54 protein-coding genes and 2 pseudogenes (2 of these 56 cut by a window edge) are annotated in these 57,671 nt (G+C 42.9%); 30 read left to right on the top strand and 26 right to left on the bottom strand.

Going from position 1 to position 57,671, the window contains the following annotated elements; translation table 11 throughout:
* Positions 1-311 (top strand): annotated as a pseudogene (locus V7K40_RS26030) (protein kinase) (its annotated part extends 148 nt beyond the left edge of the window); the annotation flags it as partial.
* Between the two features lie 325 nt (positions 312-636).
* On the opposite strand, the gene V7K40_RS26025 reads toward V7K40_RS26030, so the two are convergent.
* Entirely contained in the window at positions 637-1,059 is a 423-nt protein-coding gene (locus tag V7K40_RS26025; protein WP_334964862.1) for a hypothetical protein, read from the bottom strand.
* 240 nt (positions 1,060-1,299) lie between these two features.
* Between V7K40_RS26025 and V7K40_RS26020 the strand changes: the two genes are divergently transcribed.
* Together V7K40_RS26020 and V7K40_RS26015 are read left to right on the top strand one after the other, a co-directional pair.
* Positions 1,300-1,719 carry a nuclear transport factor 2 family protein gene (locus V7K40_RS26020; protein WP_334964860.1) on the top strand — a complete coding sequence of 140 codons (420 nt, stop codon included), beginning with the start codon at positions 1,300-1,302 and terminating at the stop codon, positions 1,717-1,719.
* A complete protein-coding gene (locus V7K40_RS26015) occupies positions 1,712-3,133 on the top strand; it encodes an amidase family protein (protein WP_334964858.1) in 1,422 nt (473 codons plus the stop codon). The genes V7K40_RS26020 and V7K40_RS26015 overlap by 8 nt, the downstream gene beginning before the upstream one ends.
* A gap of 16 nt (positions 3,134-3,149) precedes the next feature.
* Here V7K40_RS26015 and V7K40_RS26010 read toward each other — a convergent pair whose 3' ends face one another.
* From V7K40_RS26010 to V7K40_RS26000, 3 genes and pseudogenes are all read right to left on the bottom strand, one after another.
* On the bottom strand, positions 3,150-3,368 hold the full coding sequence (locus V7K40_RS26010; protein WP_334964857.1) for a hypothetical protein: 219 nt from the start codon (positions 3,366-3,368) through the stop codon (positions 3,150-3,152).
* Positions 3,368-3,637: a hypothetical protein gene (locus V7K40_RS26005; protein ID WP_334964855.1), complete on the bottom strand. Its 270-nt coding sequence runs from the start codon at positions 3,635-3,637 to the stop codon at positions 3,368-3,370. The genes V7K40_RS26010 and V7K40_RS26005 overlap by 1 nt, the downstream gene beginning before the upstream one ends.
* 105 nt (positions 3,638-3,742) lie before the next feature.
* Positions 3,743-5,139 (bottom strand): annotated as a pseudogene (locus tag V7K40_RS26000) (amidohydrolase).
* An 81-nt stretch (positions 5,140-5,220) separates the two neighbouring features.
* Between V7K40_RS26000 and V7K40_RS25995 the strand changes: the two are divergent.
* Together V7K40_RS25995 and V7K40_RS25990 are read left to right on the top strand one after the other, a co-directional pair.
* A complete protein-coding gene (locus V7K40_RS25995) occupies positions 5,221-6,000 on the top strand; it encodes an isochorismatase family cysteine hydrolase (protein WP_334964852.1) in 780 nt (259 codons plus the stop codon).
* 344 nt (positions 6,001-6,344) lie between these two features.
* On the top strand, positions 6,345-6,800 hold the full coding sequence (locus V7K40_RS25990; RefSeq protein ID WP_334964850.1) for a cupin domain-containing protein: 456 nt from the start codon (positions 6,345-6,347) through the stop codon (positions 6,798-6,800).
* A 246-nt stretch (positions 6,801-7,046) separates the two neighbouring features.
* Here the strand turns inward: V7K40_RS25990 and V7K40_RS25985 are convergent, their stop codons facing one another.
* From V7K40_RS25985 to V7K40_RS25960, 6 genes are all read right to left on the bottom strand, one after another.
* A complete protein-coding gene (locus V7K40_RS25985) occupies positions 7,047-8,126 on the bottom strand; it encodes a 2-aminoethylphosphonate aminotransferase (protein WP_334964848.1) in 1,080 nt (359 codons plus the stop codon).
* 108 nt (positions 8,127-8,234) lie between these two features.
* Positions 8,235-9,401 (bottom strand): phosphonopyruvate decarboxylase, encoded by a 1,167-nt coding sequence (gene aepY, locus V7K40_RS25980; protein ID WP_334964846.1) that lies wholly within the window; start codon positions 9,399-9,401, stop codon positions 8,235-8,237.
* A gap of 251 nt (positions 9,402-9,652) precedes the next feature.
* Positions 9,653-9,892 (bottom strand): hypothetical protein, encoded by a 240-nt coding sequence (locus tag V7K40_RS25975; protein ID WP_334964844.1) that lies wholly within the window; start codon positions 9,890-9,892, stop codon positions 9,653-9,655.
* 93 nt (positions 9,893-9,985) lie between these two features.
* A complete protein-coding gene (locus V7K40_RS25970) occupies positions 9,986-10,660 on the bottom strand; it encodes an FCD domain-containing protein (RefSeq protein WP_334964842.1) in 675 nt (224 codons plus the stop codon).
* Between the two features lie 217 nt (positions 10,661-10,877).
* The gene (gene aepX, locus V7K40_RS25965) at positions 10,878-12,533 is read right to left on the bottom strand and encodes a phosphoenolpyruvate mutase (RefSeq protein WP_334964840.1); all 1,656 of its coding nucleotides are present in this window, start codon (positions 12,531-12,533) and stop codon (positions 10,878-10,880) included.
* Positions 12,534-12,711: 178 nt separating this feature from the next.
* Positions 12,712-13,467, bottom strand: coding sequence for a phosphocholine cytidylyltransferase family protein (locus V7K40_RS25960; RefSeq protein ID WP_334964838.1), 756 nt, complete (start codon positions 13,465-13,467; stop codon positions 12,712-12,714).
* 106 nt (positions 13,468-13,573) lie between these two features.
* Between V7K40_RS25960 and V7K40_RS25955 the strand changes: the two genes are divergently transcribed.
* A complete protein-coding gene (locus tag V7K40_RS25955) occupies positions 13,574-13,918 on the top strand; it encodes a hypothetical protein (protein ID WP_334964836.1) in 345 nt (114 codons plus the stop codon).
* A gap of 27 nt (positions 13,919-13,945) precedes the next feature.
* On the opposite strand, the gene V7K40_RS25950 is transcribed toward V7K40_RS25955, so the two are convergent.
* From V7K40_RS25950 to V7K40_RS25930, 5 genes are all read right to left on the bottom strand, one after another.
* Complete coding sequence (locus V7K40_RS25950; protein ID WP_334964834.1) at positions 13,946-14,659, bottom strand: 2OG-Fe(II) oxygenase; 714 nt, start codon at positions 14,657-14,659, stop codon at positions 13,946-13,948.
* A gap of 349 nt (positions 14,660-15,008) precedes the next feature.
* Positions 15,009-15,638 (bottom strand): hypothetical protein, encoded by a 630-nt coding sequence (locus tag V7K40_RS25945; RefSeq protein WP_334964832.1) that lies wholly within the window; start codon positions 15,636-15,638, stop codon positions 15,009-15,011.
* A 286-nt stretch (positions 15,639-15,924) separates the two neighbouring features.
* Positions 15,925-16,530 carry a CDP-alcohol phosphatidyltransferase family protein gene (locus V7K40_RS25940; RefSeq protein ID WP_334964830.1) on the bottom strand — a complete coding sequence of 202 codons (606 nt, stop codon included), beginning with the start codon at positions 16,528-16,530 and terminating at the stop codon, positions 15,925-15,927.
* 128 nt (positions 16,531-16,658) lie between these two features.
* Positions 16,659-17,345: a glutathione S-transferase gene (locus V7K40_RS25935; protein ID WP_334964828.1), complete on the bottom strand. Its 687-nt coding sequence runs from the start codon at positions 17,343-17,345 to the stop codon at positions 16,659-16,661.
* A 102-nt stretch (positions 17,346-17,447) separates the two neighbouring features.
* On the bottom strand, positions 17,448-18,143 hold the full coding sequence (locus V7K40_RS25930) for a haloacid dehalogenase type II (RefSeq protein WP_334964826.1): 696 nt from the start codon (positions 18,141-18,143) through the stop codon (positions 17,448-17,450).
* A gap of 377 nt (positions 18,144-18,520) precedes the next feature.
* Between V7K40_RS25930 and V7K40_RS25925 the strand changes: the two genes are divergently transcribed.
* The 3 genes from V7K40_RS25925 (at position 18,521) to V7K40_RS25915 (ending at position 22,600) form a co-directional block, all read left to right on the top strand.
* Positions 18,521-20,275 (top strand): ScyA-related TPP-binding enzyme, encoded by a 1,755-nt coding sequence (locus tag V7K40_RS25925; protein WP_334964824.1) that lies wholly within the window; start codon positions 18,521-18,523, stop codon positions 20,273-20,275.
* Between the two features lie 18 nt (positions 20,276-20,293).
* On the top strand, positions 20,294-21,433 hold the full coding sequence (locus V7K40_RS25920; RefSeq protein WP_334964822.1) for a 3-oxoacyl-[acyl-carrier-protein] synthase III C-terminal domain-containing protein: 1,140 nt from the start codon (positions 20,294-20,296) through the stop codon (positions 21,431-21,433).
* Positions 21,434-21,625: 192 nt separating this feature from the next.
* Positions 21,626-22,600, top strand: a complete 975-nt coding sequence (locus V7K40_RS25915; protein ID WP_334964820.1) for an SGNH/GDSL hydrolase family protein — start codon at positions 21,626-21,628, stop codon at positions 22,598-22,600.
* A gap of 9 nt (positions 22,601-22,609) precedes the next feature.
* Here V7K40_RS25915 and V7K40_RS25910 read toward each other — a convergent pair whose 3' ends face one another.
* A complete protein-coding gene (locus V7K40_RS25910; protein WP_334964818.1) occupies positions 22,610-26,158 on the bottom strand; it encodes an NB-ARC domain-containing protein in 3,549 nt (1,182 codons plus the stop codon).
* 441 nt (positions 26,159-26,599) lie between these two features.
* Here V7K40_RS25910 and V7K40_RS25905 point away from each other — a divergent pair, with 441 nt between their 5' ends.
* Positions 26,600-26,779 (top strand): CopG family transcriptional regulator, encoded by a 180-nt coding sequence (locus tag V7K40_RS25905; RefSeq protein WP_334964816.1) that lies wholly within the window; start codon positions 26,600-26,602, stop codon positions 26,777-26,779.
* A gap of 486 nt (positions 26,780-27,265) precedes the next feature.
* Here the strand turns inward: V7K40_RS25905 and V7K40_RS25900 are convergent, their stop codons facing one another.
* Positions 27,266-27,412, bottom strand: a complete 147-nt coding sequence (locus V7K40_RS25900; protein WP_322695793.1) for a CopG family transcriptional regulator — start codon at positions 27,410-27,412, stop codon at positions 27,266-27,268.
* Positions 27,413-28,439: 1,027 nt separating this feature from the next.
* Between V7K40_RS25900 and V7K40_RS25895 the strand changes: the two genes are divergently transcribed.
* The 8 genes from V7K40_RS25895 (at position 28,440) to V7K40_RS25860 (ending at position 37,206) form a co-directional block, all read left to right on the top strand.
* Positions 28,440-28,940 carry a fatty acid hydroxylase gene (locus tag V7K40_RS25895; protein ID WP_273767957.1) on the top strand — a complete coding sequence of 167 codons (501 nt, stop codon included), beginning with the start codon at positions 28,440-28,442 and terminating at the stop codon, positions 28,938-28,940.
* 425 nt (positions 28,941-29,365) lie between these two features.
* The gene (locus tag V7K40_RS25890; protein WP_334964814.1) at positions 29,366-29,791 is read left to right on the top strand and encodes a hypothetical protein; all 426 of its coding nucleotides are present in this window, start codon (positions 29,366-29,368) and stop codon (positions 29,789-29,791) included.
* Positions 29,778-31,736, top strand: coding sequence for an ATP-binding protein (locus tag V7K40_RS25885; protein WP_334964812.1), 1,959 nt, complete (start codon positions 29,778-29,780; stop codon positions 31,734-31,736). The genes V7K40_RS25890 and V7K40_RS25885 overlap by 14 nt, the downstream gene beginning before the upstream one ends.
* Before the next feature lie 13 nt (positions 31,737-31,749).
* Complete coding sequence (locus tag V7K40_RS25880; protein ID WP_334964810.1) at positions 31,750-35,121, top strand: PAS domain S-box protein; 3,372 nt, start codon at positions 31,750-31,752, stop codon at positions 35,119-35,121.
* A gap of 182 nt (positions 35,122-35,303) precedes the next feature.
* Positions 35,304-35,681, top strand: a complete 378-nt coding sequence (locus tag V7K40_RS25875; protein WP_190894307.1) for a response regulator — start codon at positions 35,304-35,306, stop codon at positions 35,679-35,681.
* Between the two features lie 8 nt (positions 35,682-35,689).
* Positions 35,690-35,845, top strand: coding sequence for a hypothetical protein (locus V7K40_RS25870; protein ID WP_334964808.1), 156 nt, complete (start codon positions 35,690-35,692; stop codon positions 35,843-35,845).
* A gap of 195 nt (positions 35,846-36,040) precedes the next feature.
* Positions 36,041-36,829 (top strand): SDR family oxidoreductase, encoded by a 789-nt coding sequence (locus V7K40_RS25865; protein WP_334964806.1) that lies wholly within the window; start codon positions 36,041-36,043, stop codon positions 36,827-36,829.
* A gap of 179 nt (positions 36,830-37,008) precedes the next feature.
* Positions 37,009-37,206 carry a hypothetical protein gene (locus V7K40_RS25860; RefSeq protein WP_334964804.1) on the top strand — a complete coding sequence of 66 codons (198 nt, stop codon included), beginning with the start codon at positions 37,009-37,011 and terminating at the stop codon, positions 37,204-37,206.
* A gap of 200 nt (positions 37,207-37,406) precedes the next feature.
* On the opposite strand, the gene V7K40_RS25855 is transcribed toward V7K40_RS25860, so the two are convergent.
* Positions 37,407-37,871 (bottom strand): hypothetical protein, encoded by a 465-nt coding sequence (locus V7K40_RS25855; protein WP_334964802.1) that lies wholly within the window; start codon positions 37,869-37,871, stop codon positions 37,407-37,409.
* A 673-nt stretch (positions 37,872-38,544) separates the two neighbouring features.
* On the opposite strand from V7K40_RS25855, the gene V7K40_RS25850 reads away from it, so the two are divergent.
* Positions 38,545-39,639 (top strand): phosphotransacetylase family protein, encoded by a 1,095-nt coding sequence (locus V7K40_RS25850; protein WP_334964800.1) that lies wholly within the window; start codon positions 38,545-38,547, stop codon positions 39,637-39,639.
* 41 nt (positions 39,640-39,680) lie between these two features.
* On the opposite strand, the gene V7K40_RS25845 is transcribed toward V7K40_RS25850, so the two are convergent.
* A complete protein-coding gene (locus V7K40_RS25845; RefSeq protein ID WP_334964798.1) occupies positions 39,681-40,199 on the bottom strand; it encodes a DUF4188 domain-containing protein in 519 nt (172 codons plus the stop codon).
* 100 nt (positions 40,200-40,299) lie between these two features.
* On the opposite strand from V7K40_RS25845, the gene V7K40_RS25840 reads away from it, so the two are divergent.
* The 4 genes from V7K40_RS25840 to V7K40_RS25825 all read left to right on the top strand — a co-directional run bounded on the left by V7K40_RS25840 (position 40,300) and on the right by V7K40_RS25825 (position 42,654).
* Complete coding sequence (locus V7K40_RS25840; RefSeq protein WP_334964796.1) at positions 40,300-40,836, top strand: PadR family transcriptional regulator; 537 nt, start codon at positions 40,300-40,302, stop codon at positions 40,834-40,836.
* 81 nt (positions 40,837-40,917) lie between these two features.
* Positions 40,918-41,421 (top strand): DNA recombination-mediator protein A, encoded by a 504-nt coding sequence (locus V7K40_RS25835; protein WP_298919191.1) that lies wholly within the window; start codon positions 40,918-40,920, stop codon positions 41,419-41,421.
* A gap of 211 nt (positions 41,422-41,632) precedes the next feature.
* Positions 41,633-42,031: an MAPEG family protein gene (locus V7K40_RS25830; RefSeq protein WP_334964794.1), complete on the top strand. Its 399-nt coding sequence runs from the start codon at positions 41,633-41,635 to the stop codon at positions 42,029-42,031.
* A gap of 131 nt (positions 42,032-42,162) precedes the next feature.
* Complete coding sequence (locus V7K40_RS25825) at positions 42,163-42,654, top strand: YajQ family cyclic di-GMP-binding protein (RefSeq protein WP_334964791.1); 492 nt, start codon at positions 42,163-42,165, stop codon at positions 42,652-42,654.
* 114 nt (positions 42,655-42,768) lie between these two features.
* On the opposite strand, the gene V7K40_RS25820 is transcribed toward V7K40_RS25825, so the two are convergent.
* Positions 42,769-43,233 (bottom strand): hypothetical protein, encoded by a 465-nt coding sequence (locus tag V7K40_RS25820; protein ID WP_334964789.1) that lies wholly within the window; start codon positions 43,231-43,233, stop codon positions 42,769-42,771.
* A 499-nt stretch (positions 43,234-43,732) separates the two neighbouring features.
* Between V7K40_RS25820 and V7K40_RS25815 the strand changes: the two genes are divergently transcribed.
* On the top strand, positions 43,733-44,452 hold the full coding sequence (locus V7K40_RS25815) for a tetratricopeptide repeat protein (RefSeq protein WP_334964788.1): 720 nt from the start codon (positions 43,733-43,735) through the stop codon (positions 44,450-44,452).
* Between the two features lie 248 nt (positions 44,453-44,700).
* On the opposite strand, the gene V7K40_RS25810 is transcribed toward V7K40_RS25815, so the two are convergent.
* Together V7K40_RS25810 and psaM are read right to left on the bottom strand one after the other, a co-directional pair.
* Positions 44,701-45,111: a hypothetical protein gene (locus V7K40_RS25810; RefSeq protein ID WP_334964787.1), complete on the bottom strand. Its 411-nt coding sequence runs from the start codon at positions 45,109-45,111 to the stop codon at positions 44,701-44,703.
* A 253-nt stretch (positions 45,112-45,364) separates the two neighbouring features.
* On the bottom strand, positions 45,365-45,496 hold the full coding sequence (gene psaM / locus V7K40_RS25805) for a photosystem I reaction center subunit XII (RefSeq protein WP_190912801.1): 132 nt from the start codon (positions 45,494-45,496) through the stop codon (positions 45,365-45,367).
* A 157-nt stretch (positions 45,497-45,653) separates the two neighbouring features.
* On the opposite strand from psaM, the gene V7K40_RS25800 reads away from it, so the two are divergent.
* Positions 45,654-46,910, top strand: a complete 1,257-nt coding sequence (locus V7K40_RS25800; RefSeq protein ID WP_334964786.1) for an FGGY-family carbohydrate kinase — start codon at positions 45,654-45,656, stop codon at positions 46,908-46,910.
* A gap of 260 nt (positions 46,911-47,170) precedes the next feature.
* Here the strand turns inward: V7K40_RS25800 and V7K40_RS25795 are convergent, their stop codons facing one another.
* Complete coding sequence (locus tag V7K40_RS25795; RefSeq protein ID WP_334964785.1) at positions 47,171-47,491, bottom strand: transposase; 321 nt, start codon at positions 47,489-47,491, stop codon at positions 47,171-47,173.
* Positions 47,492-48,640: 1,149 nt separating this feature from the next.
* Here V7K40_RS25795 and V7K40_RS25790 point away from each other — a divergent pair.
* Positions 48,641-49,381 (top strand): dienelactone hydrolase family protein, encoded by a 741-nt coding sequence (locus V7K40_RS25790; protein ID WP_334964784.1) that lies wholly within the window; start codon positions 48,641-48,643, stop codon positions 49,379-49,381.
* Positions 49,382-49,424: 43 nt separating this feature from the next.
* Here the strand turns inward: V7K40_RS25790 and V7K40_RS25785 are convergent, their stop codons facing one another.
* Genes V7K40_RS25785 through V7K40_RS25775 form a run of 3 tightly spaced genes read right to left on the bottom strand, consistent with a single transcriptional unit; the run spans position 49,425 to position 52,134 of the window.
* Entirely contained in the window at positions 49,425-50,384 is a 960-nt protein-coding gene (locus V7K40_RS25785) for a BadF/BadG/BcrA/BcrD ATPase family protein (protein ID WP_334964783.1), read from the bottom strand.
* Positions 50,385-50,398: 14 nt separating this feature from the next.
* A complete protein-coding gene (locus tag V7K40_RS25780; protein WP_334964781.1) occupies positions 50,399-51,664 on the bottom strand; it encodes an MFS transporter in 1,266 nt (421 codons plus the stop codon).
* A 47-nt stretch (positions 51,665-51,711) separates the two neighbouring features.
* Positions 51,712-52,134, bottom strand: a complete 423-nt coding sequence (locus tag V7K40_RS25775; protein ID WP_334964779.1) for a GxxExxY protein — start codon at positions 52,132-52,134, stop codon at positions 51,712-51,714.
* 63 nt (positions 52,135-52,197) lie between these two features.
* On the opposite strand from V7K40_RS25775, the gene V7K40_RS25770 reads away from it, so the two are divergent.
* The 4 genes from V7K40_RS25770 to V7K40_RS25755 form a co-directional block, all read left to right on the top strand.
* The gene (locus V7K40_RS25770; RefSeq protein ID WP_334964777.1) at positions 52,198-55,179 is read left to right on the top strand and encodes a valine--tRNA ligase; all 2,982 of its coding nucleotides are present in this window, start codon (positions 52,198-52,200) and stop codon (positions 55,177-55,179) included.
* Between the two features lie 294 nt (positions 55,180-55,473).
* Positions 55,474-55,908 carry a hypothetical protein gene (locus V7K40_RS25765; protein WP_334964775.1) on the top strand — a complete coding sequence of 145 codons (435 nt, stop codon included), beginning with the start codon at positions 55,474-55,476 and terminating at the stop codon, positions 55,906-55,908.
* 586 nt (positions 55,909-56,494) lie between these two features.
* Complete coding sequence (locus tag V7K40_RS25760) at positions 56,495-57,424, top strand: alpha/beta hydrolase (protein ID WP_334964773.1); 930 nt, start codon at positions 56,495-56,497, stop codon at positions 57,422-57,424.
* Positions 57,425-57,614: 190 nt separating this feature from the next.
* Positions 57,615-57,671: the start of a hypothetical protein gene (locus tag V7K40_RS25755; protein ID WP_334964772.1), read on the top strand. The gene runs 138 nt beyond the window's last position; 57 of the gene's 195 nt are visible here — the first part of the coding sequence; it begins with the start codon at positions 57,615-57,617; its stop codon lies beyond the right edge, outside the window.

Here is a 57,671-nt window from a genome sequence, read left to right as displayed (position 1 = left end):
ACTATCAAAACAGCTATGCCTTAGTCATGGAAGATTTGGGCGGCATTTCTCTCCAAGAAGATATGGGGAAATGGGACAAAGAGATGGGAGAAAATGCTGATGGGTTGCAAGCATTTTTTCACATTGCTTTGCAAATTGTCTCCATTCTTGATGGACTGTATCACAACCGAGTGATTCACAAAGACATCAAACCTGCCAACATTTTGATTAACCCCACTACAAAAGACATAAGACTGATCGATTTTAGTATCGCCTCCTTACTTTCTAGAGAAAGGCAAACTCTGACTAATCCAAATATCCTAGAAGGAACGTAGTCATAATTTCATGGGCTTATTCACTGGACTTTAGACTAAGAAGCACAAAATGACTCAGGGAAGCTGAGTTGAGAAAAACCAAAACCAAAAAATTAAAAAATCAGAGTTCAAGCTGTTTTCTGTACTGCTTTACGTGAATTAATAGTACACTTTTTAACTACTGGATAGCGAATTCTACGGTGCCGGGGCTGTCCGGTCTCCCAACCAGGAGATTTACCTCTCTAACGAGACGCTACGCGAACGTGGTTTTGGAGGAATGGATGGAGTAGAAACTCTGACCAAAATTCCAGGCATGGCTTGTGCAACCCGTCCAGGGGTGAATTTACTTATCTGCTTCTGCCACGGAAGCGGAAAGGCAATTGACAATATCACGAGCCAGCCATAGCTCCCAAGTTATGAGTGGCATTAAGTCACTCCATCGGTCGCATCGTTGGGGAGTAGAGAGCTTTGGTAGCGTCCAATGTAATCTTTGTTTTAGGAAGCGATACCAGTGATCAACAGCGAAGCGTCGTAAGTACAGTTTCCACAGTTCAGATAAAGGTGGCATTTCTTCACCCACAAAAGCCAACCACATTGGTTTTAAAACTCGTGGTGAGCCGTCCTCAAGCAACCTCTCGACCAATAGGATTGCCAAACTGTATGCATTGCGTGTCAAAAATATTGCATCCATTAGTTCAAATGTTGCATCTTTAGCCCGACATAAACATTTGTATGCTGCTTGACGGAATTCCCAAAGTTTGAGCAAAAACATCCATAGCGTAGATGAAAATTGGTTGTGCTTTTTTTATCTTTTATTACTGAGGTACTTGTTTTTACAGCCATCCCTTTATTTTTTGCACAGCGACTACAAACGCGATCGCTCTTCTTTAGTCTAAAGTCCAGTGAACTAGACTTGAGACATCTAAAAACTACCTTGGGAATGGATGTTTTAATAGAACAACATGCTATGCTTTGCAAGCGGAAGGGATCGAGCTAGGAGCGATCAATGGGATCAACGAATAGAGAGATTGTCGCAGGAGCCTTTGCGGACTGGGCTGCTGGAGGGAAGGACTTCTTTCAGCTTCTCGACGAGAAGGCGGTTTGGAAAACTCAGGGCTCAGGGCTGTCGGGCATCACCACTCATAGCAGGCAGGAGTACATCGAGCGAATGGTGAAACCGATGGCGGCGCGATTCTCATCGCCGCTACAACCCTCAGTCCACGGCATCTGGGCTCAAGGCGATATGGTCATCGTTCGTTGGGACGGCGATGCAGTGGCCAACGATGGCCAGCCGTACCACAACGAGTACGCCTGGTTCTTCCGCATGCAGGATGGGAAAGCCATTGAAGTAATGGCGTTCTTCGACCTTCCTAAATATGACGAGGTAATAATGCGCGTGCCTCCTAGTGAAGAACACAATGGGTGATTCAACAGCATTCGACATGACCCTGTACGAACTGTCTGCGGCTGAAAGTGCCCTTGCAATCCGCAACGGCGACATGACTGCGGAACACTATGTGTCCCGGTTGTTTGAACAGGCGGTGAGTGCAGGCGAACTTAATATCTTTATATCCGTAGACCAAACCTCACTTCTGGAGGCCGCCCGCGCACTGGATCGGAGGCGCCTTGCTGGTCAGACGCTCGGTCTGCTGGCCGGTATTCCGCTTCTCATTAAAGACAACATAGAGACTGCTGGGTTCCCAGCCTCTGCGGGCACTTCAGGGCTGCGCTCGAACAGGCCATCAGACAATGCGCCTGCCCTTGCGCTGCTGCTCCAGGAAGATGCACTCGTGTTCGGAAAGACGAACATGCATGAATTGGCGATGGGTGCTACTTCAGACAACCGCGAGTTTGGAGCCGTTCGGAATCCTTACGACCTCACGCGTATCCCGGGTGGCAGTAGTGGAGGAACGGCTGCGGGTATCGCGGCCAGGGTAGCGCCAGTCGGCTTGGGAACAGACACAGTAGGATCAGCTCGAATTCCTGCTTCACTCTGCGGGATTGTAGGTTTTCGGCCGACTGCTGGAAGGTACGCGCAAAAAGGCATAGTCCCAATAAGCCACACTCGCGACACAGTGGCACCGCTGGCTCGAACGGTTACAGATATCCAGATTCTTGACGGTTTGATGTCTGGTGATACGGTCTCGGTGCTTGGGTCTGGTCCGCTGAAGTTCGGTCTTCCTAAGAAACATTTCTGGGAGAATCTCGAAGAGCCAGTCCGCACTGCCGCAGAGTCCGCACTGGCTCTACTTCGGGATGCGGGTCATGTCTTTATCGACGTGGAACTGACTGGTCTAGAAGATTTAATGACGCAGATCGAGCCGATCATGATGTTTGAGGCTGTGCAGGATCTTCGTTCCTACCTTTCCCACCTGCAGCCAAGCGTCAGCTTTGAGGATGTGATTGACGGTATTCGGAGCAAGGATGTTGCGACTTTTTATCAGATGTTTCAGACTCATCCGCCGACTAAGGAACAGTATCAACAGGCTCTCACGATTCATAGGCCTGCATTGCAGGGGCTGTTCTCCAGCATATTCGAGTTTAGTGGTGTGGATGCACTGTTCTATCCGGCGTGTCCTATCACTGCGCCGACAATTGGGGCGGAATCCGTCGATCTAAATGGAACTTCGATAGAGGTAATCAAAGCGCTCGCTCGCAACGAGGACCCCGCAGCTGGCGCGGGTATGCCTGCCCTAGTGCTATCAGCGGGAATCGGCTGCAGCGGGCTGCCAGTAGGCTTGGAGCTTTTAGGACCTCGTGGCAGCGACAGGCATTTGTTGCGTGTGGGGCGGGTTGTCGAACAGGTTTTGCCGAAAGCACCGCGTCCACTTTTCGCCTAAGCGTGATGCTAAGAATTTATGGTAAGTTAACTACAACATTAGAATTATCAGCAAGATTTGCGTCGATTCGGGCAATATAGGGCAACCCAAGTTGATTAGTCACGGCAGAGGGTAAGGTCAATAAACCTTCAAAGCCTGTATCAATAACACACTTAATTTCTATGTTTGAAAGTTCTGAGAGACAAAGAATTACACCCATGTGAGCTTGAAGCCCAACTACAGTTCCGTGAATCACTATACCGTCCTGATCAATGTACCACCAACGGCATAGACTGCATTAAATTCGATTCGTTCTGCCCAAATTGCTGCATCAGCCTGTTTAGCTTGTAATCGGTGACTAGTTACTACTAAATCATCACCGATTTCATATTCACCCGTCTCAACATTAATTGAGATAATTTTGCCAATATTCTCTGCCGTCTCCACTTGAGGACGGATACTCTTCTCATAGAGTTCTTTGCCACGTCGGGTAATTTCTTCGCCATTGAGTTTGGGGTGAGGCATACAGGCAATTTTCTTTCTTCAAGTTAGTATACTCCTATCATCATTGTAAACCGAAACTACAGCCGAGAAGTCTTTATAGTAGCTTAAACCGTATTTATTCGTGTTTCACAACCCCATGACTGTGCGATAATGTGCTTCAATTTGTGCCACAGTTTGAGACTTGCGCTTTGTCTCCCATTGACTGCGGTTAAATAATTCTTGCCGCAATTCATCAACGTTAATTGTTGTCACTTTACCATCAGTAATAATTTACTTGCCATTCACCCAAGCACTATCAACAACATTACTAGGACGCCCTAAAACTAACAAACCAATGGGATCTGTACGCGGAAGTAATGATAAATTGGTGAGGTCATAAAGTACTAAATATGCTTGTTTTCCCACAGTGAGAGAACCGAGATTATCTGCAAGATTCAATCCTTTTGCGCCTCCTAAAGATGCCATTTCTACAGCTTGTCTGGGCGTAATCCAATGCTGATAATCTGAGTCTGTGACATTATGTAAGATAGAACCAATTTTGATAGCTTCTAGCAAATCTTGGGAGTCATTACTCGAAGCACCATCGCAACCAAAAGTTACATTTACCCCAGCTTGGCGGTATTTTAAAATTGGGGCGATGCCACTGCCTAAACGCAGATTACTTAAGGGATTATGAACAACTGTAGATTCAGTTTCAACCAAAATAGCGATATCAGCATTATTTAACCAGACGCAATGGGCTAGAGTTGTCCGATCGCTCAAATATCCGATTCTTTTCAAATGTTCCACAGCAGTACAACCGTACTTTTGTTGAGCGATTTTTTCCTGTGCCCTGGTTTCCAGTAAATGGGAGTGACGACAAAGATTATAGCGATCGCTTAACTCGATACATCCCGCAAATAAAGCATCAGTACACAATTGTATCCCTGTTAGTGCAACTAAAATACTCACACCCTCATCTGGGCGATGAAACTGTCTCACCGCCTCTTCAATAATTTCCAATGTTGCAGTAGTTGAGCGAAAATAAGGTTCATGAGTTTTTGCTGATTCCCCGGTATACCTGCGCTGAGGGATTCATCGTGAATTAAGGGGGCGATAAAAGCACGAATTCCAACTTCTCTATAAGTGCGAGTTGCAATGGCGATCGTTTCTAACTCAAGTCCGGGAATTAACACCAGATGATCTACCACACTCGTCTCGCTGGAAAGTAAGGTTTCCACGGCAGTACCCAAGGCGTTCAGATAAACCTGTTCGGGATCGAGGGGCGTAAAATCATACAGTTCTGCTAACCATAATTCTAAAGGCAAAACTGACATGATTCCTCATTGCCATATCTCTGATGAGTGGGTGTGGGCGTTGAAGAAGCCAGGAAGCAGCAGCTTATTTTTGCCATCTATGGCAGTGCCGATTACTTGTAGATTGGGGGCAATGGCAGCGATTTTATCATCTACAACCTGTACATCTACCGTTGCATAATCATCACTGACGGCAATCAAAACATTATGGATGGTGAAATTTACCATATTTAACCTTAATTAAGTAATTGTATTTTCAACTGAATTTCAAGCTACAAAATAGAAAATGGTGTTGTCTATTGCAATCTTATGAATTTGCCTTTTCGGACATTGGGAGTTCCACCAAATGCGTGGACAGTAAATGATGCGATCGCAGATATCACTCGTCTTCAAAAGACCCCACAACCCGTTATTTTATCTACAGATACTAAAACCCTGCACTTAGACTTGGCAAAAGCTGCTATACTCATCATTGATATGCAAAACGACTTCTGTCACCCTGATGGCTGGTTAGCACATATTGGTGTGGATGTAACTCCAGCGCGTCAGCCTATTGAACCTTTAAACAACTTACTTCCAGAACTCCGTGAGGCTGGTGTTCCAGTCATTTGGGTAAATTGGGGGAATCGTCCCGACTTGCTCAATATTAGTGCTGGTTTGCGTCACGTCTATAATCCCACAGGGGGAGGTGTGGGATTGGGCGATCCATTGCCAAGCAATGGTGCTAGAGTACTCATGGCAGGTAGTTGGGCAGCGGCAATTGTAGACGAACTAGAACAGATTCCGGAAGATATTCGTGTGGATAAATACCGCATGAGTGGTTTTTGGGATACGCCGTTAGATAGTATCTTGCGGAATCTGGGAAGGACAACACTATTTTTAGCTGGTGTTAATGCTGATCAATGTGTGCTAGTGACCTTATGTGATGCCAACTTCTTAGGATATGACTGTGTGTTAGTTAAAGACTGTACCGCTACTACTTCTCCTGAATATTGTTGGCTGGCGACATTGTACAATGTCAAACAATGCTTCGGTTTTGTCACTGACTCGCAAGCAATTTTAACAGCGCTCAAAAAGAGTGAGGAGTAATTCGATTTGAGATTTTAGATTTGAGATTGATTCCATGCATGAATGCTCTTTATTTGCTCAATAATTTGAGATATTAGATTTGTTCTTGCGTTTAAATTCACTTGATCTCAAACTTTTTTAAATTTTGGACTTTCCTGCGGAACGCTACGCGTAGCTTGCTTCCACGAAGTGGTACGGCGTGAGCGCTTAGTCGAACGCTTTTGAATTATTTGATCCCAAAATCCAAAATTTGAAATCTAAAATCTAAAATTGGGTGATTTAGACATACAACTAACAACTCAATATTCAGGACTTGGATTTTAGGAATTTTCATACCCAACAATCACTTCCGAGGGGATAAATAAATGAATGCTACTCGTTGTGTAATTCCGGTTATCAAATCTACCAAAGATTACCAAGTATATCGTATTAGTCCCAACGACTCTAATCGATTAGCAATTATCTTCGATTCGACAAATGCTAATACTTCCTTGACTTGCTGCATTGAAATTTTTGATGTTGGTGGACAAACACCACCAAATCGCCATCAGTGGGCGGTAGAAATGTTTTTCGTTATCAAAGGGGAAGCGATCGCCATATGTGATGGTAAGAGTACCACGATCAAAACTGGAGATAGTTTATTGGTGCCTCCCACTGGGACTCATTTGATTAAAAATACTGGTTCTACTCGCTTGTACACGTTGACTGTTATGGTTCCCAATGAAAACTTTTCGGAATTGATTCGCAGTGGTATTCCGACGGAGTTAGATGCAGAAGATATGGCAGTACTGGGGAGATTAGATGCTTTGATGCCCTGTTAAAATAATTCGGATTTCATAAATCATTACACCCTACCCCCAATACTGCTTGATTAAGAAATTTATCTGTCCAGGCAAGCAGTTCTTAAGCAGGGGAAAAAAAACGCTTATTCCTCCTATTCTTCATTATTCCTCGTTCCCATGTGGAACATGGGAATACATCGTATTTTGGCTGCTGACTCCATGTCTAATTGGAGGCAGCAGCCTCTAATCAGCCATTCCCATGCAGAGCATGGGAACGAGAGGATATTATGAATTATTAATAATTTGTTTAACAACAATAACAAAGCGTTCCATGTCAGCGGAGGTAATAGCTCCCATTGTCGAGACTCGGAAAATAGATTGAGCTAAATTTCCCTGTCCAGAATAAATTATATAGTCTTCTGCTTTCAGTTTGTCGTGAAATTCCTCATAGCTGAAACCATCTGGCAAGTAGTAGGCATTCAAGACAACGGATGAACTGCCAACAGGAAGTAGGGGTTTAATTCCGATTGAGGCTAACCCGTTTCTAACTAAGCTAGCAAGTTGGTTGTAATGGCTGTGTCTGGCACTCCAACCCCCTGCTTCTGCCATTTCTTGCAAAGCTTCTGTTAAGGCATAAAATGTCTGTACTGATTGCGTAAAAGGTGTGCCGCCTCGATCCTGCTGCTGGCAATAGGTTCCTAAATCTAAATATAAGGTGCGGGGAATTGTGGCTACTGACGGCAGTGCATCCCGTCGCAGGATAACAAAGGAGGTTCCGGGGACGCCATGCAGACATTTATTGGCTGTTGCAGCGCAAGCGGTGATTCCCCAATCTGCAAAATTCAGTTCCTCGGCACCAAAACTGCTGACTCCATCGACTAGTAATTGAATACGGCGTTCTTGACAAATTAGCGCAAGTTCCACCAAATTATTTAGGCGACCGGTAGTAGTTTCGTGATGGACGACAGCAAGATGGGTGATATCGGCGTTTTCATCTAAAAGTTTGACTAAACCGTTGATATCTATTTCGGCATCCCAAGGATGGGAAAGTGTTATGTAATTAATGCTGTGGATTTTGGCGATTTTGGATAGTCGTTCGCCATACACACCGTTTTCAATCACCAGCAATTTCCCGTCTTTGGGGACTAGACTGCTGATCATCGCTTCCATCGCTGCGGTACCAGAACCTGTGAGGAGAACTGCTGCCCAGCGATCGCTTTCAAGACCATAAACTTGAAGTAATTGTTCGCGGATTCTACTTTGAAGTTGGGAAAATTCCACTTCACGATGACACAAATCGGGACGCAACAGGGCATTTCTGACGCGATCGCTCAAATTGACGGGGCCGGGATTTAATAAAATCATTACAAAGATACGCGATTAATCGCGTCTGTACAGGAGTTAGCAGTAGAGACGCGATTAATCGCGTCTGTTAGGAGAGACGCAATTAATCGCGTCTGTACAGTTAGAATTTTATTGCCAGTCGGAACCAATATGTTTCATAAAGCGTTGCAAAACTGCTTCCGGGGTGAGGTTGGGTCGGGGTAGCTTTTCTAAAGTTCCTGGACGGATTTTCAGATGCGCGAATTTCGGTCTAGTGTTGGCATTTGCGGTAAATAAGGCATCTAAAAGCGCGGGGTCGTCTCCAGCTAATGTAACGCCGTAACCGCACCCTTCGGCAATCTTGGCAAAGGAGATACCCGCAGAGACGGTAGCTTGTGCGCCTGTGGAATCATGGACTTCATTATCTAAGAGAATATGGATTAAGTTAGCACCGCCATAAGTGCCAATAGTCGCAAAATTTCCCATTCGCATCAGTGCTGCTCCATCGCCATCAATCACTACTACCTTCAGGTCTGGACGTGCTAAGGATAGTCCCAATCCCATTGAGGAAGCACAGCCCATCGACCCGACCATATAAAGATGATTGGCGCTGTCTTTACTGGCGAAGAGTTCCCGTCCCGTGTATCCGGTGGTGGCAATTACTACAGTGTTTTTTGCGTCAATGAGTTCCACAATCCGAGCCAATGCTTCGCTGCGAGAAACGCGTTGTTCTTTGTGATCCCGAAAAAAGCTTTGCTGAATATGAACGCTACTACTATTTTTTCGTTCGGGGATAGAAGAACGGGTGAGTGCATGGGGGGCGATTGCTCCTTTACGCATAATTAAAGCATAAGGACAGCGTTCTTGTTGCATATAGGCTGTGGCTCTTTGCAGAACGGGTTCTATTTCTGCTGCGTTTGTGGGAAAAAATTCCCAAGGTATAGTCATTGTTTGCAGCAATTTATCTGTGATTTGCCCCATTAATTGATGTTGTGGTTCATCTTGCAACAGGCGATCGCCTCGCAAGGTACAAATCAGCAGCAGTGGAATCCGAAAGATATAAGTGAGGGAGGTTAGCGGGTTAACAGCATTTCCCAAACCAGAGTTTTGCATCATTACTACGGCTGGTTTTCCAGCAATTGCTGCTCCAGCTGCGATCGCTACAGCATCTCCCTCATTGGCTGCGGAGATATATCTAAGTTGAACGTCATTGATGACGTAGTTAATAAAAGGCGTGAGAAAAGAACACGGTACACCACTGTACCACCCAAAGCCAAGATTACGCGCAGCTTCTACAAATTCCTCTGCCTGAATCATAATTAAAAATTTACAACAATTTTCAGCTATTTAGACGATTTAGATGGGATGAAAGATATTACTTCGGCTTCAGAACTCAAAACCTCAACCTCAAAGCTTCGTCGATGAACCTCAGGATAATCATAGGTTCGGTTGAGGAACGAAACCCAACCTACGCAGTTTAAGGTTTTTGGCTCTAACTGAACCGTATTGCATTATAGCCTTGAGTTCAGTTAGCACGGCAAAAACAAGTTTTTTTGGGGATTTCCGGGTCAATGAGCAATTTTATTTTTGTAACCCTTCGTACCAAGAGTCTCAAACGTTGCATGGTGGCTGGTGAGAGGCTTGCTACTTTTGGGACTATTTTCATTAGAATCCTGATTGGCATGAATTCGCATCTGCAATAAGTTGTTTCCTGTTGCACTTAAATAAAAAATAATTTGTAGAAATATTAAAAACTTTTGAATTTTATTATTCCACTGTTCCGATAGTTTTTGAGTTTGATTATTCATGATAACTCCGACTGAATTCATCTTTTTACGATAATAAACAACTTAAGTTTAAAAAATTTAAGATGAGAATTAAATCTACTCAAAGCTAATAAATTACTCTTTTTTAAGTAATTTTATAATTTGCTCAACATCATTAAGAGAATAGCTTAAGTGTGAATCAATAGCATTACTTAATTTTTCTTGGTTTAACTCAAGTATGGCTTGAAAAATTTCCACGTGGATCGCGTTTTGTCCAATTGTCATATTAAATTTTAGTTGGGGAATCCAAATTTTAAAAAAATCCATATAATCTTGTCTATATCGTTCTACCAACCTTCTTGCATATTCTTCAGGATGAGCATTCATAATACGGGTGTGAAGATACTCATCTAAAACAATCATTAATTGATTATCTTTATCATTAGATGCTAGTTTATATAACAAATAAACCTCTTGAAGGCTAATTAAATCTTTTGCTTTTAAAGGTTTTAAAAAGTATTCTATAGCTTCCTTTTCATACTTAAATCTTACTTTTAATCGCTGACAAAATTGTCCAATAGAATACTGTGGAAAGTGTTCAAGGAGAGGATTAGATAAAGTTTTGGCAAATATCTCTCGAAGAGCTTGATTAGGAGGAGTTTCTCCCGTTTCAATTGCTACTATAGTCCTTCGACAGGTATAACACTCTTGAGCTAACCTATCTTGTGACCAAATTATATTTTTTCGTGAGTTTTTCAATATGCGCCCATAGGCTAGCTTTGTTAGCTTATCTTGTATTAAACCATCCATAATTATTCTGGTTTGGTTAGAAGCTTAATTATTTTTTAGTCTATCAAAATCAAATAGTAAACTTCCTGAACGCGCATGTTTTATGCTCACTGATGGACGAGCATTGGGCATGGGAATTAGAGAGGAAAGATTATTATTTGAGCTTTAAAACTCAAAACTTGAGCTTCATAACTCGAAACTTCAACCTCACAATTCCCCATGCCCCATGCCCCACTCCCTATTGCTTTAATTGAAAAGCAAGGTCAAGATCATCTAAAGAATTAACATCTAACCAGTTACCACGAATATAAAGCACCTTAATCGGTTTGCCTTGCTCGATTAAATAATTGCATAATTCTGGCAAACCCAAAGTGTTGAATTCCGGTCGTTTCTGCAACTCATTGAGTGCTTCACTCACCCACTCTCTACCTTGACTCCGCAAGCGCAGCATCCCAATCCAGCGGCCACTATATTTTCCTAGTTGCGTTTGTGTTGTTTTAGAAATGTCCAACAGGTTTACATCCTGTCCAAAGAGAGAAAGGTCGTCTGGAATTGAGCAATAAGCGTAGTCAGGTGAACCGCTAACAGACTTGCTGTTCGCCACAGAATCAACCACAGCTACAATTTCTCCAGGACATTCTAATAAATCCCGCAGGATGTAGCTTCTAAATAGTAAATCGCCGTAAAGCACCAGCATCTCGTCGCTGAAGTTGGTTTGAGCGCAGGCTAAGGATGCTAATTCTCCCGTTGTTTCATAATCTGGGTTGCGGATGACCTTAGTCCCTGGAACATTAATAGTTTCTGCTTTGTAACCTGCGACAACGGTAATATCGTTGATGGCAAGTTTCTTGAATTTGTCCACCAACAACCTGAGTAGGGGTTTACCTCCAAGGGGTAACATCACTTTCGGTTTATCTTGCGTCAACCCTGCTAATTCTTGGCCTCGGCTAGCAGCCAGAACGATCGCTTGGGTATCGTGGCGTCCATTGTTAAAGTAGCGTTTTTCAGCTTCTTGGAGTTCATCCGCCCCCTGTAGCCGGAAAATTTCTTTTACAGGTGCAATCTCATCTTCAATGTTGATTAAAGTTTCGCTGGCTTTCACTTCGCGGGCGATCGCTTGCATACTAGCAACAGCAGCTCGAATCAGATGATTTGCCCAGATGACCAAATTCACTTCAGCTTTGCGAAACACATCAGTGGGAGTACTGTAATATTTAGTTGGTATAATTACCAACGGGGAACGACCCGCCCACTCTTTAGCAAAGGCTAGCACTTGATCAGGACGCGATGATTTACTGTGAATCAGGATGGCGTTGGCTCCGGCGGCGTGGTAAGCTTCAGCTCGGCGCATTGCCTCTGAAAGATCCCACCCGGCAATCAAAGCTTCGAGTCGGGCGACGATGCAAAAATCTGGATCTGTCTGACTATCCTTACCTGCCTTAATTTTGCCGGAGAATTCATCAATATCAGCCAAAGCTTGGCGACTCCCATTGATGAAACTATTGGTTTTGGGAAAAAGCTTATCTTCAATACAGACTCCAGCAATACCTCGCTGTTCTAACTTCTTAACCAGGCGACGCATATTATTAAAATTGCCATAACCAGTATCCCCATCTAACAAAATGGGGATGCTGGTGACATCAGACATGAACTCTAGCATTTCCACAACTTGAGTCCAACTGGCCTCATTATTATCTCGAACGCCATATTGAGCCGAAAGGGCGAGTCCACTGGCCCAAATTCCTTTAAATCCAGCCTCTTCCACAATGCGGGCGCTAATCCCATTGTGAGCTTCCATGATGAAGTCAAGTTGAGGCGATTCTAGTAAGGCCCGCAGTTGGGCACACTTATTTAATTTTGCAGCGGTATCAGTGGGTGCAAATATTTGATGCATCTATTCTGCTTTTTTCAACCTATATAATATAGCGGTTCTCAATTGCATGGAATACAAACCTAACCCCTAGCCCCTTCCCTGCAAGGGAAGGGGGGTAAGATTCAAAGCCTCTCTCCTTTTAGGAGAGAGGTCAGACTGTAATGTATCCAAACGATAACTGCTACAAATTAAAATATTTTCAGACATTTTCTACAACTTCTATCTGAGGTAAAATCTCGTTTTGGGCACGTTGAATATCCTGTGGAAAATCGATTTCGAGCCAAGGTAAACCAGTGATATCTTCGTAGCCAAATTTTTCGGGAGTTTCTAATAGTAGATCCCGAATGACTTCTTCATAAGGTTCATCATGTCGTCCGTCTGCAACATACTGTTCTGTGCGAGTAGCAATCTGGTGAGCAGCAACACTTCCAAAACGAAAGAATCCCACTGACTCACCTGCAAAATCATAAACCAAACCAAAAGCTATTTGTTTGCGAAACTCCACTAAATAATTATCTCTGACGCAAAGCTTTACAGGTTCATCTCCCGGTTCAAAATCTCGATCCAGTAAAAAGCAGTTGGGGATATTTGTCTTTACCAGTCGTTCGATGATACGGCGATCGTACAAAACATCTGCATCCATTAATAATATGTCATCGCCAGCGACTAGATGCTGACGTACAGTCCAAAGGCTGATCACACTACCTTTAGTGTAGTCAGGATTATAAACTGTACTGACCCAATTTTCCGCTCCTAATGCTTTGATTTCCTCCTGAATTCTTTGTGCTTGGTAACCCACAGCAATCACTACTTCGTCAATCTGGTAATGACGGAGATAGTTCAAATGGCGCTCTAATAGAGATTTGCCGTTAAATTTCAGTAAGCATTTGGGTTGGATTTGCCCATCTTTACCTAAGCGTCGTCCAACGCCAGCAGCTAATATAATTGCCTTCATTGTCAAGTCACTAACAAAGCTATAACACCAGGAAATCTGGAAATTTTCCCGTATTTTATAATGACTGTTTTTTGCTCAAGACAATATTTGTTAATTAATTCTTAACATGGAAGAAACAGTAACTCTGTATCGCCCCACTGGCCCAAAAGAGCTAGAACTAGTTAAGCAAAGCGACTACACCAAATGGCCACCGAGACTACCTGAACAGCCAATTTTTTACCCAGTTACAAACGAGCAGTATGCCCAGGAAATTGCGACTAAATGGAATATAAGGGACAGTGGCGTAGGTTATGTTACACGGTTTGAGGTTAAGAAAGTTTTCATGGATAAGTATGAAGTTCATCAAGTTGGGGCTTCATATCATACAGAATGGTGGATTCCAGCCGAAGAACTGGAAGAGTTAAACAGCAACATTGTGGGTAAAATCGAGGTGATTGGAGAATATAGGTAGAAGGCAGAAGGCAGGGTACTAGTTACCTCAACTGCGAAACACCTGGCGAAAACCAAAATAGGCGATCGCATCTTTCATATTCGAGACAAAACGTTTTAACATACCCATGTTGGTGTCGGTGACGTATTCCAAAGTTAAGACAATGCGCTGTTCATTTTCACCCAAAGGAGTAACTCTGTGGTAAAGTTTGTCACCATTGAATAAGACTATAGTACCAGGGGTTAAGGAGAGCGATCGCGTTTGTGTCTCCCGTTCAGGAATATCCTTGTAAAGTTGATATTCCAGCTTACTGGATGAATTATCAACTAAACCAAGCAACACTGTATAACGTTTCCCGCGATAGTAAGAGGTATCGTAATGATACTGGATATGGTCTCCAGGCTCAGTGTAGTAGTACAACGCGTAAGTATGGGGATCAGCATCAGGACAGGGAAGGAGTTTTTCTGCCGTAATTTTGTTGAGAAACTCGAAAAAGGCACTAAGTTGATAAAACTCTCCAAAAATCGGAGCTAGGCTGTCTAAACTATAGCGGCTGATACTACCGCCCTTTTTATGATTGGGAATATAGTTGCGGTTTATAGCAGGTTGCAAAGATGGCAACAGCGCCAAAAATTTCTCAATGATGGAGTTAGGAAGAAAGTTCTCAACCACCAAAAATTCATTTTGAGCCTGAAACTCAGCTTGAAATTTCTGGTAATCAACAGTTGCTATAGCTTTATCAATTTCAGTTTGAAGCTCCATTGATAATTTGATATTAATACAAGATTGCAAAAATAAACATACCATTCACTCTAGTAATTGTCACACAATACCCACAACCTTCATAGTTGCATCCTTGCTTGATATTTGCTATCACAAATTTCATAATCTCTGCTTATATATGATAAAAGCCACTTGCTTACTCTATCAAGGGGTTTTCAAACTGCATGGATTTGTTTTACTTATCTGAGGAGTGTAACTCTATCCTTCATTCTTTACGCTGATTATAATTTCACTCTAAACTTGGTAACATGTTTAATAAATGCGATCGCACTTTTACGCTCAACATAATTTATTCTGTTTACAAAAAGTTTTTTAGATACCACCGCAATTACAGATCGTTATTGTCCTGGGTTACCGACGTGTTAATAATCTTTATGTCAGGGGTAACATTAAAACCTTTTGGTTTTAATTGTTGAGATGATTTTTCAAATAACTGATTAATTCTATATTTAAGGTCTTTTTTTGAAAAGTTTATTATTACTTGAGTAACTGATTCAAGTAAATCAGTCCATAAAGGATTATCAGAATATATTTTAAAAGTTTCAGTAACTACTTTTTCTTCTTTTATCGATGGTGCTATAATAATAAAAATATCATCCTCTTGTTTAATAGAGATATACATAGCAATTCCTGAAGGCGGTACTAAATTTTTATTAAAAAAGCTTTTCCCACAACTACTAATATTAAAACCTATATTGGGTGCAGAAATCACTAATTTGAAACTAAAAAAACATTCATTATCTACAATAATAGCATCTTGAATAAAATTATAAGGAGCAATTTTAGAGCCTTTTTCATCAACAATATATATATCTTTTCCTGGAGTACATTCAATATGTAAAGCGATTTTATCAATCAGTTCGCGGATAAAATCAAAGTTTTTACCTACATATGCATAGGTATCTTCATAATCTTTATTCACACTATCGACCAGATGTTGAAAGATTGATTTTGGCATAATGATAAAACTTTTAATAAAATAATAGTATCATGTTTAAATGAAACAAGTAAGTACTGTTACCAAGTTTAGGAGGTGCGATCGCAAAATTTGATAATGCATTCAAGAAAGCTAAAAAGCCTGTTTTATTAGCTTTCTGCCCCATGCCCCGTTAGCGACTTCCAAATAAAAAAATAATCAATCATTTTGGTAAGCAGGGGGAGCAGGGGGAGCAGGGGGAAAAGAAATCGGATAGTCGTATTGGATTACAGGAATTGAGTAATTTAATTTTTGTCAGTCCCTTATACTAGTTTGATTCAGGCTGCGGGAGTGCCCAAAATTGCCAAATTACCCATATAGCAAAAGTTGGTGCCCCAATTGTAGCTGCCATTAGTAACGGCTCTAGTCCATGCAGTAAGGTAACTATGGGAAACAAATACAGCACGTCTTCAATGTCAAACCCAGCGAAATTTGGTTGACGGCTGGCGTCTTTACCTAAACACTGTTCCATTTGGTTTCGCAAATGAAAGATGCAAGCAACAGACACACCAGATGCTATCCCCATTAGTAACGCCCACCAACCAAATTTTCCTTCCCTAAGACCATATCCAATACACACAAACAAAAGAATGTGGATGATGGCGTCACTAACGAGATCATATTGATGTCCCCATTTGCTGCTTTTCCCACTCAAACGAGCTAATTCCCCGTCTGTGTGATCTAGAAAGTTGGATAAAGCAAATAGCACTGCGCCAATATTAGCCCAGATCGCATCGCCAACTGCAATCGCTACCGCAGCCACCAACCCTGTCACAAGTCGCACTGTCGTGAGATGATTGGGGTTTACCCAACTGTCTTTTAGAGGTTTAACTAGCCAGTAAGCAAGTTGAGCATCCCAAGGCTTAGTGATCATAGATGAACTTGAATTTGATATGGTCTTTGAATACATATAACATTTACGATTACCACATCTAGCTAGAAATACAGATTTTTGTTTAATAACTGGCAGTTTTAGGATATAGCGGTTCTTAGTTGAGTGAATTATTGAATGCTTTTGGCGAAGTCGTATGCGCCTCCACGTTCAAGGGCGCGTTCGTAAGCAGGTCGTGCATGGATGCGCTCGACAAATTGCTTAATCTTTGGTCGGCTTGAGATGAGTTCAGCTTGCATAGCGACTATTTCCAGAGGAAAGCTCATTTGGATATCGGCGGCAGTAAATTCTTCGCCTACAAACCATGTACTCTTACGAAGTTCACCTTCTATGTAGTCAAAGTGAAGCTTGATCTGGGGTGCGATAAATTTGTCGTTTACGTTGCTGTCTCCTATACCAAAATTGTTGAAGATGAGGTTCATCACCAGAGGTGGCATTGCAGAGCCTTCGGCGTAATGCATCCAATAGGTGTAGCGCAGACGCTCCGGCGTTCCAGATGGCGGGATTAGCCGACCATTGCCGTAACGATCCAATATATATTCGATGATAGCGCCCGACTCTGCAACAGTGAGGTCTGCATCTGTGATCACTGGTGACTTGCCGAGCGGATGGATTTCACGCAGCGATGTCGGTGCCAGCATCGTCTTCTGGTCGCGTTCGTAGAATTTAATCTCGTATTCGATACCTAATTCTTCGAGTAACCATAGCACACGCTGCGATCGCGAGTTGTTGAGATGATGGACAACGATCATAATTGCTACTTTTTGACAATGGGGTTGATAGGAGCTTTTGCTCATCTCAACCTATCATCAGTTCCCCTACTGTTCATCTATCTGCTGGTTTGTCTTGAGTCTTGTGGCGATCGCACCAAAGGTAGCTTTAGAAACGTGACAAAATGTCTAGAGTGAACTCAAAGCAGCGAGAGTCTTTAAATCCGGCACTTCTAAGTCAGGTTGACTTATTGCTGATTCTGTGGCGCTAACTCCTTGTTGGTCTGCTCGACGGTTTACCCAGACTGTTGATAATCCCAGAGATTTGGCTGTAACGATATCGTGATATACACTAGCAGCAACATGTAATATCTGTTCTAACGGCAAATCAATTCTGTCAATAGCAAGTCTGAAGTTGTTTAAGGAGGGTTTGTAGCTTTTTGCCTGTTCTGCTGTGATTATCTGGTCAAATTCCACCTCCAAATGCTTTGCTGAGAAAGCAAAGAGATCGTCATCGACATTTGAGATAATTACCAGCTTAAAGTTTTGCTTGAGGGTTTTAAGTGCCTCAACTGTATCGGGGAAAGGCAGCCAATACTGAATCGAATCAGCAAGTGAATTTAGTTCGTCAGCAGTTGGCTCAAAGCCCAATCGCTCACCAAATTTCTGGACTACTATCTGCAAAACTTCTCGATATTTGATATACTCCCCTTTTTCCACTTCTGCTTCAAATTCAGCAAAAAGTTCCAGAATTTGATCGTCATCCAAATTAGTGTTATGTGCCAGCAGAAGTGGCTTTAGTGCCCCTAAGATGCCGTTCTCCCAATCAATCAGGGTTCCATAACAATCGAAAGTTAAAACTTTGTACTGATTTAATTTAATCACCTTTTTATACTCCAGAGCTTAATTAATAGTGTTCAGTTTTCACAAACCAAAAGACGGGTGAACCCATCTGCGTTGGCGCAGCCCGCCGCAGGCATCGCCACATTTGCCGCTCTTAAAGTCTCTGAACATTTTTTCTATATCAAAGCAGAGTTTAAGTAGGTAGACAATAAAATACCAAACTGTGTGAAGATAAGCAAGTAGATGGGCACAAAAAAACTAAACTATCTTAATAAAGATGAAGTAGGCTAAAACCCTTTTAAATGTTGCCTCCAGCATAGCTGCTTGCTGCCTTTTTTAAACGAAAAATATTTACGCCGACTTACTTCGAGTGTGGAATAATATTATCTGATATAAGGAGTTATACCTAAAATGTTTGTATGAATGTTAAATTTCACGATAGACAAGCGAATACCACTGAACAATTAAACTCAACTCAACAGCCATCTCATAGCAAGCCATCCGTAACTTTTTCGGTAGCAGAGGCAGTAGTAAAAATCCTGGCAGATATGGGAGTGGAGTATGCCTTTGGTGTTTCGGGAGGTGCGATCGCCCCAGTATGGGCTGCGTTACACCAAAGTTCCATCCAGGTGCTGCACTTTCGTCATGAAGCAGGAGCTGCTTTTGCGGCTATTGAGGCGCACTTTGCTAGCGATCGCCCGGTTGTGGTATTCACTACAGCGGGTCCAGGGATCACCAATGCTTTGACAGGGCTATTAGCTGCCCGTTGGGAGGGCGCTAAGGTTATTCTTGTGTCAGCTTCAACCTCGACACCACAGCGGGGACGTTGGGCTTTCCAAGAAACCAGCGCGTACACTATGCCCAGCACAAGTATTTTTACTTCGGGGCAAATATTCCATTACGCGACTACTCTCGAATGTAGCGATGAACTCACAGAGATTTCTCGAAGGCTTGCCCTCGGGCTGGCACAACCAGGAGGATTCGTCGCGTATCTAAGTATCCCAACAAATATCCAGACAAGTTTACTAAGAACTTCGTTGCCACAAGTAACTCTGTCTTATGCTGTGGCAAAAGCAAGTGAGGAAACAATCGCAGAATGTGTCCGGTTACTGTCTGAAGGACCCTTTGCCATCTGGGTTGGCTTCGGTGCGCGCGATGCTGCCGAAGAGATTCGCCAACTTGCTCAGAGAACAGGGGCTGCGGTAATGTGTTCGCCGCGTGGTAAGGGGATTTTTCCCGAAGATCATCCACAATTTGTAGGAGTCACAGGCTTTGCTGGACACAAGTCTGTTTTGACATATATGCAGGAGTACTGTCCTTTGCATACTTTGGTTCTGGGAACGCGCCTTGGTGAGTTTACCTCGTTCTGGAACCCTACGATGATCCCCCAGCGAGGATTTTTGCATATTGACATCGACCCAGATGTACCAGGAGCAGCGTATCCATATGCCGAGACGTTTGCTGTCCAGTCTGATGTAAAAGTGTTTATGAAAAAACTGCTGAAGCATTTTTCTGTAAGTAATAGTCGCTCAATGGCGGTAACGCTACCTCGACCTGAACTTGATTTAATCAAGCCATGTACAAGAGGTTTAGTGCGACCTAAAGTACTTATGGATGCGATTCAGCAGGTGATTGTTGAAGGAAGCAATGCAGTAGTGATGGCTGAGTCGGGTAACTCGTTTGCCTGGGGAATTCACCATCTGCGATTTACTAAACCAGGCCGCTTTCGCGTCAGTACTGGCTTCGGGTCTATGGGGCATTTCGTTACGGGCGTTGTGGGTGCGGCACTGGCAAGGAATGGTAAGGCTGTTGCTATTGTTGGGGATGGTGCCATGCTCATGAATAACGAGATAAGCACAGCTGTGCAACACAAAATTTCTGCTGTCTGGATTGTACTTAACGACTCGTACTACAACATGTGTGACCAGGGATTGACGCTGCTGAATTTTAAGGGAGTGGATGCGAAGATTACGCCGACGAATTTTGTTGAGATTGCCCAAGGTATGGGATCTGATGGTATACGTCTTGAAAAAGAGTCCGACATCCAAGTTGTACTGGAGAAAGCGATGGCAGTGAGCAGTCCATTCGTGGTTGACGTACTCATCGACCCCACTCAGATACCACCCTCCGAGAGTCGCAATCAGAGTCTGATTTCGCAAGGTACTAAGACTTAATTAACTAGGTGATTGGATATGGTGTATCCTCCAGTAGGTATTCTCTCACTCGCCGTGAGCTTTCCAAGCGTTATACGTAGAAATGATTATTACGTAGAAAAATACCCTGAGCTAGTCACTCAGGCTGAGCAAAAAAGCTTAGCAAAGATGTTCTCGCTCGTAGGAGGCATACCCAGCAACGAGTTTGAATTAGAGATGATGCCCTATCTGTCAGACCCGTTTCGTGGCACCGTTGAAAGGCGGGTGCTAAGTCTAGGTGAGTCGTCGCTGACGCTGGAGTATCGTGCAGCAAAGGATGCTCTCGATGCGGCAAAGCTTTCTACCGACGACGTAGATCTCTTGCTCGTCGCCTCGTTCTTACCTGAACAAATTGGATTTGGCAATGCTGCCTTCCTTGCTCGTCAACTGGGACTACAGTGTGGCGCATGGAATCTCGATGCAACGTGTGCCAGTACCCCAGTTTCCCTTCAAACTGCCTGTGCCTTGGTACAAGCTGGAGGATACCGCAATGCGCTAGTGGTAATATCATGTACTTACTCTCGCTTTTTCGATGAAAATGATACTCTCTCATGGTTTTTTAGCGACGGTGCCGGAGCTTTTGTAGTTAGTTCGCTCAAACCGAATCAGGGTATACTAGGCACAAAGACTGTTAATACCAGCATTTTGTGCGATCAATTCTTTTTTAAACTTATGGAGGATGAACAGGGCAAGCAGCAGCTCCGTATGCAGGTGACCAAGGGCACAAATAAGGTGATCAGTGAAACAGCCGCAAGTCTTCTGCATACTTGTTGCGAAGGCGCTATTTCAGCTGCAGGTATAACCTTGGAGCAAATTGATTTTTTTATTTTCAATACAGCCTCTGCTTGGTTTGCAAGCTTCTGTACGCGTGTACTGGGCATTCACCCAGAGCGCACAATTAATGTCTACCCTCTCTATGCAAACATTGGGCCAGCACTAACTGTAGCCAATTTGTACCACGCTGCTCATCTGGGCAAAATTCGCGAAAATGACTTGGTTTTGATCTATGGCTTTGGCGCAGCCAGTTCTGCCTCTGCAAGTGTGATCCGCTGGAGCAATGTGGCGCTAGGTCCTGTTCCGGTCAATGAAACTGATTCGATAGTCAAAAGTTCCGAAACTAAAAGTATCATTCCTTGCTAAGAGGTTGTTTGAAAAGTGTTTCGCTGTGACTTTAGGCACTTTTAGATCCCCCCTAACCCCCCTAAAAAAGGGGGGAACCGGAATCAAAGTACCCTTTTTTAAGGGAGATTTAGAACTTTTGATACCGACAAGAGGACTTTTCAAACATCCTCTAAGATACCTACCAAAATCTAAAGCATAGTCAATAGTTAAATGAAAAAAACAATTCTGACGACAGGATTTCTCTTATTGTCTTTCATGTTTCCGCTTAAAATCTCAGCGGCACAGAATTATGATGATATTTATGTTTTTGGCGACAGCTTTTCTGATACAGGAAATGCATTCAATGCTACAAATAGAACTTTTCCCCCAAGTTCAACATACTTTAATGGACGTTTTTCCAATGGTCCAGTTTGGGTAGAATATCTGGCACAAGACTTAGGATTATCCTTCAATCCTCGCACCAACTTTGCCTTTGGAGGGGCTACCACCGGAGTCGATAACATTAGCGTTCCTGGGTTACCCGGATTGCAACAGCAAATCGCTAGCTTTACAGCAGAAAATCCGTCTGCTGATCCCAACGCCCTTTATATTGTGTGGGCTGGTGCTAATGATTACTTCAGTTACTTTGCAGGGGGTGTTCCCAACCCTAATCAGGCAGTTGCAAATGTATCAGCAGCAGTGACATCGCTTGCTGCCATAGGCGCTCAAGATATTATGGTAGTTAACCAGCCAAATTTGGGAAAGTTTCCAGTTGCAAACTTTAATAGTCAAATACCCAGCTTATTCAGTACGTTGACCAATGCACATAATTCTGGCTTAAACGCGACCATCAACTTTTTGAACCAGCAACTAGACCCTGATATAAACATCATTCCTCTCAATGTTAATGACTTATTTAGTAGGATAATCGCCGAACCAAGCGAATTCGGCCTGACAAATGCTACCAACTATTGCATACAAGACTTATCAGTAGTGCCCTTAAATTTGCCTACCCAACCAGTCGCCTGTAATCCAGACGAGTTTTTATTTTGGGACCCAGTTCATCCTACAACCGCAGCTCATCAGCTTATTGGAGAATCTGCATTTTCAGTACTGAAGCCAGAGTCTGTTCCTGAACCTTCTAATGTGTTAGGAGTATTGGCTTTTGGTGTTTTAGGTAGAGTTTTACTTCTGAAATACAAATAGCTATCTGTGTTAGTCCTCTTTATTCTCAAATGCCCCTAAATCTTTCAGAGTAATTTTTTGAGCCTCAGTTAAACCCGTCACCCCACTAAGATTCATGCCATCATAAAGGTTAGAGTTCTTAAGAGTTTTCAAGCACTCACCTGTGTTGACATTCCAAAGCTTAATCGTATCATCTTGACTACCACTAACTAAGGTTTGAGCATCGGGACTAAAAGCTACTGACCAGACTAACTTAGAATGTCCCAAGAAAGTTTTTACACAGATGCCAGTAGTGACATCCCATAGTTTCACATTTTGATCACCGCTACCGCTTGCCAATATGCAAGCATCTAGAAAGGCAACTGAATATACTGAACTAGTATGTCCCTTTAAAGTTTCAATATTCTGACCTGTGCTGACATTCCACAGCTTGATTGTTTGATCAGTGCTACCACTTGCCAGCATTCGACCATCAGGACTAAAGGTAAGTGACCATATCCAATCATTATGACCATGCAGAGTCTGAAGACAACGACCACTAGCGACATCCCATAGCCTTATTATTTTGTCATGACAACCACTGGCTAGCAGATGACCATCTGGGCTGAAGGCGACCACCCATACCCAATGCATATGCCCTTGCAAAATATCGAGGCACTGGCCCGTTTTAATATTCCACAGCCTAACTGTCTGGTCTTGACAACCACTGGCTAGCATATGACCGTCTGGACTGAAGGCGACTGATGTGACTCGATTACTATGTCCCTGAAAAGTTTTGAGGCATCTACCAGTGCTAGCATCCCAGAGTTTCACTGTTTGATCCTCACTACCACTAGCAAGTATTTGACTATCCGAACTAAAAGCGACTGATGTAACCCGATTACTATGTCCCTGAAAAGTTTTGAGGCATTTACCAGTAATAGCGTCCCATAGCTTAACCTTTTGGTCATTACTGCCACTGGCAATAACAAGACCATTTGAGCTGAAGGTGACTGACCAAATCCCATTACAATAACCTTGCAATATCTTGAGGCATTTACCAGTGTTAATATCCCAAAGCATTACTGTTTGATCTTCACTGCCACTTGCTAGTTTCGTTCCTCCTAGACTAAAAGCAACTGACGGTATTCTGCTACTATGTCCCTGTAAGGTTGTACAACAACGACCCGTATTAATATCCCACAGTTTCACCGTTTGGTCATCACTGCTACTTGCTAGCGTCTTACCATTAGAACTGAAGACTACTGAATTAACGCAGTCAGTATGACCTTGCAAAATCTGAACAAATTGCTCTGTAACGAGATCCCATAGCCTCACTGTTTTATCATGACAACCAATAGCCAGAGTTTTACCATCAGGGCTGAAGGCGACTGACCGACTCCCACTATTATCAACCTGCACAGTATTGAGGCATTGTCCAGCACTAGTATCCCATAACTTCACAGTTTTGTCATCACTGCCACTGGCAAGCGTGGTACCTTGAGGACTGAAGGCGACTGATGTAACGCTATTACTATGTCCCTGCAAAGTTTTAAAGCATTGCCCGGTGCTGGTATCCCACAGTTTTACTGTTTGGTCTTCACTACTACTGGCAAGTATAGTACCTTGTGGACTGAAGGCGACTGACCAAATTCCACCATTATGCTCATTTAAGGTGGTTAGGCATTGCCCAGTGCGAGTATCCCACAGCTTAACTGTTTGATCATCACTTCCACTGGCAAGAATATGACCATCAGGGCTAAAGGTAACTGGCCAGATAAAACCCGTGTGCCCTTTGCAGGTAAGCAGTTGTTTCCCATCCGCAACTTGGTACAAGCAAATCTCATTATTAGTATCCCCCGTAGCCAAAAGTTTTCCATCAGGGCTGAATACCACAGAATGAATACCAGCCAGGGTTTCAGCAAAAACAGACTTAGCCAAATTGGCATGAGCAAAATTTACATTATGCAAATTCACACTTCGCAAGTCTGCTTGCCAAACAGTCAGGTGAGAAAAATCATAGCCACTCAGATCAGTTTCTAGATGAGAAAGCAGATTGAGAATGTTGCCAGCCGTATACCCTGGTTCTAGAGGAGATTCTTCTCGTAGTTTTGTAAGAATTTGAATTAACTGATTTTCAATTTTTATTTTACTTCTTAAGATATTAAGCAACCCATCTATCACTGGTTTAATGAGAAGGCGAATTTGAGTGTCCTTAACATAGTCTTTACCCATTGCCTTCATCAGAGCATGACATCTGAATAAATCAATATTCTGAGTGACAATCTCTTCACAGACGTTTTCTATCAAGCTACTAGTCACATACTCCATAACTACAGGCTGGAGCGTAAAAAGTGATCCAGTTTTTTCAATGAGCGTAGGCGTAGCCTTCTCGATTAGCGATCGCCTTCCTAAAGATTCTACAGCCTCTAGTAATTTTGCTTGTGGTACTGGTGATACAATATCTTCGCGCAATTCTGAGAGTGTAATCGACTCCCGATTAATCGCTAGCCAGTACATTATGTCCTTTTCTAAATCTGACAAGCGCTCAAACTGCTGCTCTAAAATATCGTGAATATCTCCAAAGACAGACGTATCTTGTTGCAAAAACTCAGTCATACTACCATCAAAGATATCTTGAATGGTCGTGGCAACTATCTTTAAGGCTAATGGATTGCCTGCATAACGTTCAATCATTACTTTGCATTCATCCTCTGCCACCGATACCCCTTTGAGTTTCAAGATTTCTTGGCCTTCTAGCACCTTCAAGCCACTCAGTGGCAATGAGCGAACAGGTAGTGCTTGTCCTTCCAATAATGCCACTTCTTTTGGTTTTTCACGACTAGTCAGCACTAAGCAGCTTTGGTGAATTGCTTCTCCTACCCGTTTTAAAAGCTCACCATATTCCTCATATCCTTCTTGATAAAGTCCGGCGCGGCTACCACTGCGGAGAATTGATTCTGCATTATCAAGGATCACCAAACAGCGATGATTTTGCAAATAATAGAGTAGTCGCGATACCCGATTGCTAAAGCTTTCCGGTAAGTTACCTTCTGTTTCCTGTTCGTCAGATAGAAATTGAATCAGGTTACTTAAAATAGTTTTAACAGGTGGAGCTTCTCGTAGCGATCGCCAGATCACATAATCAAAGTTTTCCTGAATTTTTTGAGCAAGCTTTACAGACAGCGCCGTTTTACCAATGCCTCCTATTCCCAATAGTGCCACCAATTGGCAATGCTCATTGAGAATCCATTCCTCTAGGGTAGTAAGTTCTTCTGTACGTCCATAAAAAACTAAGTTAAAGATAGCTTCTCCCCAATCTAGACGAGTATTTGAGCTTGAATAGTCACTTTTATCTATTTTTAAGTGAAAAGCCGAAAAAAGCTTTTCAATAGTCTGTTTGTCAACTCCTCCTTCCTGATTCAATACTTTCGAGATGGTAGCAGAATATAACCCAGAGCGTGCACTCATTTCTTCAAGAGTGTACCTGTTTCCAAAATTTTCCTTTGCTTCTGACTGATGCTTTGCTTCCTTAATTTTTTGTAAACCCTTGGTAGTAAGTGCAACGCCACGCTTACGTCTCCAATTCTGTAAAGTCATATATTAACTCACTGTTCGTGTAATCACCTTTGATTAAAAGGAATTATCTACTAGGTTGCTATAGATATGAGGTGATAGCTATAACAAACGAATAATCTTATGTTGCAGAAGATTTAAAACAGGTATATTACTAAAATATTCACTAATGAAAACCACCTTTGGCAATCCACTCGTCTCGGTAAGTCAACATCGCTTGCTCAACAGACAATCTGGTCTGTGGGGCATTGCTGACATCAGCGCTTCAGCCTAAAGCTTCTTGCACTTGGGTAATGGCAGAATCATTACGTGTGGTACTAGTTATTTAATACCTTGACTTTTCAGTAATATATTTGGGGCGTAAAGCTTAAGTTCAATCTCAAAATCCCGATTTTCACTGGTAAAAACAGTTTTGAATTGGCAATCTTGATAAGGAAAGTTTGTATATATCTAGCCTATCAATCAATGAATAAAACTGTTGCACTTAAATTTCCCCGTTTGGCAACCTCCAGGAATAAAAGGGCGCTTAAGCGAATTACCTTAAATTTGACATCAGATGAAGCCCAGAACCTTGAAAAATATTGTGAACAGACAGGCAGACTAGCAATAGATGTGATTCGAGAACTCATTCAAGCCTTGCCTTGACCCTTGACCTGACTTTTCACGGTAAGTCTGAAAAGTTTCAGTACAGAAGAGTCATGGCTAAAGTAGAAGGTGTTGCACATTTGGACAAAGGTTTTCAAATTTAATCTGACGAGAGTAATTCAAGAGCAGTAATCATAAATTAGACCCTCCTGACTGGATCTTTGCTATTTCAATACTGTTGTTTGTTGGAAAAATACTAAAAAATAAGGGTTATAGATTATTCTCTGACGGAAGTGATAAAAGAATAAGGATAGTCGCCGAACGGAGAAACAGTCTCTTACTTCTGATTATACAACTCAATAATAGTTATCACGTCATCTTGTTTTCAGCGTGCTACGCTCGTTTACGGCAGGCGTAGCACGCCTTTACTCAATTTTTACGTCCCTCTCAATCTTCACAAAAAATTACCACTCGTTAATTTAACACCTCCAATTCAACCAAATTCTAATGCTTATATATTGAGAGAAATGGTTCGCAAATCTACTTTTATTTCGTCAGCGGCAAGGCTCGAATGAGTTCTCTAATCACATCCGTTGCTGGTCTGCCTGTCTGTTCACAATACTTTTCAAGGTTCTTGGCTTCATTTAATGCCAGGTTTATAGTGATTCGCTTGACCGCCCATTTTTTGTTCATGCTAAAACAGATAAATCGTGTAATCATAGCTTCAAACCCTGATTTTACCTTCTCAACTGGAAAGTAACCTAAATTTTGGATGTGCCAACATACCTTTTCAATAGGACACGTTGTAAATAAATATTGCAGGTGTGCTTTAATGATTTACTAACTTGTCCATAAATGATATTTGAACAATGAAGATTTGGGTACTCTATAATCCAATACACTTGGGTTAGTGATAATCGTCTCCGGGAACTCCCCCTAACCCACGCTACTTGCTTCTTCTAAGGGAGACGCTCTTTCTAGCTTGCTTAAGAGTAGGGGTACAAGTCGGGAAATCCGATGCCACTTGCTTTAAGCCTACATAGAATTGGTATAAATTGAAATTGAAAGGTTGAGACGGGGACACAGGGAAATATTCATTCTCCGCGTCAGTGTGTCTTCGTCTGATTGCATCGCTCCCTACCCATAATCTATTATATTGATAGTCTACTATTGTGGCATCTAGTTAATTCTAAATGCTCAAAATTTTGCCGTTTCTCAGTTTAATTATAAACCCGCTTTATTCACCTTGATAACCCTGATTACTTTGGCAGAATACCTATTTATATCGTTCTTATTAGATTCATAATTGCAGCTTAATTGCAATCAATTTAGAATTAACAATGTTGAAGAAAGCTTTAACCTAAATTTGTACTAACTTTAACTCAACCTTTGCTTACGCTATATGCCTTAGTAAGAAGATTGTGTAGTAACTATGGCAAAGTACTGTATTTATATCGGTTTTTAGATGTATTGCTACCGTTAACCCAGAGCTAGAAGTCAAATTGGAGGTTATTACGAGTTGCTGTTGACTGCATTAAGGAGCGGAGATTCTTGAAACTGCAACTGACCCAATTACATCTACTCTGAGCCAAATTAACTGGAGCGTAGACCCATGAGACGCACAGATGTTGCTTGCATAGCACAAAATAGGTGTCTACGCCGACAGCATGACATTTGCATATTTTCTGTGGAGTTTTCTTAACTTACTTGAGGAGTACAAATGCTTGAGGCTATCGCTATTGCTTGGTTATTACTGTTTTTTGGCGACTTTCTATCTACATTCTTTTACCACGTACCCGAGCACGTTTTTGGTAGCCTTCATTTAAAAACGCACCACTCTTGGAAGAAGGACTTCCGCCACTACGCTATTTTGACTTTTAATCCCCAGGTTCTTTTAGATGGTATCTTGGGAGCTTTGCCTTATGTACTCATAGCAGTAGTCCTGTGGTCTTTCTCTCCTATTGGCGTTATCTCTGGATTACTGCTTGGTCAGTTTCATGTATGGTGGAGACACATAAGTGTACTAGGTTGGCAAACTTCAAAGCCTGTAAATATTTTATGCCAAATTCTATTTATTACTACTCCTGAGAGACACTGGTTACACCATCACAAAACTAATTTGGGTTTCGGTGATATTTTCACCTTCTTTGAACAACCTGCACAAATGTGGTTACGCTGGCTTCGGCTACTCAGACTTCGTTTTCGCTACTCTCGGATCTAACTAAAGCTACCGCTTACCTAAATACTTTTTAAAATTACCAAAATCAGCTGCGATCGCAGCTGATTTTTGGACACTATTTATATTTTGCCAGAGAGGGGATTATTCCAGTCTCAGAAATGCAATCACCTACATATTCAAAAAAGTTTTACACTGAGCTTGTCGAAGTGCTGATTGCCAATTTAGAAGTAGTAGCAATAACAAATATTAATTGACCATAGATTTAAGTTATGCTTTTATTTAATTAAAAAAGGTTTGTTTATATTTTTTCTATAACTCATCAAAAAGTAAGTGAGTTACATGGACGGAAGGATGCCTCTGGTAAAGAGTTTAAAGGTATTTGCCGCCGCTTAACTTCAATAGTTATACCGCCAATCTTTTTGGGAAAACTAGTCTTAATTAGTAAATTATTATATGCCTAGATTTTTATGACAATTTCTCTCTTTTGGGGCAATACTAGGCGTAGCTTGCTTTCCCGTTCGGCGAAGCCGTTCCCGAAGGGTAGGATTACGGATAGCTACGCTAAGGCAACCGTTCGGATTCTCTGCTATGTGACCACCAAAGAGATTTACTTTGAGGCTGACACTAACCAATCCCCTATTGCCATCAAACAGTCTAGAGAAGAATTTACACGCGATTTCGTTGAAATCCTGAATCAGCTGTACACTCAAGCCACGTCTTCAGAAAATCTAAGGTTTTATCAACAGACACCACTGCAACTGGTACAAAGTAAGAAAATGTCCGCTTTGGGAAATTTAGTGGCAGAGGTGGCAAATAAAATTAATAATCCGGTTGGTTTTATTGCTGGAAATTTGCAACCTGCTGCTTATGAGGTGTTTCATGTCGCCAGTTAGCCTCAGAAAGATTCTTAACAAAAAAGAGTTACCATCTCTTCTTCAGGGGTTAGTCTACCAGTTGAACATTGCGATTGATGTTGAACTGGTAGACGGCACGAAACTAATTAGCATTGGGAAGCAAACTGCGGAAAACAGATATCCAATCGAGGTGTCAGGAGAAATCATCGGTTGGGTTGTTGGGGGAGAACAGGCAACTCTACTTGCGACTTTGCTCTCGTTTTTAGCAAAGCAGGAAGCTGAGAAGAAAATACTCGCTAAAGAATTGCTAGAGCGATACCAGGAGATTGATTTGTTTGAGGATATCTCGACTCAACTCACAACAAGTTTGGATACTCGACAGATTGCCCAACTCGTGCTTCAGGAATTGAGTCAATTAATTGAATCGTCTGCGGGGATGATTCTGCTCCTGAGTCCAGATGCAACTGCATTTGAAATCATTGCCGAATTTGGAGTGTTTTTTAATGACAGTCAGCCGGAACCAGGTAAGGGAATTATTGGCAACATTGTGCAATCTAACCGGGCAGAACTCATCAATGATGTGCAAGCCGATCCTCGATTAGAGGGGCAAAAAAACGTTAGTGCAATGATTTGTGTACCGTTACGAGCCAAGGAGCGGGTACTGGGAGCGATCGCTATTGGAACATCCAAGGCTGACTCCTACAAGGCTGAACACCTCAAGCTTGTGAGTATCTTTGCCTCTCAAAGTGCGATCGCTATTGACAAAGCTGTGCTTTACGAACAAAGCACTCAAGCAGCCGTCCAAGCAAAAGCCCAGACACAGAAGCTTCAGCAAGCTCTCCATGAGTTGCAACTGGCCCAAACTCAGTTAATCCAAAGCGAAAAAATGTCCAGTCTAGGGCAACTCATTGCCGGAGTTGCCCACGAAATCAACAATCCGGTTAACTTTATTTGCGGCAATTTAAGATATGTTGCCGAATACGCCCAAGACTTGTTGCACCTGTTGGAAAAGTATCAGAAATTCCTACCTGTTGCTCCTCCAGAACTGGAATCAGAGTTAGACAATATAGACCTGGAATTTATCATGCAGGATCTCCCCAAACTGCTGGATTCGATGAAACTGGGCACCAGTCGCATCGTAGAAATTGTGCAATCCCTGAAAAACTTCTCCCGCCATGATGAAGCCGAAATGAAAGCTGTCAACATCCACGATGGCATCGACGGAACGCTGATGATTCTTCACCATCGCTTGAAAGCAGATGTTCATCGTCCGGCAATTGAAATCGTTAAAGACTATGCAAAACTTCCCCTAATTGAATGCTATCCCGGACAGTTGAATCAGGTGTTTATGAACATCCTGGCAAATGCCATTGACGCTCTAGAGGAGGGAATGGGCAATGAAGAAATATCCCCCCCTACAGCCCAAATCACCATTCGTACCAAAGTCCTCGACCACCATTCGGTTGTGATTCGCATTGCTGACAACGGCCCAGGCATGAAGGAGGAGATAATCCACCGCATTTACGATCCCTTCTTCACCACAAAAGATGTTGGTAAGGGAACCGGGTTAGGCATGGCAATCAGCTACCAAATTGTTGTGGACAAACATGGGGGAATTCTCAAGTGTCGTTCTCAACCAGGTGAAGGGACAGAATTCTGGATTCAAATTCCGGTAAATTGTGCAATGGTGGACGCTACTGAAGAACAAAATAGCACCTTTACCTCGCCAATCACAACCGAATCATCCCCCACTCCTGATGCCGACGGCTTCATTGCATCAACAACTCCAATGCTCAAACCGACGGATTTGCTGATCCGCCATACTCAATTGATCCAGCGACTTTCACAGCACAGTCCAGAGGTGGAAGCTGCATCACCCGATCAAATTTACCAGATGTTCCAACACCACCCAATTTCGTTAAAGCTTTACGCCACTTTGTTGTCTTGGTTCTGTTGTTCTAATCCTAACCAAATACGCCACTAAAGAAACCTCAATCATGTTTAATCAACTTGATGAATACAACCGTCAGCTATTTGAACAATGCCCTGCTGGGCTAGCACTGTACCGAACAGATGGGACGCTGATTGATATTAACCCTGCCTATGCTGCTATTTTAGGGCGCACTGTTCGAGAAACCTTGAATCTCACCTACTGGCAGATTACCCCAGAAAAATATGCTGCTACGGAGCAATCTAGCCTAGAAGACTTGGAACGAACTGGTCGCTATGGGCCTTATGAGAAGGAGTACATCCATAAAGACGGGCACTTGGTTCCAGTCAGGTTATCTGGACTGATGATTGAGAGGGATGGGGAGCGGCTGATCTGGTCTAGTGTGGAGGACATCAGCGACCTTCGACACGTTCAGCAGGAACGTCAACACTCCGAAAAAATCTTGAAACGGAGCGAAGCCCGATACCGCTCTCTGGTCAAAACTAACACGCAAATTATCTGGGTCAGCACACCAGAAGGAATTTGCTTTGAATTGACAGACTGGATCGCCTACACAGGTCAAAGTCTAGCTGAAGCGGAAAATGGGGGTTGGATTGATGCCGTTCATCCCGACGATCGTGGTTATACCGGAGAAGCCTGGGGTGTTGCCGTAGCAAACCTGAGCATGTATCAAATTGAATACCGAATTCGAGGTCAGGATGGCAATTATCGCTACTTTTGGGTCTGGGGTGCCCCCGTTATCGAAGATGATGGTAGCGTTCGGGAGTGGATTGGCACTTGTACCGATATTCACGATCGCAAGCTGGCAGAAGCCGAAAGTCAGCGGCTTAAAGAACGATATCGCTCGTTAGTAACTGCTACTTCACAGATCGTCTGGGCAGCTACTCCAGAAGGACTAGGAATAAGCAGTGAAATGCTTACCTGGATGGCCTATACGGGGCAGAGCAAAGCTAAAGTTGAGGGTTGGGGCTGGATTGATCCAATTCACCCCGATGACCGTGCTAGATCCATAGAAGTTTGGAATGCTGCTGTGGCGAACCGGGGGATCTACCAAACCGAATATCGGCTGCGCGGCAAAGATGGCGCATACCGCTACTTCTCTGTCTGTGGTGCCCCCGTCATCGAAGATGATGGCAGCATTCGAGAATGGATTGGCACTTGTACTGATATTCATGATCGCAAGCAGGCAGAAGCTGAAAATCAACGTTTATTGGATATGTTGAATCATTCCAGCGATGCGATCATCGTCCGTGACATGAGCGAGAAAATCTTGTACTGGAATCAAGGTGCCGAAACTCTCTACGGCTGGACGCGTGAAGAAGTGAAAGGTCAATACATTCACGCATTTATCAAAAAAACCTTTCCAAAACCAAAACAAGAAATTATCGCAGAGTTATTAGAGCAAGGCAGTTGGGAAGGAGAAGTACAACATCTCACCCATGAGGGCAGCCTGATTACCGTCGAGAGCCGATGGACGTTGCAAAGGGACATCGACCGTCAGCCTTGCGCGGTGCTGGAAATTAATACCGACATTACTGCCCGCAAACAAGCAGAAATCGCTCTGCGGCAACTGAATCAAGAACTGGAAGCCAGAGTTGTAGAGCGGACAGCTGCCCTGCAAAATACCTTAGCAGAAGCGCAGGGATTAAATGCTATTTTAGATAACTTAGCAGATGGTCTGTTGGTGGCAGACACCGCAGGACTTATCACCCACTTCAATCCTGCCTTTTTAGGCATGTATGGATTGACAGCTACCGCCCTCAACGGTCACTACCGAGAACTGCCGATCTCTGGTTTAGCAAACCTGGTAGCACGAACTCAGTCCCATCCCAAAGAGGTGTTCTCTGCCGAAGTTGCACTGACAAAGGAACGCATTGGTCAGGCTGTGGCGACCGCAATTTTCAAAAAGACGACAGACCAAGAACCCTCTGCCTGCTTCGGTTCGGCGCTGCTGATTCGGGATGTGACGGCAGAAAAGGAGATTGACAAGATGAAGACCGACTTCATCTCAACAGTTTCCCACGAGCTGCGGACGCCGCTGACTTCTGTTCTCGGTTTTGCATCGATCATTAAAGAAAAGCTAGAAACTGATGTGTTCCCAATAATTTCTACCGAAGACCGCAAGCTTCAGAAAACCATCAAGCGGGTGGGTGACAATCTCAACATTATTGTGTCGGAAGCAGAACGGCTCACGTCTTTGATTAACGATGTCCTGGACATCGCCAAGATGGAAGCAGGTAAGGTGGAATGGCAGATGCAGCCTCTCGATCCCAGCGAATTACTCGATTGGGCAAGCAATTCCACCGCAGGGTTGTTTGAAACCAATGGCTTGCAGTTGGTCTGCGAGATTGAACCTGGACTGCCTCAGATCGTAGGCGATCGCAACCGTCTGCTGCAAGTTTTAATCAACCTGATTTCCAATGCCGTTAAGTTTAGCGAATCTGGTTGTGTCACCTGTCGCGTTAAACAAGGAAACGACGGTGTTTGCATCAGTGTCATTGATACAGGTATTGGTATTGCACTTGAAGACCAGCCGAAAGTATTTGAGAAATTCCGCCAAGTAGGCGACACCCTCACCGACAAACCCAAAGGTACAGGGTTAGGACTGCCCATCTGTAAACAAATCGTCGATCATCATGGCGGTAGAATCTGGGTTGAGAGTGAACCAGGTAACGGCAGCATATTCTCGTTCATCATTCCCACCTATACCTGCGATCAAAAAACCACTGCTAATCTGAATCTGGATACGCTAGTCAAACAACTCAAAGAACACGTCATCACCAGAGACGCTGTACTGAACCAAAACCGTAAAACCATCTTGGTTGTAGATGATGATGCCAACATTAGAGAACTGCTCCGTCAACAACTGGAAAATGAAGGCTACAACGTTCGGGAAGGGAAAGACGGTATGGATGCAATTCATCAAATCAAAATAGCCCATCCCGATCTGATTCTCTTGGACGTGATGATGCCCCAAATCAACGGCTTCGACGTGGCAGCCGTTCTCAAAAATGATCCTCAGACCGCAGACATTCCGATTATTATTCTGTCAATTATTGAAAACAAGGAACGGGGCTACCATATTGGCATTGATCGCTATCTCACCAAGCCCATTGACACAGAGAAACTCCTCAACGAAATTGGCTCACTGCTTTACCAGGGCACTTCTAGTAAAAAGGTATTGGTTGTAGATAAAAATGCATCAGCCTTAAAAACCCTATCAGATGTACTACAAACTCAGGGATACAGCGTGATTGAAGCCTCGAATCCGCAAGAATGCATCCATAAAGCCTTGTCAGCCAAACCTGACATGATCATCATCGATTCTATGTTTTCTCAAGAAGCTGATTTGGTGAAAACTCTACGCTTTGAGAAGGAGTTGGAAAATGTATTTTTTATTATGCTGTCCGAACAGTAATTGCTGCTACTAGGGACTGGGAAAGAATTCTTCTAATCCCTAATGCCTAATTCCCAATACAACTCTTGGAGAGGCTGCGCCCTAAGCGTAGCTATGCCGTAGGCTTTACGGCAACTCTTAGAGACGCTCTTGCGTTCGCTCAGTACAAGTGCCCAATGCCCAATTCCCAATCCCTAATCTTTATGACTCAGAAAATTCTGATTGTTGACGATGAACCCAATATCTTGATTTTGATGGAACAAGCCCTAGAAGCATTAGAAGATGAGGGTGTTGAACTTCTAACTGCTAGAAATGGAGAAGAAGCTCTCGAAACTATTAAAACTGAAAAACCAAATCTGGTTTTTCTCGATGTAATGATGCCTAAAATGAATGGTCTGCAAGTCTGCCACATTGTTAAACACGACCTGCAAATGACTGACATCTACATTGTAATATTGACAGCTAAGGGACAGGAATTTGATAAACAAAAAGGAATTGAGGTTGGGGCAGACTTATATTTAACGAAACCATTTCGCCCCAAAGAAGTACTTGAAAAATCAATGCAGGTATTGGGCTTTTGAGGAAAGTCTTGAATGCTTTTCACTGCGATCGCTTCCGGCAGACTGGAAGTGATCGCTATTTTCTATACTGGCTCAAAGCTCATAAAAAAAAGTTGCTAGAGAAATATTCTTTAGTAACTTGGCTGAAATATTTAGTTGTTAGTGGGATGGGTAGTAATTTTTAACTCTTGATAATTGATTAACCATCCCAATCATCAATCTGGCAGCTTTGATGCCCTGGCGATCGCTTACCCGCAATGAATGAAAGAAACAATCTTGAAGAGCGCCATTAACAGATACATTTATAAATATCCTGACAGTTAAAACCGAACCCTCAATAGTGTGACTGAGCCTGATTAGAAAAATAAAAGGAGAAAATTATGGTTGCGACCCAACCTCAACAAAGCTTAAATACTACCCAATTGCTGCGCGATCGCGTTGTTTTGATCACAGGCGCAAGTCGTGGCATTGGTGCAGCAACCGCCAAACTGCTAGGACAACATGGTGCCGCGGTTGGCGTAAATTACTATGGCAGTGAAGCAGCGGCTGTGGAAGTTGTTGAATCGATTACATCCGCTGGCGGTCGGGCAGTGGCAGTCAAAGCCGATGTGCGCGACCCACAACAAGTAGATGCAATGGTGCAGCAGGTTGCAGATACCTTAGGTATCATTGATACGCTGGTAATTAATGCCAACGCGAATTTCCCAATGGCTCCCTTCGTAGATTACCGCTGGGAAGACTTTGAAGCAAAATTGCTGGGAGAATTGAAAGGGGCGTTTTTCCCCTGCAAAGCGGTTGTTCCCTCAATGATGGAACACAAACGAGGTATTATCATTGCTGTTAGCAGTGGCTTATCTCGCCATCCAGCAGAAGGCTTTATCGCTCATAGTACCGCCAAATCTGGATTAGATGCCTTCATTAAAAGTCTGGCACTGGAACTCGGTCCTCACGGCATTCGTGCTAATGTCGTTTCACCTGGATTAACCCTGACCGATGCCACAGCCCAATTACCTCAAGAATATAAAGACGTTTCGGTTCAAATGGTGCCATTAAAGCGAAATGGGCTGCCAGAGGATATTGCCGGAGCCATTCTGCTGTTAGCATCTGACGAAGCAAAATTTATTACCGGGGCATATTTACCCGTGAGTGGCGGTGTGCAAATGCTTTGATCGGTGACAGGAAGCGATGATTAGATAAGATGAGGGGATGACGTAGATAGCAAGTGTTTCTCACCATCTGATCATCCTTACCTTTCCAAGACTGTTTTCTATGATGTATCTTCAAGTTATTTTGAAGGTAAAACCTGCCTCTGAGAGATTTAGGCAAAATTTATGGGAGAAGTCTAGCTGTGCCGCAACTGGTTGGTACTCCTATTAAAATTGCTGACAAACTAGAAGCCCTATTTCACGAACAGGCTGGGGACAGTTTTGTAATTTCGCCTACTTACAGCATTTACGGTCAATTGATTGAGGATGTCCGCAAGGTGATTAAACAAGTTTTAAGTAGACTGCGATTGCAACCCTCAATCCCTTTGCACAGGAAATGACGCGCTTTGCCCAAGAAATTATGCCGCGAGTGGCTCTTCACAACTTGTGCCTTTAAACTAAGTATTAGATCCTCCCGTGCCATATTTCCAAAGAAGCGTTGGTTGGGGGGATCTATGCTAGTGCGATCGCAGCTTTTTTTGTCAACTATTTAATTGACCTAGATTCAGGATTTTTGACTGACGCTGGGTCTTTTCTACAATCAATACAATTCTAAAATTTCTAATTCTGGTGATAGTGGAAAGCCAAACTTATCATGAAAATGAGGAAACTTGAGTAAGAATAGACACAAAGGTTTATTGTGATAAAAAGCTTTTAGCTTAAAGAAGCGAACATCAAAACCTTCCTTTTGTGCTTCTTTTGATTCAGAAAAACTTCCAGGAAAAATTTCATCAAAATGAACTTCAAATTTCCTTGCTGTTTCCAAGAAAGGTTTGCCAATCAATTTAGCACCATTGTCATAAGCAGGGTTAGGTATTGCTTTCCTGTACTCACTTTCGTCGAACCCAGCCCTTAAAATAAATTCAAAAAATCCGTTAAGTATCTTGAGGTTGTCACTTGTATTAAAGTCTTGCCAACCTTTAACCAAACTATCTTGAAGTTCAAAAAAAATGTTAAGTATAAATTGGGTTTCTACAGAATTTAATTCAGCGGTAGATAGTTTCATCTTTTTAAGTATTGCTTATTCACAAAAATCTACTTCACTTCAATCTCATGAAAGTGAATAATTCAAAACGTTATTGCAATCTCAATTAAAAAATTGAGAGCGCTTAGTAAAATTAAAATCTAGGATTTTTAAAATCCCTCTACTTCAGCACGTGATGCTAAGTAATTATTATCAACAGGTTTTTTATTTGGGGATAATGCAATCCTCAAAGCCGACTAAATTTCCTTTAGAACCTGTAGAATTTATGAAGCTACGTGCCAAAAACCTGTGTATTTATACTGGCATAAGAGTTTCATATAAGTCAACCAGATTAATAATAAGTTTAAAAATTACTGAATATTACTATTGACAAGTTTATATTTATCTATAATTCATATTTGTCAAACCAATTTTCTGCTCAAAATACGGATAATACAGATATCTTCCTTCTGCCCCAGCCCCGATCTTCTAGAAATAATTGGGCAGGGAGTAGGGGGCAGCAGGGGAAAATTCCTCTCCACTCCACCCTTTCTCCCACCCATAGAGTCTCTTCAGCGCTTGCTCCCTGCTTGTTCAATTAGAAGGTAATTCTGGGAAACCTTAACTTGTGAGAGCGAGAGCTTTTGCCAGAAGGAACTAGAATTAGGAAACACCTAGCTGGGTTCTTCTGACTTTTGAAATTAGGAGTGCATGTGTGCCAAAATCCCCTAAATATTTGCTGATTGGATCAACCGAGACTTACAGCGGTAAATCTGCAACTGTTCTGGGTTTGTCTCATCAGCTACAGCAAAAAGGACTGGATATTACCTACGGTAAACCGCTCGGTACGTGTTTAAATTTGTCTCGTGGAACCGTAATTGAGGAAGATGTCCAGTTCATCGCTCTTAGCCTCAATTTGCCGGAAAACCGTGTTGCACCTACAATGTTGGCTTTGGATGAACTAAATGTGCAAAAGCGCTTGCGGGGGGAAGACAAAACCGATTATCAACAGTCCCTAATACAGCAATATTTGCAAATGTCCCAAGGAGATTTGGTATTACTGGAGGGACCTGGTGATTTATCCGAAGGCAATTTGTTTGACTTGTCTTTGCTGCAAATGGCTGAAGTATTGGATGCTGCTGTGCTGTTAGTAACCCGCTATAAATCGTTGCTTTCGGTTGAGGCGCTATTGGCTGCTAAAGGGCGTATGGGCGATCGCTTGATTGGAGTTGTGATTAATGATATCCCACTCACCCAACTAGAAGCGGTTGACACTTTCTTGCGCCCATTTTTGGAACAGCAGGGGATTCCGGTGCTAGCAATGCTGCCGAACAACGATTTGCTCCGCAGTGTCAGTGTTGGCGAACTAGTCAAGCAGTTAAAGGCTGATGTTCTCTGTCGCAACGATCGCCTAGATTTGTTAGTGGAAAGTCTGGCAATTGGAGCGATGAATGTCAACTCCGCTGTGAAGTATTTCCGCAAACGCCGGAATATGGCAGTGGTAACAGGAGGCGATCGTGTAGAAATTCAGCAAGCTGCTTTGGAAACTTCTACCCAATGTTTAATTCTCACCGGGCAATTACCACCCCCGCGATTCATTCTCAGTCGCGCTGAAGAACTGGAAATCCCCATTTTATCTGTTGACTTAGACACCCTCACCACTGTAGAAATTGTTGACCGCACTTTCGGGCAAGTCCGCCTCCACGAGCCGATTAAAGTTCAGTGCATTCGCCAGTTAATGTCAGAGCATTTTGACATTGACCGCCTGTTATCTAAACTGGGTTTAACTCCTGCAGCGGCATTGTCTTAGGCTCATCAACCTAAACAATTAAGAGCATCTATGCTCAGTTATCAGTTAGGAGGGTGTATTGCTGGTGAGGGTACAGCTAGTTCGCCGTCACCTCCCAGGCGACGGCGTGCTGTCTCTTTCCGCCCCATAGCTGGGACGTGTTTAGTTGCAGCAGCTAATCCAAACACAGGCATATTGCCGTAAACCGCCTCATATCTTCCCGGTTCTATTAAATAAGTTTCGTGCCAAATGCCGACACTGCCATCAGCACCAATGGCTTGATTAAAATTTTGCCAAGCTTTTAGATGTGCATCAGCGGGATTTCTGGCAAAACGCTCCAAATCCTCGAACGATCGCCAGTATTGAATCAATCCTACGCCTCGCCAGTAAACAAAAGTTTCTCCTCCTAAAAATCCTTTTTCAGGATTCTGATTAAGGCTTCCTAGCATGGGCGACATCGCCCTAGCTGTGGGAATCCATTTGGAAAAAGCGAAGAATTTATTAATTCGCATTCCAATCAGAAACACAACAAAGGGTTCATTAATCTCGGCTGTAAATCTTCCTGGTATTACTTGAGGCATCTATTAACTCACTCCTTGCTATTTTAGCTTAATATGCAATTAGTTGTATATTAATGCTATATGCAATTAGTTGCATATGTCAAGTGGTGAATTCAAAATTATGGCATTAGCGCACGCAATATTAGCTACTCTGGTTGACGCGCCTTGTAGTGGGTATGATTTAGCAAAACGATTCGATGGCTCTGTAGGCTTTTTCTGGTCAGCAAGTCACCAGCAGATTTATCGGGAGTTGTCGAAGCTAGAAGATCAAGGATGGATCAGTTCCGAGTCAATTGTTCAAGCAGGACGCCCAGATAAAAAGCTCTACAGAGTTACACACTTGGGAGAACAGCAACTCAAAGAGTGGATTGCTCAACCTTGTGAACCCACACCGATTAAAGATGATTTGCTTGTTAAAATTTTTGCTGGGCATATTGCTTCTAACCAGATGATTTTGGCAGAGCTAGAGCGTCACCAAAAAGCCCACTTAAAAAAATTATCTACGTACAAGGATTTAGAACAAGAATGCTTTCAGAATCCGCAAGAACTCCCAGAATCAGCAAAATTTCGGTATTTGACTCTCTTGAATGGCATCACTTATGAAACACATTGGCTGGCTTGGTGTGACCAAGTAATCCAAACAATCGAAAAATTGTAGCAAACTCTAACTCAGGTTCGCCTCGCACCTACACGCTGTTTGGTAAAATATCTGGGTCGTTTAATCGGATTATGTCCATCTTTGAGCCAATCAACAGACCTTATTAACCTCGATACATTAGCGCAGGAACTGGCGACAATCCAGCAAACGGGTTCAAAAAGAATTGCCTTGCTGGGTTCTCGTCACGTCCCGATTACGCATCAGAATCTTATTGAAATGATGACATATGCCCTAGTTTTATCGGGTAATCGCATCATTACTTCTGGTGCTACAGGTACAAATTCAGCTGCCATCAAGGGAGCAACGCGGGCTGATCCGAATTTGTTAACGGTGATTCTACCCCAAAGCCTGGAACGCCAGCCTTTGGAATCGCGCCAGCAACTAGAACAGGTAATGCATCTAGTGGAAAATTCCAGTAATGATAATTTGTCCCTTGCTGAAGCTAGTTACCTGTGCAACAAGGAAATTGTCTCTCGTTGCCAGCAACTGATCTGCTTTGCATTTCACGACAGTGGTACCCTGTTGCAAACTTGTCAAGATGCAGAAGAACAAAGAAAAGTAGTAACCCTCTTCTACTTTGATTAGTCATTTGTCCTTTGTCTTCTCTTACAAAGTTGAGGCAGTCCGTTGGCGGGGTTCCCTCGCTTAAAGGAACTGCCGTCTGTTCGCCCTTGGCGTTGGCAAAGCCATCGCCGGAAGCCGACGCTCAGACTTTGCGCTTTGTCATTTGTCCTTTATATTTGACTAATGACTGATGACTGATGACTGATGACTAATAACCAATGACTAATAAGTAATGATAATTTTTTTGTACTCGATCGCTGCTGCTGCCGTTCTGATTTACCTACCATTTTTGGTGGTAGCTTATGCCCGTGCGCGGATTGGGTATGAAATGTTTTCTACTCCTCGTGCTATGTTTGATAAATTGCCACCATACGCCCAACGAGCTACTTGGGCACATCAGAACACCTTTGAAGCGTTTATGGTGTTTGCGGCAGCGGCCTTGATGGCATACGTAACTGGTGTAAATTCTTCTACAGCACAACTGGCTGCGATCGCCTTTGTGGTGGCCCGTTTGCTATACTCAATTTTTTATATTTTGAATATACCCCTTTTGCGATCGCTAATGTTTGGCATTGGCATCCTTGGCTCTAGCACTCTTTTTTTCTTGAGTATCATCCAAACTAGTAATTAATTAGGGAGTGGGGAGTGGGGAGATGAGGGAGATGAAGGAACAGGGGGAGCAGGAGGAGAACTTGCAACAAGTCTTTCCTCTTGTCCCCAATTCCCAATCCAAAATCCAAAATCTAAAATCCAAAATGTTTTATGGCTTCTACTTTTTCCTTTGACATTGTGAGCGACTTTGACCGACAAGAGTTGGTTAACACTGTCGATCAAGTTATACGAGACATCAAAGGTCGTTACGACCTCAAAGACACTCAAACTACTGTCGAGTTAGTCGAAGAAAGCATTAACGTTAGTACTGATAGCGAGTTTACCTTAGATTCTGTACACACCATCCTGCGGGAAAAAGCCGCCAAGCGTAACCTCTCCCAGAAAATCTTTGATTTTGGCAAAGTTGAATCAGCTAGTGGTAATCGCGTCCGTCAAGAAATCAAACTCAAAAAAGGCATAAGTCAAGAAATCGCCAAACAAATTTCTAAATTGATTCGCGACGAATTCAAAAAGGTACAAGCTTCAATCCAAGGGGATGCTGTGCGGGTTTCTGCCAAATCTAAAGATGACTTACAAGTAGTCATGCAGCGGCTGAAACAAGAAGACTACCCAGTGGCTTTGCAATTTACAAATTATCGTTAAAAAATTTGTATGGTGGGCAGTGCCCACCCAAAATAAGTTTTGTAGTTCCTCTAAATACTAGTGAACAATTGACTCTCGACTCCTAGCACCGCCGTAAAGTTTTAGCATAATTACTTAAAGAACTTTGTGAGTGTGAGAATGCTGTTTAACGTTGTCTTCTTTAGTGACAACTCTAGCGGCATTTAACACCCGCTTGCGCTCAATAGAATATTTAAATTTAGTGTAATTTGTACCTAAGGGAATCAGGGATTTTGCAGATTCACGACGCTTGTAGGTACGAGCTGCTGCAAATGCCCGTGGCAGAAATTCCTCTCCAAACTGAGCCGACTCTGGGAAGCCATCTGGCACCAGTTGTGAATCGCCATCCAGTACAGATCCCAAAGTTGTCGCATGAGCCAGCTTATAGGAGGTAGGGATGCCCTTTAAAAGCGCTTCCAAAGCCGCGGAGGGAATCGGTTCTATAACTTCGATTTGATAAACTTCTCCATCTTCTTTGACGAAGCAGGTTGCCAAGCCGATAACAATATAATCATCGGTTGCTAAATCAGGGGCATTGGGATAGGAAATTGCAGTTGTCATCGGAAAATTTCTCAAAACTTAAAAATTGAATCCAGAGGATGGGGCATGGGGGAGCCACTGCGTTACCGGGGTTCCCCCGGTTGTTCGCGTTGGCGGAGCCTCTCTAAGAGTTGCGTCTCCGAACAGGAGAAGCAAATAGCGTCATTGGGCATTAATTGTTCTCCCCTAGATTCCCCTTCTCCCTTATCCTGCTCATCCCCTCTTTGATGAACGGCTTGTTGGCATTCTACCAATTTGTCGCTCTCACTACTTGACTAGTCTTTGAGATTAACATCTACTATTTCTGGAATTTAACTTCGGGATCAAGTATCCATGATTAGGTTTGAGGAGCAATTGTTTATTTAGGGCGTAAATTTCTCTTATGCGGCTAAGTTAAGTTCTCTTTTTAGATAGCTTTAATGTAATCGTAAATACCTTATGAATAGAGAAATTGGTAAAACCACTAGCAGTAAAAAACTAGAATTTTATTTCAAAAAGCATTGATTTTATATAGAAAAAGATGAATATTCACTCATTTTTAGCTGATGATGACCAGCAAAATAAGCAATATAAATATGTCTTAAATAATACAAACAAATTTCAAGAGCAGAGGATGAACGATCGCAGTGGATCTACTTTAGGGGATAGCTACTTACGCTCTTGTGCTTTGAAGTCGGCTCAACAAGGACATTATACTGAGGCGATCGCACTTTTAAGCCAACTAATTTCCCGCCATCCGCACAATGCTGTTGATTACAATAACCGGGGGCTAATTTATTTCCAAAGTGGTGAAACGCAAAAAGCGCTTTCCGACTATAATACTGCTCTCAAAATCAATCCTAATTTGGCTAGTGCTTATAATAATCGGGCAAATTACTACGCTGCTTGTGGAGAATTAGCAGCAGCACTTGCCGACTACGATCAAGCGATTAATTTTAATCCTGGCCATGTCCGGGCGTGGATTAACCGAGGCATTACCTGGCGTGACTTGGGGCAATATGAGGAGGCAATTGAGAATTTTGAGGTAGCACTGCTTTTTGGTCAACTAGAAGGTCATATCTGGGCTGAACGCGGCAGGACTTACCATCTTTGGGGCGACTGGAATTGTGCGATCGCTGATTATCGTCGCGCCCTCACTCAACTACCCTCTATCGACAACAGTAAGGATATTACTGGTTGTCGCTTGCGTTTACAACTCGAAAATTGGCTAAACGAGTTGCTATCTGAATCAGCGTCCTAATTGGTAGATTAGTTCTTTTTGCAAATTCAATATTCAAAAAGTAGATTCATCATTTTGAATTTTGAATTTTGAATTTTGAATTGGAGCGGAGCGACCCTGTATCGCTAATGACTAATAGATGATAACTACATAGCTATTCAAAAATTAGCTATTAACCATTATTTATTAGCAATAATATAAATTAACACCCGGTTTATACGTAGCCTGAATCACAAGAAACCTGAATAATCCCAAATTCGCGATTTGTCTTAGGGTGATGACTCTGTTTGTTCATCTTCTCGGCGATCCTGATTCATCAATACGACCCGACGCTGGCTGGGATCAAATCGGTATCCTTGTTCTTGCATAATAGTTTTAGTTTGCTGAGGATCGAAGTTACGGCCAAATTTCCCCTGCAAACCATTTACATGTTCTTCCATCAGCCTGACTTCAGTACTAATTTCTCGCAACTTTTCTTGCTGTAACCAATGATAAGGCAAAAGTTGTGCTAATGCAGATGCTGCAACGGCTGTAACGGCAAGATTAACCGCTATTTTGGCTATGCTTTCCAGTGCCATCACCTGGTAAGAACGTTGACGAAGATGCCGCTTTGGTCGATGAACAGCCCGGCGTTTTTGTATAGGTTGTGACGGTGGTCTGGAGGGTTGAATCGCGTTCATGATGCTAAAAAATAACCTCGCTGAATGAAGGGAAGCACTGTAAAAGCGTTCTGGCGCTAATTACTGCTTGATTTAGCTGTCATATTACTTCATTTTTTTGAAATAACTACAAGTGTTGCACCAGTTAAAAAATAACCTGGCTTACGTAAGTGCCAGTTTCCTAGCTATTTATGGCATAAAGCCACAAGAAGAAAGGAAATTGTACCCCGTACTGCCAGGATTATTAGCTTTTTAACTGTGTCACATCGTAGTGTTATTTGTAAAGTTCTGTGGCTAATCGCCAAGCTAGAACTCCTGGGATCAGCGCCACAACTAGAGCGATGTAGACTTGAGTATCTGAGATGGAAGACACCTGAGCGATGTATAGAGTATCTAAGATAGGCATGGCTGAAAACCTCCTAACCTGAATGGATTTTGAACAGTTCGTTTACTACTTTTCCTTGTTTTGCCAAGATTGGGGAATATCTTGTTACAAGATGCAACAAAAGCAGTTATTGGTCAGTAGTCGTTAGTAATTCTCTATTAGAAAAATTTATAAAAATATGAATTTGTATTTGGGTATCGACTTCGGTACATCTGGCGCCCGCGGTGTGGTGATTGACGAGGAAGCTTCTTATATCCAGGCTGAGGTGCGATATCCCTTCGAGGATTCACCAGCCCCTATTATGCCAAAAATTTGGCAGCAAGCTTTATTTGTGCTGATGGAACAAATACCTGACCAATTGCGGCGAAAAATTAAAGCGATCGCAATTAATGGTACTTCTTCCACCGTCTTGCTGGTCGATGCTGTTGGTAATCCAACAGATGCACCATTGCTGTATAACGATGCGCGGGGATCATTGGTGCTAGAGCATTTGAGGAGCATAGCACCCCCCAATCATACTGTGTTGAGTGCCACCTCCAGCCTGGCCAAACTTTTGTGGATGAGGCAATTACCTTCTTTTAGCGAAGCTAGATATTTCCTGCATCAAGCTGATTGGCTGGCGTTTCTCCTACATGGACAGTTGGGGATTAGCGATTACCATAATGCTTTAAAGCTGGGTTATGACGTAGAAGAGTTGAAATACCCCGAATGGCTAAAAAAGCTGCAAATACCGATACAGCTACCCAAAGTTTTAACTCCTGGGACTCCCATTGCAAAATTGCGCCCTGAAATTGCGGATAAGTTCGGTTTGTGCCGTGATTGTCAGGTGTGTGCAGGTACAACTGATAGTATTGCCGCTTTTCTCGCCAGTGGGGCAAAATTACCAGGTGAAGCCGTGACTTCTCTGGGTTCAACATTGGTACTAAAGTTATTAAGTCGTACCCGTATAGAAGATGCCAGATATGGTATTTACAGCCATCGGTTGGGTGATTTGTGGCTGACTGGGGGTGCTTCTAATACTGGGGGTGCAGTACTTAAGCAATTTTTCACAAACGCTGAGTTAGAAAGCCTTAGCCGGGAGATTGATGCTTCAATTGCCAGTGAGTTAGATTATTATCCATTATTGAAAGCAGGCGATCGCTTTCCGATTAATGATCCCAATCTAGCCCCACGTTTGGAACCACGCCCAGATCATCCAGTGGAATTTCTGCATGGGTTATTAGAAAGCATTGCCCGCATAGAAGCGCGAGGGTATGAATTATTACAACAAATGGGCGCAGACAAGTTGATCCGTGTTTATACTGCTGGCGGTGGCGCAGCGAATGATATTTGGACTACGATTAGGGCGCGTTATTTGCAGGTTCCTGTAGTAGCGTCAGTATATACAGAAGCTGCTTACGGAACGGCGCTATTGGCGATGGGTGAACAAAAGTAATTTTGTAACTATCTTTTCGTAGGTATTTCGTAAATCAGTATCTATCCCAGTGACAATCAACATATCTCGGCCGATACTGGGATGATTAGATACCGGACTATAGATTCCAGGCTAATTATCTGGGCAGCTATTCGGGGATGGGTGCTTCGCCAAGCGCGAATGTCATCTATCCCCTTTATTAATTATCGGTGTGAGTTTAAGATAGCCTAGCGTCGCTAAGTATCCGTGGGTGGAAACCCACAACTATAATATCTTGCCTCCTAAAAGTGTCCTGTGCGATTAAGCATCCCTTCGACTGCGCTCAGGGTTACACCGATTGAAGCAAAGCTAGTGTACCAATTGAGAAAATGCATGATTTTAGGCAAATCTTCTGGAGTCGCTGGTTCTATGAGATAGTGGACGTGGTTGGACATGATGCACAACGCATAAAGTTTGAAGCCATATTTGTCCAAACTTTTTTTAATTGCATATAAGAAGACTTCCCGGCATTCCAGCCGCGCCAAGTTAAATTCGCGGTTGTTGCAGCGCGTAGTAATGTGGTAAGAAAATCCTGCTGACAAATTTCTTTTCTGGCGGGTCATTTTAGTTATACCAAGTTGTCAAACTTAACAGGCGGATTGCTAATTATCGGCTACGTTCTTTCACATCTCGAAAATAACGATACCGTTGCGTCAACTCTACGTTCTTTCACATCTTGACAATGATATATAGGGCTTCTGGATTGAGTCCAATACAGACCTAACCCCCAGCCCCTTAAGAGCAAGGGAAGCTACGGTGTACACACAAGTCGGAAAAACTTCATTCACCAAAGATTTGCGGTGAAACAGCGCTCTTGGTAGGGTTTCCCGGAGCAGGCGACTGCTGTTAGCGCAGCGTTAGCGACACAGGAGCGTCACCCGAACGCAAGAGCGTCGACCATAGGAGAAGGGTGCGTTACGCTCCCGCGTCAAAGCTAAATTGTTGCAATCATGGCAATGCCTGCGGTTCTTGCTAGCCAACGCAAAAGTTATTTCGGCGAATTCATTTGTTATTTCGGGGAACTCATTTGTTATTTCGGGGAACTCATTTGTTATTTTGGCGAACTCATTTGTTATTTCGGGGAACTCATTTGTTATTTCGGCGAATTCATTTGTTATTTTGGCGAACTCATTTGTTATTTCAGCGAACTCATTTGTTATTTTGGCGAACTCATTTGTTATTTCGGCGAACTCATTTGTTATTTTGGCGTCTCAATAACGCAATACGGTTCAGTTAAGGCTAAAACTCTTTGTCAAAGTCAGTTTTTTAACGAACCGCAGAGGCGCAGAGGACACAGAGAGAAGAAAATGCGGCGTTGCTGGGCGTTACTGAATCAAGGGATGATTCTTGTAGGGTGGGCAACATGAGCGCCCCGATATGACAAGGGACGCTCATGTTGCCCGTCTCACAAAACTAAAAAAATCATCCTGCAAATATGCAGCGCCATTGCTTTCTTTAGTAGGATTTACGCAACGCCGATATTGTCATTGCGACCGAAACAAAGTGTGGGGAAGCAATCCCAGCGTCAGGGGGGATTGCTTCGCTATCGCTCGTAATGATGAAATTACGTTATTTTTGCGTAAGTCCTGTTTAGTTGACAGTTAGTAGCCTATCCTGATGCTGGAAAAATTTCGGGTATTTAGTAAATGCGGATGAATGCCTTATGGCAATAGCTGCTTTAATGACAGCAAGCAGTACACGGAGACAAAAAAGTGCAAATCACTAAGCGCAATGTTGAATTAAGAGTAGATGGCAGCTTAATGCGTGTTTATGTTGCAGCTCCCAAAGCAGCAGGAAAATACCCTGGTATTCTCTTCTACAGTGATATTTATCAGTTAGGTGATCCAATGATTCGTCTAGCTAACTACTTAGCAGGATACGGCTATGTAGTAGCAGCCCCAGAAATTTTTCACCGAATTGAGCCAGTCGGTTTAGTGATTGAGCCAGACGACCTTGGACGGATGCGCGGTAATGACGATGCGCGTCGAACCTCAGTAGCTGATTATGATGCCGATTGCCTTGCTATGATTGAATTTCTCAAAAGAGAGAGTGCGGTTTCTCCAAATCAAATAGGCACTCTCGGCTTTTGTATTGGTGGACATTTAGCTTTCCGCGCCGCATTTCAAAACGAAATTCGGGCTTGTGTCTGCTGTTACCCTACTGGTATTCCCAGTGGTAAACTGGGTAAGGAGGTAGCTGATACAATCCAGCGGGTAAGTGAAATTAAAGGCGAGATGCTAATGGTATTCGGTACTTTTGACCCTCATATACCAGAGAGCGATCGCCAAATCATAATAAAAGCAATTGAGAATGCTAACGTCCCTCACAAAGTTTTCTTGTATGAAGCAGAACATACATTCATGCGCGACGACGGTTATCGTTATGATTCTAGTGCTACCACCTTTGCTTGGTCTGAAATAGTAACTTTCTTGGAGCGCATATTTGCAGACTGAAAACTCCTATTATTGCTTGCTTCGCTTAACTGTTAGTAGCCCGTTAATTTTGAGTTGTCTGTAATGCTAACAAACCAGCACCGTAAGCAGGCTCATACCTCGGAAAAATTACTTTTACATTAGGAAACTTCTTAATAAGATATCCAGCAAATCTCTGATGTATCTTGGATTTACCGCGCCATACACTTCCTGTGGTGACTACATCTAAAACTGAGTTATCACTAAAAATTGCATCAATTACTGTAGATGTAGCTTTTACTAACTCTTCTACAGCATCGTCAATTATGCTATTCGCTACTATATCACCTGACGCTGCTGCCAAATCTATAACTGGTGCTAAAGCAGCTATCTGTTTGACTCCCCATTCTCGCCGATATATTACTTCTATTAAATCTTCTATACTTGCCAAATCAAGATGCTGTTTGAAAGCCTCTGCCAAACTTGTTGGCATCTCTCGCCCATCATAAGATTTTAATGCTGCATTCATACCAGCGATCGCAATTTTATAGGCGCTACCTTCATCTCCTAAAATATACCCCCAGCCACCGACTCGCTTAGTGTGTCCCTGATGATTTTGCCCGAAAACTATCGAACCAGTACCGACTGCAACCACAATTCCTACAGGCTGACCAATTCCACCAACTAAAGCAATTAAAGCATCGTTACAAATTACAATATTCGCTGGCTGTAATGCCCAAGTAATAGCCAGAAATTTGTTATTTTGTAACTCTTGTACTAAACCTTTTACTACTTCGATATCTGCTGCACGACCTATACCTGCTAAACCCAGGCATATTGCATCAATCTTTAGGGTATTTGTAATTATTGCTGTCTCAACTGCATTGTGAATTGCAGATTGAATAGATTGGAGAGTGGCTTCAATACCTATACTCTGATAATTAGATGGGCCTGCTTCACCACGACCTAGCACTTGACACGAATCATCCATTAAGATACAAACAGTCTTGCTACCGCCGCCATCTATTCCTAAAACATAACTCATGGATTGCAATAATGTTAATTATTTTGACGCTTCGGTTCTTCTTTTAAAGGAATAAAAAATAGAGCAATCATCCCAGGAATGGTCAGCAAACAAACCAAGATAAAAAATAATGGATAGCCAAAAGCTTTTTGCAGATAACCGCTAATTAAGCCTGGTAACATCATTCCTAAAGCCATAATGCCAGTAGATATAGCAAAATGAGAAGTTTTATATTCACCTTGGCAAATATACATTAAATAAACACTAAAAGCTGTAAATCCAAAACCATAGCCAAATTGCTCCAAAGAAACCAAGGGATACACTAATGTTAGCGAAGGTTTGGTGTAAGCCATATATACATAAAATATATCAGGTAAATTCAAAGTTAAAGCCATAGGAAAGAGACATTTTTTTAATCCATATTTAGAAATGAACAAACCTCCTAAAATTCCTCCAAAAATCAGGGATATTACCCCAAATGTACCGTAGACTAATCCGACATCTGATGTTGATAGCCCTAAACCACCTACTTCTGGTTTGTCCAATAAAAATAAAGACGCTATCTTGACAAGCATTGCTTCGCCAAATCTGTAGAGTAAGATAAATGCTAAAATAGCTATAATCTTCTCTTGAGCAAAATATGAGCTAATGATTGACCAAAAGGGTATATTTTCCCTAGCTTGTGTTTTTCGTTGGTTATCTGATTCAGGTAAGGGTAAAATTAGGCGATGGAAAATAAACAGGATTGCTAAAATTAAAGCTGAGAAGCCAATAGCTATAGTCCAGCTTAAAGGAATGTTGTTGAGAGATACTTCAAGCTGACCTGCTAAAACTACTAATATCCCAGAGCCAAAAATGACAGCCATTCTATAAAACAGTGAGCGAATGCCAACAAAAAAGGCTTGTTGTTCTGGAGATAAAGCCAGCAGATAGAAGCCATCTGTGGCAATGTCATAAGTTGCAGAAATAAATGCTCCTATTGTTAATGTTGCTAAGGAGATGAAAAAGAAATTTGGCAGTTGTAAGGAGAAGGCTATCAAACCCAAACAGCAGAACATGGCAAATTGGGTATAAAGTATCCATTTGCGTTTGGTAAAGTAAATATCGACAATTGGGCCCCAAAACATTTTGATGACCCAAGGTAGATAGAGAAAACTTGTCCACAAGGTGATTTGAGTATTATCTATTCCGAGTTTTTTGTAAAAGATTACGGAAACTGTGTTGATAATGACGTAAGGGATGCCGGAGGTGAAATATAGGGTGGGGATGAAAGTCCAAGGGGAGGTTGTTTGATTTTTCATGGATTTTGGTTAACGAACCGCAGAGGCGCAGAGGGCGCAGAGAGAGATTAAGAGAGAATGATGCGTTTGATGCCGTCTTTGAGGAGGGGAACGTTAAAGTTAATCAGGAGAGCAAGGGGGTAATGAGTCATTTTAAGGTAGGAGAGGACTTGAGCTTCATGGATTGGGGCTAAATTTTGGACAGCTTTTAATTCCACAATTAGACAATTAGCAACCAAAAAATCTAATCTACCCTTGCCTACTTCATGTCCTTTGTAATTTACTGTTACCGACTTCTCAACCAGATGAGGTATCCCGCACCTGAAAAATTCTATAATTAGCGCCTCCTTATACACCTCCTCCAAAAACCCTGGTCCCAAAACCTTATGCACTTCAATCGCTGCCCCAATCACCTCGCCTGTAAGCCGATTCATTTCCTCTCCTACCTCTCTTCCCTCCGCGTTCTCTGCGCCTCTGCGGTTCGTTTCCATATAAACCCTCTCTAACCCTGTGGCAAAATTTATTAGAGTCCTTCCATACCTAGTTTTCCCCGCATGACCGCAACCATTCCCAATCTCCCCAGTCTCTACGACCCCTTTTCCACTGAAGCCAAGTGGCAAAAATTCTGGGAAGACAACCAAGTTTACAAAGCTGACCCCAACAAAGGCGGCGAACCCTACTGCATCGTCATTCCCCCGCCGAATGTCACTGGCAGCTTACACATGGGTCACGCTTTTGAAAGTGCCTTAATTGATACCCTCGTGCGCTACCACCGGATGCAGGGACGCAATACCCTGTGGCTACCCGGAACTGACCACGCCAGCATTGCTGTGCATAGTATGCTGGAAAAGCAACTCAAGACAGAGGGTAAAACTCGCTACGAATTGGGGCGCGAGAAATTTTTAGAACGCGCTTGGCAATGGAAGGCGGAGTCTGAGGGAACGATTCTAAATCAGCTACGACGCTTGGGTGTCTCGGTAGACTGGTCACGGGAGAGGTTTACCCTGGATGAGGGTTTATCTAAAGCTGTTGTCGAGGCGTTTACTCGCCTCTACGAGGAAGGCTTAATTTATCGTGGTGAATATTTAGTTAACTGGTGTCCAGCTTCTGGGTCGGCTGTGTCTGATGTGGAAGTAGAAAATCAAGAGGTTAATGGAAATCTCTGGCACTTCCGTTATCCCCTCACGGATGGTTCCGGTTTTGTAGAAGTGGCGACAACTCGACCAGAAACTATGCTGGGCGATACGGCAGTAGCAGTTAATCCCAATGACGATCGCTACAAACATCTCATCGGCAAAACTGTAACTCTGCCAATTCTACAACGAGAAATTCCCATCATTGGCGATGAATACGTTGATCCTACTTTCGGCACAGGTTGCGTGAAAATAACTCCCGCCCATGACCCGAACGATTTTGACATGGGTAAGCGTCACAATCTGCCGTTGATCAATATTATGAATAAAGACGGCACTCTCAACGCTAATGCTCTTGAGTTTCAAGGACAAGACCGCTTTGTTGCTAGAAAAAATGTGGTTTCTCGCCTAGAAGCAGATGGCTTTTTGGTGAAGATAGAAGATTATAAACATACCGTTCCCTACAGCGATCGCGGTAAAGTACCCATTGAACCTCTCCTCTCGACTCAGTGGTTTGTTAAAATTCGCCCCCTAGCTGACAAAACTCTCGAATTCCTCGACCAGCAAACTTCCCCAGAGTTTGTCCCCCAACGCTGGACTAAGGTCTATCGTGATTGGCTAGTAAAACTCACTGATTGGTGTATCTCTCGCCAATTATGGTGGGGACACCAAATTCCTGCTTGGTACGCTGTCAGTGAAACCGATGGGCAAATTACCGATAACACGCCGTTTGTGGTGGCGAAATCGGAAACTGAAGCTTGGGAAAAAGGGAAATCAGAATTTGGCGAAAATGTCAAATTAGAACAAGACCCAGATGTGCTAGATACTTGGTTTTCTTCTGGACTCTGGCCGTTTTCAACTTTGGGCTGGCCGGAACAAACTCAGGATTTAGCAACTTATTACCCGACTACTACCTTGGTGACAGGCTTTGATATCATCTTTTTCTGGGTAGCTAGAATGACAATGATGGGTGGGCACTTTACGGGGCAAATGCCTTTCCAAACGGTTTACATCCACGGCTTGGTGCTGGATGAAAAAGGTCAGAAGATGTCTAAAACCAAAGGTAATGGCATTGACCCGTTGTTATTAATTGACAAATATGGTACTGATGCCCTGCGCTACACCCTAATTAGGGAAGTGGCTGGTGCTGGACAAGATATCCGGCTGGAATACGATCGCAAAAAGGATGAATCAGCATCGGTAGAGGCATCCCGCAACTTTGCAAACAAGTTGTGGAATGCTGCCCGGTTTGTGATGATGAATTTGGATGGACAGACACCGCAACAATTGGGGAATCCAGTAGCCACCGAATTGAGCGATCGCTGGATTATCTCGCGGTATCATCAAGTTGTCAAACAAACTACCAATTTCATCGACAACTACGGTTTAGGGGAAGCAGCAAAGGGATTGTACGAGTTTATTTGGGGTGATTTCTGCGATCAGTATATTGAACTGGTGAAATCCAGATTGCAAGCAGATGCCGATCCAGCATCGCGGCGGGTAGCACAGCAAACCCTTGGCTACGTACTGGAAGGGATTATGAAACTGCTTCATCCCTTTATGCCTCATATTACCGAGGAAATTTGGCAAACTCTCACCCAACAACCAGCAGATTCTCGGCAAACTTTAGCGTTACAAATCTATCCCCAGGTAGATGCAAACTTGATTTATCCAACTTTGGAAGAGGAGTTTGAATTGCTGATTGCGACTATCCGCACAATTCGGAATTTGCGTGCTGAAGCGGATATTAAGCCAGGGGTAAAAGTGACAGCAAATTTGCAAACTGAAAGCGAGAAGGAGCGGGAAATTCTTACTGCTGGACAGTCTTATATTAAAGATTTGGCTAAGGTTGAGACTTTAAGCATTACTCACAAGCAAGAAAACCAAACTGTTGCTGCTAAAAAACCTCAGAGGGGTTTGAAGATAATTGGCTTAATTGTTGTGGCTTTCCTTGGTAGATTGGGTTTAGCTGTGGGAAATGCCATAGATGATACTCCAATCGTCGGAACTTTCTTTGAAATAGTTGGTTTTGGTTACACAGCTTGGTTTGTTAGCCAAAATTTACTAACTGCTCAAGCGAGACTTAGGTTATGGAGACGCTTTTTCCCGCACAGAGAATTAGAACAATCACAAGAACCAGAAAATGCGATTGCTGGTGTGATTGGTACAATACAAGTGCTAATTCCTCTTAGCGGTGTAGTAGATATTGAAGCTGTGCGTGCCAAACTAGAGAAAAGCCTGAGTAAAGCTGAAGCCGAAGTTCAATCCCTGAGTACCAGATTAAACAATCCTAGTTTTGTGGATAGAGCTAGAGCCGACGTTGTACAAGGAGCGCGGGATGCCTTAGCAGAAGCACAGAAGCAAGCTGAAATTTTGCGCGTACGCCTTAAGGCGTTGCCGTAGGCATCGTTTGAAGGGATTGCTGTAGGCGTTACCTACATGGCTTAGGATAACTGTAATGGGTAATGGGAAAGTTATTAATTCCCAATCACCCATTACCAATTAAATTTATTCCAAATATCAATTTTGTCCTTGTTTTTTATTAAAAATCATTTTTTTAATTTTGAGTGGAGCCGGGGACGTTTCCGTTACTCCAGAGAAGTCGAAGCTAAGGCTTCCTTAGATCACGAACTTCTCCGATCGCAGACGCTGCGCCAACGGTGATTTTGAATTTTGAATTGGAGCGAAGCGACTCTCATGCTATATCTAGCCCAGGTGCGTAAAAACGATTTTTTAGACCAGCACCAGTTACGCTTGTTGGCGCGTCAAGAAGCTGATAACTTGTGGGCAATAATTCCGGAAGAAGCTTTTATTTTGCTGGGAAAGGGAAAGATGATGAGTGAGAACTTGCTTGTTTTAGTAGAACTTTCCCCTACAGGCGACATTCAAAAACTAGAAGATGCTACTAACTGGGTACTCCATCTAGTACAAAACTACCTCACCAGCGGCATTACCCCAGAATTTTTGCAGCAGGAAGCTGAACGAGCAGAACATTGGCGACAATCCCTGACGTTGCAAAACCAAGACTTAGCGCGGCGTTCCTTGGAATTGGAAGCTCGTCGTGAACAAATTCAAGCCTTAGAAGAAAGCCTCAAACGCGATAAAAATGGCTATCTTCAAGAGGAAAGTTAAAAGTTTGCAATTAATTATATTGCCTATAAAGCCACAGCACCCCTAAGTGTGTATTTATTGCACGTGACCCAGCAACAGTTTATCTGTCTATTGCTGGGTAATGTACCAATGCTTGCTATAGTTAGCTCCCGTTACGCAATCACAGTAATATTTGCATTACTAAGCAGTGCGTTATTCAAGAATTGGGCTATTTGAACTTTTGCTGTACCACCAACTCTATCTTTATTAAAGAATAGGTTACCCGTACTTTGATTGGAGACAAAGCGATCGCTTGCTGTTGTAGCATTATTACCAAGTCGCAACAAGTCGGAATCGAGTCTAGTATCCTGAAATTGGCTGAGTCCAAATTTTACCTTAGAAATAAAAATAGGGGAGTTCCAGTTAAAAAAACATTCAATTGTAGGGGATCTTGGCCAAGATCCCCTATAAATGTAGAAATAATTTTGGATAATTTATTTTTTGTCAGTCCTTAGTATCATCTCCAACAGTAAAATCGGTGATGATATCATAGCCTCCAGTGCGGGTATCAGTCAGATAAATAATGTATCCTTGGGTGCAGGTTTATGCTCCAGAATTAAAAATAACCATGAAAAAACTCGTCCTCCGGCTGATCTTCGTTATTCTGGTGCTATGTAGATTGGTGGGTTACGCTGCTGTGAATAGCCCAGCGTCTGCTTCCGGCTGCGCGATCATCACCCGTTCCACCCCTATTAGCAATGGAACCTTGTCCTATAACCAGGTCGGTACCGGACAACCGATCTTACTGCTGCATGGACTATTTGCCAGCAAAGAGCAGTGGAACAGTATGATGTGTCAGTTGTCTAAGGCGGGCTATTGGGTAATCGCTCCCGACTTACCAGGTTACGGCAACAGCACTGGGTTCGCAACGAGGGACTATGCCTTGGAGAATCAGGTTGCACTGCTGCACCAGTTAACGAATCAATTAGGAATTCGCTCCTTTGATGTAGCAGGGAGTTCAATGGGGGGAGCGATCGCCACCCTTTACAGCCAGCGTTACCCCCAACAGTTGCGTAGCCTTGCCTTTATCGGTTCACCTTTAGGTGTGACTGATTGGGCAAATAGCCTCAGAAATTCCATCTTTGACGGCATAAACCCCTTTATTCCAATCACCAAAAAACAGTTTGACCTGGAAATTAGCCTGCTGTTTGTCACACCTCCCACCATCCCTGATTCTGTTAAAACAGAGAAAGTGAACGACTACATCACTCGTAACCGTCACTATCAACAGATTTGGGACATCGTGAACCTGTACGATGACGTTCTCTGTCAAGGGCGATCAACTCAGCTTCCGACCCTTGCTATCTGGGGCACAGAAGACAAAATCTACGACATTCGTGGAGCTGATCGGCTGCAACGCTGTATTCCCGGAAGCCAAGTGATCCGATTACCAAAGGCAGGACATCTGCTGCTAATCGAAAATTCAGAGGAGGCAACTGCGGATTACTTAAGATTTCTCAATGTGTTTCACTCTAAAAGCACATTGCCAACGTCTTAGAAAACAGTAATTTTTATGCGTAACTTCTGTATTTCAATGTAAAAGCACATTACTGATGCGTGAGATAGGCGTGCCAGCAAGCCGTCGCTACAGTATATATGAAATCTTAGGGGTGTTCAGGCTTTATGACCATTGGACTGTATTACTTGTCCAGTAAATCTGTATATCTATTTATTTACCGTTAGTGGACGTGAGGAAAAACTGGCATTTTCAGGTTATTGGTACAGCTATAAAATTGCTATTTGAC

Origin of the sequence: Nostoc sp., assembly GCF_036917195.1 — a bacterium.
Taxonomy (GTDB): domain Bacteria; phylum Cyanobacteriota; class Cyanobacteriia; order Cyanobacteriales; family Nostocaceae; genus Nostoc.
Note: the sequence above shows the minus strand (reverse complement) of the source record. Positions and strands in the feature narration are given on the sequence as shown.

Coding starts and splice junctions, on each gene's coding strand:
- V7K40_RS25760 (WP_334964773.1), top strand. CDS start 56,495: ATGAAAAAACTCGTCCTCCGGCTGATCTTCGTTATTCTGGTGCTATGT.
- V7K40_RS25875 (WP_190894307.1), top strand. CDS start 35,304: ATGACTCAGAAAATTCTGATTGTTGACGATGAACCCAATATCTTGATT.
- V7K40_RS25815 (WP_334964788.1), top strand. CDS start 43,733: ATGAATATTCACTCATTTTTAGCTGATGATGACCAGCAAAATAAGCAA.
- V7K40_RS25830 (WP_334964794.1), top strand. CDS start 41,633: ATGATAATTTTTTTGTACTCGATCGCTGCTGCTGCCGTTCTGATTTAC.
- V7K40_RS25915 (WP_334964820.1), top strand. CDS start 21,626: ATGAAAAAAACAATTCTGACGACAGGATTTCTCTTATTGTCTTTCATG.
- V7K40_RS25990 (WP_334964850.1), top strand. CDS start 6,345: ATGAATGCTACTCGTTGTGTAATTCCGGTTATCAAATCTACCAAAGAT.
- V7K40_RS25950 (WP_334964834.1), bottom strand. CDS start 14,659: ATGGAGCTTCAAACTGAAATTGATAAAGCTATAGCAACTGTTGATTAC.
- V7K40_RS25945 (WP_334964832.1), bottom strand. CDS start 15,638: ATGCCAAAATCAATCTTTCAACATCTGGTCGATAGTGTGAATAAAGAT.
- V7K40_RS26015 (WP_334964858.1), top strand. CDS start 1,712: ATGGGTGATTCAACAGCATTCGACATGACCCTGTACGAACTGTCTGCG.
- V7K40_RS25975 (WP_334964844.1), bottom strand. CDS start 9,892: ATGAATAATCAAACTCAAAAACTATCGGAACAGTGGAATAATAAAATT.
- V7K40_RS25935 (WP_334964828.1), bottom strand. CDS start 17,345: ATGAGCAAAAGCTCCTATCAACCCCATTGTCAAAAAGTAGCAATTATG.
- V7K40_RS25940 (WP_334964830.1), bottom strand. CDS start 16,530: ATGATCACTAAGCCTTGGGATGCTCAACTTGCTTACTGGCTAGTTAAA.
- V7K40_RS25900 (WP_322695793.1), bottom strand. CDS start 27,412: ATGAACAAAAAATGGGCGGTCAAGCGAATCACTATAAACCTGGCATTA.
- V7K40_RS25880 (WP_334964810.1), top strand. CDS start 31,750: ATGTTTAATCAACTTGATGAATACAACCGTCAGCTATTTGAACAATGC.
- V7K40_RS25785 (WP_334964783.1), bottom strand. CDS start 50,384: ATGAGTTATGTTTTAGGAATAGATGGCGGCGGTAGCAAGACTGTTTGT.
- aepY (WP_334964846.1), bottom strand. CDS start 9,401: ATGATTCAGGCAGAGGAATTTGTAGAAGCTGCGCGTAATCTTGGCTTT.
- V7K40_RS26005 (WP_334964855.1), bottom strand. CDS start 3,637: ATGCCTCACCCCAAACTCAATGGCGAAGAAATTACCCGACGTGGCAAA.
- V7K40_RS25840 (WP_334964796.1), top strand. CDS start 40,300: ATGGCATTAGCGCACGCAATATTAGCTACTCTGGTTGACGCGCCTTGT.
- V7K40_RS25960 (WP_334964838.1), bottom strand. CDS start 13,467: ATGAAGGCAATTATATTAGCTGCTGGCGTTGGACGACGCTTAGGTAAA.
- V7K40_RS25985 (WP_334964848.1), bottom strand. CDS start 8,126: ATGATTTTATTAAATCCCGGCCCCGTCAATTTGAGCGATCGCGTCAGA.
- V7K40_RS25795 (WP_334964785.1), bottom strand. CDS start 47,491: ATGACCCGCCAGAAAAGAAATTTGTCAGCAGGATTTTCTTACCACATT.
- V7K40_RS25845 (WP_334964798.1), bottom strand. CDS start 40,199: ATGCCTCAAGTAATACCAGGAAGATTTACAGCCGAGATTAATGAACCC.
- V7K40_RS25970 (WP_334964842.1), bottom strand. CDS start 10,660: ATGGATGGTTTAATACAAGATAAGCTAACAAAGCTAGCCTATGGGCGC.
- V7K40_RS25820 (WP_334964789.1), bottom strand. CDS start 43,233: ATGACAACTGCAATTTCCTATCCCAATGCCCCTGATTTAGCAACCGAT.
- V7K40_RS25920 (WP_334964822.1), top strand. CDS start 20,294: ATGGTGTATCCTCCAGTAGGTATTCTCTCACTCGCCGTGAGCTTTCCA.
- V7K40_RS25995 (WP_334964852.1), top strand. CDS start 5,221: ATGAATTTGCCTTTTCGGACATTGGGAGTTCCACCAAATGCGTGGACA.
- V7K40_RS25885 (WP_334964812.1), top strand. CDS start 29,778: ATGTCGCCAGTTAGCCTCAGAAAGATTCTTAACAAAAAAGAGTTACCA.
- V7K40_RS25770 (WP_334964777.1), top strand. CDS start 52,198: ATGACCGCAACCATTCCCAATCTCCCCAGTCTCTACGACCCCTTTTCC.
- V7K40_RS25825 (WP_334964791.1), top strand. CDS start 42,163: ATGGCTTCTACTTTTTCCTTTGACATTGTGAGCGACTTTGACCGACAA.
- V7K40_RS25780 (WP_334964781.1), bottom strand. CDS start 51,664: ATGAAAAATCAAACAACCTCCCCTTGGACTTTCATCCCCACCCTATAT.
- V7K40_RS26020 (WP_334964860.1), top strand. CDS start 1,300: ATGGGATCAACGAATAGAGAGATTGTCGCAGGAGCCTTTGCGGACTGG.
- V7K40_RS25810 (WP_334964787.1), bottom strand. CDS start 45,111: ATGAACGCGATTCAACCCTCCAGACCACCGTCACAACCTATACAAAAA.
- V7K40_RS25925 (WP_334964824.1), top strand. CDS start 18,521: ATGAATGTTAAATTTCACGATAGACAAGCGAATACCACTGAACAATTA.
- V7K40_RS25910 (WP_334964818.1), bottom strand. CDS start 26,158: ATGACTTTACAGAATTGGAGACGTAAGCGTGGCGTTGCACTTACTACC.
- V7K40_RS25895 (WP_273767957.1), top strand. CDS start 28,440: ATGCTTGAGGCTATCGCTATTGCTTGGTTATTACTGTTTTTTGGCGAC.
- V7K40_RS25765 (WP_334964775.1), top strand. CDS start 55,474: ATGCTATATCTAGCCCAGGTGCGTAAAAACGATTTTTTAGACCAGCAC.
- psaM (WP_190912801.1), bottom strand. CDS start 45,496: ATGCCTATCTTAGATACTCTATACATCGCTCAGGTGTCTTCCATCTCA.
- V7K40_RS25890 (WP_334964814.1), top strand. CDS start 29,366: ATGACAATTTCTCTCTTTTGGGGCAATACTAGGCGTAGCTTGCTTTCC.
- V7K40_RS25855 (WP_334964802.1), bottom strand. CDS start 37,871: ATGAAACTATCTACCGCTGAATTAAATTCTGTAGAAACCCAATTTATA.
- V7K40_RS25800 (WP_334964786.1), top strand. CDS start 45,654: ATGAATTTGTATTTGGGTATCGACTTCGGTACATCTGGCGCCCGCGGT.
- V7K40_RS25955 (WP_334964836.1), top strand. CDS start 13,574: ATGGAAGAAACAGTAACTCTGTATCGCCCCACTGGCCCAAAAGAGCTA.
- V7K40_RS25775 (WP_334964779.1), bottom strand. CDS start 52,134: ATGGAAACGAACCGCAGAGGCGCAGAGAACGCGGAGGGAAGAGAGGTA.
- V7K40_RS25905 (WP_334964816.1), top strand. CDS start 26,600: ATGAATAAAACTGTTGCACTTAAATTTCCCCGTTTGGCAACCTCCAGG.
- V7K40_RS25865 (WP_334964806.1), top strand. CDS start 36,041: ATGGTTGCGACCCAACCTCAACAAAGCTTAAATACTACCCAATTGCTG.
- aepX (WP_334964840.1), bottom strand. CDS start 12,533: ATGCATCAAATATTTGCACCCACTGATACCGCTGCAAAATTAAATAAG.